This is a genomic window from Pantoea sp. EEL5 (assembly GCF_049892805.1).
In the GTDB taxonomy this organism is placed as follows: Bacteria; Pseudomonadota; Gammaproteobacteria; order Enterobacterales; family Enterobacteriaceae; genus Pantoea; species Pantoea ananatis.
Map to the genome: position 1 here is coordinate 57275 of NZ_JBNDNJ010000008.1, position 56731 is coordinate 114005.

The following is a 56731-nucleotide window of genomic DNA, read 5'->3' on the forward strand; positions in this document are numbered from 1 at the left end:
CTGACCTTTTCAGGTTCAATCCTGTTCCGGCTGCAGAACGCAAAATAATGACAGAGGGCTGCGCGGTAGGCGGTCAGGGTGGCGGGTGCCCGCCCCAGGTCGGACAGCAGCTTCAGCCAGCGTTCCGCCAGTAAAATGGCACTGTTGTTTAGTGGAGTCGTCATTGCGTTTACCTCTGAGGTCAGCGTTGCTGTTCAAAGTCTATACGATCAATGTTGCATTCCACTTAACTTACTATAGAGCATAATTTGAGCTGAAGACATGCACTTTTTCCGGGAAATCCAGCGTCTTTATCTGGAACCACGGCGCGCCCATTTTTATGCCCAGGGCTTTGGCTCCTTTGCTTCTTGCTATGACGCAGCCATCGTTGTTCGAAAGGACGACGACAGGTTTTCCCCGCAAATCAGGCCTGAACAGGGCCTCACAGGACGCATAGAAGCTGTTGACGTCAGCCAGACCAAACATCGGCATGGTTACCTCCGGCGCACCTCGGTATTGTGGAAAAACCAGGTGACCACGCCCAGCAGGTGCAGCTCCTCGGGGTATATCACCGGATAGGCCGGGTTCATCGGGCGCAGCGCAATCTGTGGCTGCAGCTGCAGGCGCTTGACGGTGAACTCCCCGCCGACCTCTGCGATGACGATGTCACCGTGCGTGGCTTCCTTCGCGCGATCGACGACCATCACGTCCCCGTCATACAGACCCAAATCTTCCATGCTGCTGCCGCTGGCGCGCACGAAAAACGTGGCGGCCCGGTGGGTGATGCAGAGCTCGTTCAGGTCCAGCTCTGCCTCGACATAATCGGTGGCAGGGGAGGGGAACCCGGCGGCGCAGCGCTCAACAAACAGCGGGATGCGCATCACGGGACGGATATCGGCAGGCCTGAATACTGTCAGTCCGCCCCGGGAGGATGTTGCTTTCATGGCGCCGTTCTCCGGACTGAATGGCCTGAAGCCGGTGCGGCAGTGAATGATTCTGACATGATAAATTCCTCCATAAATAATACTGTATATAAAAACAGTATTATTGAGCCGGAGACGCATGGCAAGAGGAACGAAACGGTACTCTGTCAAAGGGATGCCTATGTTACTGAGCAGGCTAATTATTTTTTTGTCGGGCAGTTTCAGTCAGGGGAGCGCGTAAGCAGTCGTTGCTGACATAAGTGAAATTACGCTTCCTCAACACGGCTGTTCGTTCCTCGCTGCGCTGCGGTACGCCTCAGCCGTGTTCTGCGGCGAGCGTTGCCGGCTCACGTTTTAAGTTCAGAATTATCGGGCTGTCTGAGCCTTGAACAGGACGGCCGGGTGTTTTATCTTCCGGGAAAGCCACAGACGGAGGAGGGTTTTATGGATGAGAATGAATCAGTTGGCCGTTTACTAGCGTCCCTGCTGGCCGAATACGACATGAGCGTGGACAAATTCTGCCGGCGTTCCAGGCTGCAGGAGCATGAGGTCAGGCTTATTCTGCGGGACGTGCTGACTGTCACTCCTGCCGTGGCAGAAAAGCTGGGGCGCGTGTTTTACTCGCCCGGCTTCTGGATGGTCCGTCAGGCGATGTCGGAGCTCAGGAAACTCAGTCAGGGGAGTTAAAAAAGCCCGGGCAACCGGGCAGGAAGGACAAGTGACTACTCTTATGAGGCTTCTGGAAACTCACAGCACATTCATGATAAACAACGTACCGTGCAGTGGTACTCAAAAAATTTGTCAGTCTGTAAGAGGGCGTTACCGGCTTCACCTGCAGCCCTCTCCTGAGAGGGCCGGGGTAAGACGCCGGTCCTGAATGTCATCTGGCACAGATACACTGTGCAGGTTTTTTAGCTGAAGCATTCCATCTCATTTTAAAGCCTGCCGGTAATCAGAAAAAAATCACTGACGAAAAGCGCACGGCAAATATTGCGCTCAGGATGAAGTGCGCCAGAAAAATGGCAAAAGCGATGCCGCCGAGTAAGACACCCAGAAAGGAGTGCTTCTCTTTCAGGATGAACGTCAGTCCGGACAGCACTGCCAGTGAAAGCAGGGCCTGCAGTACATGACTCACCGGGATCACCCAGTAATGGCCTGCATATGCACCTGCCTTGCTGATGGCCACAATCAGCGCGGTTCCGCCAAATCCCCATCCCCAGAATGTCTTCGCCAGACTCAGTTTTCCTGTAACAAGCGCTTTTAACATCGTCAGTTCCCTGTCTTAACCCGGTTCGATCCGAGAAATTTAACATTCAACGACAGGCTCAACCAGAAACTTTGTGTGTTTCTGGAGCGCTGATATGGGTGAAAATCACAGATAAAGACGGGCCTTACGGACGGGTATGTACCCGCGCCAGATGAACCGGTGGATATCTTTTAGCCGGGGTAAAAAAGGGGGCTGTGCGGAAAAAAAAAACCGGCCCTGTTGCGATTTTCAGGGGGCTGATGAGCAGTTTACTGGCTACTCATCCCGGACACGGGCAGTATTCTGGCAAAAAAAGCCCGTCAGCACGAAGGCGACGGGCCTGCCCGGAGGCGAGGACATCTTTCTGCCAACGAACACATCACAGCGACACACAGTAAACCCGCGCTTTGTGACATGCAATTGTCAGGTGAGGTCAGATTTTAGCGCGGTTTAAGGCTTCTCTCTGTGGTCTGATGCTCCAGGCACCGCATAAAGTTCTCAATGATGCCTACGGCATGCGTCATGGCCAGCAGCTCTGCCGCAGCCATCACGTCCGTACGCAGCAGCACCTCCATGACGCCGGGCTCACTGAGTACCGGCGTCATTTTGTTGACCCGGTCTATCAGATGCGCCCAGTTGTTGACGAAAGTATCCGGGTCAGCATAGGTACCGTCCCTCAGCTGCGTGTAAATCGCGTCCAGATCCGCTTTTATCGACCTGACGGACGTTATCAGTCGCTCGTCATAACCAGGCTGGTTATCATCAGACACGGAATTCCTCCACCATACCTCTCAGCGCATGCGCCTGCTCAGACAGTGACTGCGAAGCGGAGGACGACTCCTCGACCAGCGCCGCGTTGTTCTGCGTCACGCCGTCCATCTGACTCACGGCCACGCTCACCTGGGAAATCCCCTGCATCTGCTCCGACGAGGCCAGGGCAATCGTGTCCATGGAGTCGGCCAGTTCGCCGACCATGCCGACAATCTTCAGGATGCTCTGTCCGGTCCCCGACGCGACCTCCACGCCGCTTTCCACCTGAGCGACGGCCTGCTCAATAAGCTGCTTAATGTCACGGGCCGCCGTCGCACTGCGCTGCGCCAGAGTACGGACCTCGCCGGCCACCACGGCAAAGCCGCGGCCCTCTTCACCGGCACGTGCAGCCTCTACCGCGGCGTTGAGCGCCAGAATGTTGGTCTGGAATGCGATGCCTTCAATCACCGACGTGATGTCCCGGACCTTCAGGGCACTTTCCTGGATGCTGTGCATGGTCTCGGTCATGTGGTGCACCTTTTCCTTGTCGCCATCCACCGTCCGCGCGGTCTCGCGGGCGGACTCAGCGGTCTGCTGTGCACCCGCGGTGTTGCTCTTCACCGTGGCGGTCAGTTGCTCCATGCTGGCGGCCGTTTCCTGCAGCGCGGCGGCCTGCTCTTCGGTGCGGGACGACAGTTCGGTGTTGCCCCGGGCGATTTCATCGGCGGCCAGGGCAACGGATGCGGAGGAATCCTTAATCTGCGACACCAGACCGCGCAGGTTCGCCTGCATGTTATCAAGCGAGGCAAGCAGGCTGGTTGTGTCGTTGCGGCGCAGCTGTACGGCGGTGGTCAGGTCGCCGGCGGCGATGGTGGCGGCCAGGGCCTGCGCCTGTGCGGGCTCGCAGCCCAGCTGGCGTGTGAGCATTCGGATAACGGCCACGCACGCAGCGACTGCAATGAGCACTGATGCGCCAGCAAGCAGCATCAGAATCAGGGTAGCCCGCGCCGTTGAAGCGCTGTTCTGCTCCACGGCGGCCCGACTGTTTTTCTTCTGAATATTCGTCAGGTCTGCCAGGGCGTCAGTCATGGTGAACTGTACCGGACGGACCTCTGTTCTCAGGTACTCAATGAATGCCTTGTCCTGGTTGGCCAGCCCGAGCTGCCGGGCATGTTCAAAAACACTGAAGAATTTGTCTTTGGTTTCAGTCAGCCTTTTCATCGCTGACACTCCCTCAGCGGTTGGGTCAGTTTTAAGAAGCTCGTTGAGTGCCAGGTAGTCGGCGATAAAACCTGCTTTGCTTTTCTGCATTTTTTCATCGGCGTTTTTCATGTCCGCAGGTTCGCTGAGCAGCCCGATGGTTCTTACTGCACTGGCCATGTCCTTGATGTCGCCCAGCATATCCTGGGCAAGGTTGCTCTTTTTCATCTTGACGTTAACGACTTCATCCATGCTCTTGCGGGCTTTATACAGAGCCTGCATAGCCGTCGCGGTACAGATGACGGAAAGGAGTATTACCAGGCCAAAACCTGTGGCAAGACGGGTAGATAATTTCATGCTGTGTCTCTTGTAGTTGTGTGATTGCTGCGTGTTTTTTGATCTATTACAGTAGGTTACTATCGGCATACCGTTCCGCTTTCTCTATTTCCTTTTTCTTTACCAAATGTTGCGATGCTCCATTCAGAGCAGGCAAAACAGGGTGTTGCGGACGTCGCTGCGCTCCGCTTCTGACCGGCGCTCCGGCTTCACCTGACGCCGGACTTCTCCGATTCCCTCTGAAGTACTTCCCTTTCTTTTTTCAGGGCCTGCACTGTCCCTTCACGTTAGCCGGTCCGCTGCGCAGTCAAGGGACGCTGGCGCCCGTTCACTCATCCGTTCCCCGCTGTGCGCGAGACATTCAGTCCGCTCCGGCGGCGCGTGCGGCTTGCGCGTCCGCCCGTGACTGCTCCGCTTTTCGCCCGGCTGCTGTTGCGGCACGGTGCAGGTGAGGTCGTGCAACCGCTGACTGAGGAGAGAATCATGCCGAACTGGTGTGCAAACAGGCTGCGTTTGACCGGCCTTGCGAAGAACGTGAGTAAGGTGCGGGCGCTGATGCGGGGAGAGGTGCGCCCTCTCTACGCGCGGGCGGAAGCGCAGGGTATCCAGCTGTTTCTGGCAGGCTGCGCCTTACTGCTGCGTCCGGTGACGGACGACACGTATGCGCCTTATCTGGCGCTGACGGCGGCGGGGTGGGGGGGAAAACACCCCGGAGAACGCCGCGTTTACGCAGTGGCTCACGCAGCTGTGTGACTGAGTGGAACTGACTGAGGAAACCTGCGTCCGGCTGCACGACCTGTGGCTGGCCACAGGCCTCAGCAGACGGGCGTGGGAAACGCTGGACGGCGACGCGCATGCGGTTATAGCCTGGCAGTGAAGGCGTAATCCCCGCCGGACAACGACATGAAAGAAATGACGGTACGTGAATTTAAGGGTAAGCGCCTCATATAGACCGCCGGTCCATTTCCCTCCGGTTCCGTGACAATAACATCCATCATTTATAATGGACATTAGCGTATGGAACACTGGACCTGGCTTCTTGAAGCACTGCATCTGCACTTAGACGAGAATTTATCCCGGGTCGAGGCCGGAGGCCGTCTGGGAATTCCAAAAAAACGACCGTTTACGATTTTTTTGTTCGTTTCCGGAAAGCTGGACTTTCAGGGAGAAGAGGATGAGGGCGGTTATGTAAATTATTCCTTGTCTGTGTGGCCCTGCCGATAATTCTCTTGCTGCATTAGCAGAAACGATTATTACGGAGATCCTTATGTTCAGACCAGGAAAATTGTCACTCAACATGATGCTTAACGCGGCTTTCCTGACCGTCATCATGCTTGGAGTATGTATTACCCTTTTCGCCGGTATCAAGCTCAGCACGGTCAGAGATCAGCAGAAGCTGACGGTGGCCCGGCTGAACGACCTGCGCACCTTACAGACCATTAAGAACAACGTTGCACAACAAACCACGCTGCTCCTGGCGGCATCCTCGGGTGACAAGAACACATCCGTAAAGGATATCGCTGCAAAATTTGCGACATTACAGCAAAACAGTGATGACACCACCGCCCACTTCCGGACGTTAATTAACGGCGCGCGCACTATTCCCGGTATTAATCTCAGCGAAGTAGATGAAGCCTCCGCATTTTTGAAAAAAATCGAAACGTCGTCAACGCCTTTCAAGGCAATTGCTACGCGTGCCCTGCAACAGGACAGCAATTTCGTTCATGAGCATCTTGATAAAGCGGTCCTGACGGATCTGGCGAACTACCGTGCAGCCGTCAGCGATATGGTGGCTTATCAGGATCGCGTTACCGGCGGCACGGCCATGAAAACGGAAGCGGGCCTCGCTGGCGTATTCGTGTCGCTGAGCGTACTTACCGTGGTGTTTATCGCCCTGGGCTTTGTGATGAGCTGGCTGATTACGCGCCGCATCAAGAAACAGTTGGGCGCGGAACCAGCCCAGGCCCAGGCGCTGGCCGCTGCCATTGCCGCTGGCGATCTGAGTACGCCAGTTAAGCTCCGGCGCGATGACTCTGTCAGCCTCATGGCTTCGCTGGCGGGCATGCAGGATAACCTGCGCGACCTTGTCTCGCAGATCAAAGCCTCATCCGCCTCCGTCTCTCTGGCGGCGGATGAAATCTCACGCGGTAATACCGAACTGTCTTCCCGCACCGAACAGCAGGCAGCCGCGCTGCAGGAAACGGCTGCCAGCATGGAAGAACTGACCACAACAGTGAAAAATAATGCGGCCAGTGCGCAGAAGACCGCAGCGTCTGCCCGCGAGACGGCGTTGTTGGCGCGTAAGGGTGAAACCGACGTGCAGCAGATGTCAGACACCATGCATACTATTTCGGCCAGTGCGCTGAAGGTTCGCGACATCATCTCCGTGATCGAAAGCATCGCCTTCCAGACCAATATTCTGGCACTTAATGCCGCCGTCGAAGCCGCACGTGCCGGTGAAGATGGCCGGGGTTTTGCGGTCGTTGCCGGTGAAGTCAGAACGCTGGCACAGCGCAGTGCGACGGCGGCCCGTGACATTAAGCAGCTTATTGAGCAGGCAGTAGCCCAGGTGGAAGGCGGCGTTGGCGTTGCGCAGGGAACGGGTGAAAGTATTCTGAAGATTGTCGGTATGGTCGGCTCGCTGGCGACCGCCATGGATGAAATTTCGCTGGCCTCCTCTGAGCAGATGCAGGGCATTTCGCAGGTCAGCATCGCTGTCAGCCAGATGGATGGCGTGACGCAGAATAACGCGGCGCTGGTTCAGGAATCCTCCACCGCATCTCATGGCTTGTCCGATCAGGCGCATGCGCTTCAGGCGATTGTGGAAACTTTCAGAGTGTAATGTTTGACAGAGGCCAGATATGGATGCTGGCCTCTTTTAGTATAATGACGTGCCGCTCTGATTTCCCCTTTCCCGTTTCTGAGCTATCAGGCAACGCTATCTTTTAGCAACTTCGTTATGGGCATTCATGTCAAACTACCTGCACATCCATTTCTACCAGTCATGGCAGTAGTCCGCTGGCGTTGTCAGGCTTTTGACCTGCTCCCCACAGATTGATGCTGATAGACGTTAGCAACGTCCGCTCTTGGCACAAATCAGACGTTCAGACCGAATCAAAAAATTACGGTGATGAAATAAATGCCGCGTATGCAGCATTTATGCTGACGGAAACCCGTGTGACTAACCATGAGTGCTGATTAGTTACTCCCGCTGAAGCAGATTCAGCCAGTTCCTGTCATTAATACCAGGCCCTGGACTAAGACTCTGGCCTTTCGCCTCATCTGCGTCATGGTGGCCGGAATCTCCGGCAAAGAAATTAGCCGGGTGAACCTTCGCTGACCACTGCCGATAATAACAGTTCTGCAGCAAGATGCTGCGGCATTGCATACCAGTATCCTCCCGTTAAACGGGCAGGAATCTTTTGCGTCAGTACCCTACGTTCATGCTGACGCCTTAAACCATGGAACCCGTATGAACAATATCAGAATAGGAATCCGGCTCGGTGCCGCCTTCGGCTTTATGGCACTCCTTGTCATGTTTATGGTGCTCATCGGCATCGTTAAAATAAACTCCCTCGGAAACACTAACGACGAGATATCCGGCAGTCTATACAGTAAGGCCTCCTCCTCACTGCTGCTGCGTTACTACACCTCAGATATGAGCCGCCTTGCAAGGAATGCGATTCTTCTCACCGACGTCACCAAAAGAGAAAAAGCCATCAGCGATTACCGCGTTGAAAGGCAAGAGGTGGGCAGGCTTATCAGAGTTATCGATAAACAGGTCAGCTCACCCAGGGGGCATGAGATTTTTACCCGGCTTAAAACTCATGGCGAACTCTTTCTGCCTTTCATTGATGAAGTGGTGGCACTTGCGCAGCAGGGCAAAAGTGATGAAGCTACCCGGCTGCTTTTTGGTCCACGCTATCAGACGCAGGGAGACTTCATGAATTCCCTTAAAGAAATGCAGGCTCATCAGGAAGCGCGCATGAGTTCTGCCGCCACCCTGGCGCGCGAGGAACGTTCCGCTGCACTGATGATGTTAGCCACTGCCGGACTGGTGGCTCTGCTCCTGGCTGCAGTATCCGCCTGGGCTATCACCCGGAGTATCACGCGCCCGCTTAATGTGGCCGTTGAGGCTGCCCGGCGGGTGGCCCGCGGAGACCTGAGCGCCACGGTTCGCGCAGACCGGAAAGATGAGACCGGTACGCTGCTGTCGGCCATCAGCGACATGCAGGACTCGCTGATTAACACCGTCAGCCTTGTAAGGAGCAATGCAGAAAGCGTGGCATCAGCCAGCACCCAGATTGCCCAAGGCAATACTGACCTCTCGCAGCGCACCGAGGAGCAGGCCAGCGCGCTTGAGCAGACGGCCGCAACCATGACGCAGCTCGGCATGACGGTAAAAAACAACGCAGAGAACGCCCGACAGGCAGGCCAGCTGGCGGTCAGCGTACGGGATGTGGCTGGCAGAGGCAGTAAGGCTACCGCAGCCATCAGTGGTACCATGAAATCCATCAGCGAAAGCTCAGGGCGTATCGCAGAAATTACCGCCGTTATTGACGGCATCGCCTTCCAGACCAACATCCTTGCGCTTAATGCCGCCGTAGAAGCGGCCCGTGCCGGTGAACACGGCCGGGGCTTTGCGGTGGTGGCAGGCGAGGTCAGGTCACTGGCGCAGCGCAGCGCCTCTGCTGCTGGTGAAATACGTCAGCTGATTGCAGCCAATGCCGATACGGTGGGACAGGGTAATGAGCGGGTGGTTCACGCGTCTGAAACCATGTCAGGTATTCTTGCGGCGGTCGGGAAACTGTCGGATACGGTTGAAGAAATCAATGCGGCCAGCGCCGAACAGGCACGCGGAATTGAGCAGGTGGGCATTGCCGTCACGGAAATGGACGCGACCACCCAGCAGAACGCCTCGCTGGTAGAGGAATCGGCCTCCGCTGCCGCGAGCCTCAGGGAGCAGGCGGCGTTGCTTCTGCAGGCCGTGTCCGTGTTCAGTCTGGGCAGCCAGGCTAACTCTGCTGCTGTTCGTGCGCCCACTCCATCTGCGAGTCCGGCAGTTAAAGCCCGCGTGGAAACTGAAGACGACGGCTGGACACGTTTCTGATTACAGCACCGCGCCTCATTCAGCAGATTCAGAGTAAGAACGAAACCCTCTCCGGTCCAGCGGAGGGGGGCAGGAGAGCAGAACAGGTGACCAGTACCCCGCATATCAGTACATTCTGATGTTAGCAACGTCCGCTTCTGGCACAAAGCGGACTCAATCGCTGGTCATGGTGAGTAAGCAGCGCAAAATGTCACCCTCATTTACAGAAATGGATAATACAGTAGCTGGCGGAGGCAGGTGAGGGTGAGAGCTTTAACGTTTCCTCTGCATTAGTACTATCTTGTTGTCATGATCGTTGTGCGTCACACTAGCTTTGCCAGATAAAGGGCCTGCTCAGTTGTGCGATAGTACATTTCATCGCGGCCAACATAGCGTCGGTATTGGCATCATGATTCAAGTTGATAGCATACATATGAAAATGTTGTACACAGCACCGATGTTGTGATTCCCTAATCCAATACTAATCTAGCCGAGCATCCAGTTAGGCTAAATTCTGTGCAAATAAGCACGATTAGCTAAAAAAATCCCCTTCCTTTTTGTTACATTCACCTGCATAGGTTCGTAAATAAGATAGGTAACTATATGGGTGATATCACACGTAGCAATTATCCAGAGCTGGATAAGGTGTTGTGGGATTTTCACAATCAGAAAATTCCAGCTAAGTTGGCATTTGAGATGTATGAGCGCCGCTGGGGCTTTATTGATGATAAACATATGGACCAGAACGAGCGCCGTCTGCTTCAGCAACTGATAGATGAATACGGTAACGGCGTGTTCATGGCTGCGTAAGCAAAGGATTAGTCCCAAAGTGAGTGAATATAGGCTAAAGCATCACCAAATCATAAGGTCGGTATTGAATAATTTCAATGCCGACTTTTTTTTGCGTAACAATATTTACTTCGGCGGCGGCACTCGCATTGCACTGGAGATTAACGAATTTCGTGAGTCGATAGACATCGATTTTCTGTGCCCTGATAGAGCATCTTACAGAGCTGTACGAGAAGAAGTGAATAACGTTTCTTTGGGGAATTTGGTAAAGACAGAGTTTACTTATCTACGCGAAATCTCTTTCAATAGAGAAGGTGTGCGTACCTTTATCATGACGGACGATAAGAAGATCAAGCTAGAGATAGTAAGCTTTGATAACTATGAGCTAGAGGGCGCATATGATCAACTTTTCCCTGTCCCTTACATAAATAGAGAAACATGTTTCTATACAAAACTGATGGCAAACGCTGATCGGTGTATGCATGGTCAATGCAAGGATATATTTGACCTTTTGGCAATGTATGATGCATGGGGAGGCCTTCCCGAAAAAGCACTAGATAAAGCGCGAAGTCATTATGGGGGCAGTATTAATAAAACATTGCATCAATCCTTAGATGACATTAAAAAATCTCCTGAAAAATATTTTCAGATAGCTGATGATATGCTTATCAATAAAGACTTTGCAGAACATATTTTATGCCATGTAGCTCCTAAGATGGCAGCTGATGCGCTTATAAAATAGATATTTGACCGCTACATAATCTTGCATAAATGAGCTGATGCTTTACTTTCAACGCGGAATTTGAAGTTATCATACTCCCTTGAACATTTCTGACCTGCTCCCTGTTGATTAAAAAACCGCTATGTTAGCAACGTCCGCTTAACTCACAGCACAAAGCGGACCTCAAAGAATACCTGATTCCGTTATAAGCGAAGCCGGTCAAAGTCGAGTCAGAAGTTAAAACGAATCCCACTGACATGCATACTTGAGGTTAGTGGGATTATATAGTTTTAAAAAGTTATGAGCTGACACATCTGGCCTGTACGCTATATCTGCATGCAGATATAGCGTACAGAGGGGGTTATGAAAAGCTTCCGTGAAACCAGCTATAAAGTTCAGGACGCGCGGCTACCACCGAACCTTCATGGGCTTCTTCGCCAGAAAATTGCCTGACCTGAATGCCATTCTCCTGGGCAATCAATTTTCCTGCAGCGATATCGTAATAACTCAATCCGTCCTCAAAAAACGCGTCCAGTCTGCCTGAAGCGACATAGGCAAGATCGAGCGCCGCTGAACCCAGTCGCCGGACGCCTGCGCTTTCAGCCATAAGCCGCGTCAGCCCGTTAAACAGCACCGCTTGGTCAATCACCTTTAACTGGCCTGGAACGGGCAGCGAGACTGAGCACAGTGCTTCAGCCGGTGTTTTCGCCGTCAAACCGGGAAGCGGCATACCATCCAGGCGGGCACCGTGACCTCTGATGGCGGTAAAGCACTCTTCCCGAAGCGGATCGTATACAACGCCCAGTATTTCCCCCTCGTCATCGCAGAGCGCAATGCTGACCGCAAAGTAAGGGATACCCCAGATAAAATTGCTGGTGCCATCCAGCGGGTCGACGACCCAGTATTGCGAATGGTGGCCGCGGGTAAACCCCGTTTCTTCTCCCAGGAAACCAAAACCCGGCGCGTCTTCGTTAAGACGCGAAAAGATGATGCTTTCTGCAGCCAGATCGGCGGCAGAAGCATAATCTGCGGTGCCTTTCTTACTGATGTCGGTGTCTTCCAGACTGCCAAAGCGCTTAACCAGCTCAGCACCGCCTGCCCGGGCTGCGCGTTTCGCCGCCAGAAGAAGGCGAGGTCTGTCGAGGTCATTTTTTGTCATGCCTCCTCCTTCATAAAACGTGGGTTGCCAAACGTAATGCCAACTCGCTTGCCGCGTGGCAGAGGGGCGCTGGCTTCAGCTGAGAGGCTGTGCAGGGGGCTGAATGACAAGGTGTGAACCCATGCGCGGCCAATATAACGTACATCCGTGACGGTCACGTCGCAGGCGCCAGTGCCCGGCTCACAAAAGTGAACGCTTTCGGGACGCACGAAAAAGGTTGCTCGTCCTCTGCGTGACGGATCGATGATGTTTAAAAAAGGACCGTCATCCGGTCTGAAGCCCTGGTCTTCCAGTACGCCGTCGATAAAGTTGGCCTGACCGACAAAGTCTGCCACAAAGCGCGTTTCGGGACGGGAATAGACCGCTTCCGGGCAGGCGAGCTGATCGACTTTTCCTCCCTTCATCACGGCAATGCGGTCAGACAGCGCCAACGCCTCTTCCTGATCGTGTGTGACATAAATAGCGGTCACACCGATGCGCTGCTGTAATTCACGCAGTTCCTGCCTTAACGAGACGCGGAGTTTTGCGTCAAGGTTGGACATCGGCTCATCCAGTAACAACAGTGGCGGATCGATAACAAGTGCGCGGGCCATTGCGATGCGCTGCTGCATGCCGCCGCTCATTTCAGCCGGATAGCGGTCTTCCACATGGCGAAGCTGCACCTGAGCCAGTGCAAGGCGAACCCGTTTTTGAATGTCTTCTCTACTGATTTTCCGTAACTTAAGTCCGTAAGCCACGTTATCGAAGATGGTTTTATTGGGCCACAGCGCGTAGTTCTGGAAGACAAAACCGATATTTCTGTCCCAGGGGGCGCGTGTTGACATGTCGACGCCGTCAAATAAGATGTGGCCGCTGTTAATCGCATGAAAGCCTGCCACTGAACGAAGTAATGTCGTTTTACCGCAGCCTGACGGGCCCAGCAACGTAAAGAACTCACCCGGTCGGATCGTCATTGAGACATCATCCAGAACAAGATGCGTGCTGTAGCGTTTTGATACAGACTGAATAGTCACCTCACAGCCTCGCCGCGATGCTGCGTCGTGATGAATGTCAGACATAATTGTTCCTCTCCGACTGCCCGTAGCGGACAACGGCATAAAGTGGCACATAGATAATCAGCATCAGCAAAATCGTCTGGGCTGCAGAAATGCCAAAATCGGCATCGACCAGCGTGTTTTCAAATATTACGGCCGTCATGGGCTTCCAGGGCGGACGATAGAGGACGATTGTCGAAGACAGTTCAGTGACGATATGTAAAAAAGTCAGCGTCGCACCGGTGAGTGCCCCGGCCAGCATTAGCGGGGCCGTGATGGTCAGAAAAACGCGAGCGGGTCTGGCACCTAAGCTGATGGCGGCTTCGTCGAGAGCAGGATGAACCTGGCGAAGTGCGGCTTCAGACGCTTTAACGGTAAAGGGCAGGTTTCGGACGACGTAAGCCAGTGCCAGAATAAACCACGTCCCGGTGAGCTGCAGAGGTGCCTGATTGAAAATCAGGATCAGCCCGATGCCCAGCACGGTTCCGGGAATAACATAAGGCAACATGACAAGACCGCTAAGCGAAGGCGCAAGGAATGTGTAGCGTTTACGCACCAGAACGTAAGCCACGCCCAGTCCACCGGCAAAGGCAACCAGCGTGCCCGAAAGACCCAGTGACAGCGTGACCCATGCGGGCATCAACCCGTTTTGCCACATGGTTATATAGTTAGCCAGCGTGGGCGTCAGCGTTGGCAGGCCCACACGCCATTTAACAAAGCTGGTAACCAGGACAGTGATGTGCGGGACAAAGGCCAGCAGCAGAACACAGCCGCTCAGGATAAGGGTCAGGCAGTGACCTGCACGTGAGAGTTCGCGTTGTTCGGGACGCCGTGATGAAACGGCAGCATACCCACGACGTGAAAGATAGAGCTGCTGCATCATGAGAAAAAGGCTGGAAATCGCAACCAGAACCACTGAACCCGTGGCCGCCAGTGCAGGGTTTCTTCCCGCTTCACTCAGAAACGCGTTATAGATCAGTACAGGTAAGACATTCAAATCAAGACCAATGATGCGCGGTGTGCCGAAGTCTGACAGGGCCGCCATCATCGCCAGATAGAGCCCTGTCACGATTCCCGGCATGGCTAACGGAATCTCCACTGTCAGACGGGCACGTAAGGGGGATGCGCCCAGAGACTCTGCTGCCTCAATATGGGACGCATCCAGTTGCCGAAAGGCGCTGTAACTGAGCAAAAATATAACCGGAAAAACCAGCCAGGTGATGACCCAAGTGACCCCATAAATGCCCACAATTGACGTCTGCAAGTCCAGCAAGGTCGTCACAATCCCGTTGCGTCCCAGCAGAAGCCGCCAGGCATAGGCACCAAGGAAAGGGGGAGAAACCGATGCCATTGTCACCATGAAAACAAGCGCGTTGGCGCCTGCAATTCTGAAGCGCGCGATCATATAGGCCAGCGAAACGCCAATTAACGCGGCGAGCGTCGTGGCAAAAAAGGAAATCATCAGGCTGTTCAGGGTAGCGTGCAGCGTTTCACTGGTGGCAATAAAGGCAAAATAATGGCTGAGCGTATAGGTCAGCGTCGGATTTTCTGCTGTGATAAATGCATTCGTCGCGTGCCCGAGAATGACTGTTCCGTCTGGCTGCAAGGTAGCCGTTAGCGATTTTGCCGCTGTTCGACTGAAAAGGCTTCGCGGCGCTTGCTGAGTCAGGAGTAAAGTGTCGCTGCCCACGCCTAAATGCATTTCTCCGCGGCTTGCAGAGGTAACGCTGAGCGGCGATGTACTGTGAATCACTATTTTATTTGTGCCCGAGGCGACAAAACGCAGTGGTTCATCGCCACGTTTTGTCACCGTCACGCCATCCTTATCTGTTTTCAGCGTATAGTCGCGAGTCATTTCCGGAACGGCGTCAAGCCCTCCAGCCCGACTTACAAGGGTAAATTTGCCACTGTCGCTCAGCAATGATGCGCTGAGCAGGCGAGCCTGAGGCCAGAGGATGGTTATTCCACAGAACAGCAGCATAAGGACGGTGAACCAGCGCCATGAATCACGAAGCACTTTCATTTTGGTAACGCCGCCTGAAAACGTGCGACGACAACCTGTTTAGGATCTTGTGGCGAGATAATATTGAGCGTGCTCAGATCGGGAAGCGCAGCGGGAGGCGCGACATCTGAGCGGGCCGAACGACGTATCGTGAGATCCCTGACTTTTTCATGCGTGTCTTTCTGTCCGAGAAAGTCGATAAACAGTTTGGCCTGATTGGGATGAGGAGCGCCCTGAACGATAGCCTGTGCATCAATCTGACCGGTCACCGCATCAGTGGGATAAACAATGCTGACCGGCAGTCCGTTGGCTTTCCATTTAGCGCCCAAATCTTCGTTTATCCAGCCTGCCGCGGCTTCGCCATCACGGACGGCGTTGAAGGCATCATCGGAGCCTGCTGCGATCCGTGCACCTTTGACCAGATTGCTGATAAACGGCCAACCAAATTGTCCGGCAAGCGCCGATATCAGGGTATAACCCGTTCCCGAACGGGCCGGATCGGGGATGATCAATGTCCCCTGTTTTCGCCATTTTCCTGTCACCATATCAGCCTGCGAGGACGGCATTTCTGTTGAAGGGACACGCTTCGTACTCACGATGATGGGTTGCAGAAGAAGGGTAAAAGGATGCCAGATATGACGTGGATCTGCGGTGACCATTGCACTGTCTGTTTTGCTCTCATAAGGCTGGAACAGAGCCGCATTTTCATCATAAATCTGTGTGGGGCCGCCCCACAGGAGATCGGCTGAAGGGTTGCCTGCTTCGGCGCGCAGCCTTTCGACCACTTCGCCAGTACCGCCTCTTACCAGTGTGACGTTAATTTCCGGATGCACTTTTTTAAACATCTCAAGGACAGGTGATGTCGTCGTTTCACCGTGAGCCGTGTAAATCACCAACTCAGAAGAACTGGCGGTGCCCGTCATTAATAACGCGCTGACGGTCAACGCGACCAGGGAATAAAACACCTTACTCATTGTCGGCACACTCCTGCATTTAAATCCAGTTAATGGTTTAATTAAATTCTGAATGTGGGCAATTAAACGGGGGTTTTATGATTTTTTTATGACAAAAATCGATTTTTTTAAAAATTGAGCGCTGGACGTGATTAGGCTCTCCATTCTATTATCCATTTAATGGATTTAACAAAGGCGAAAGCACTGTGGCATACCCGGGTAATAACCATGCCTTTTCAGGCCGCTATAATCGCAGGCTGGTTTTTGATCTGATCCGTACTGCTGGTGTGCTATCGCGATCGGACCTGGTCAATGCAACAGGACTCCAGCCTCAAACGATTACTAACATCACAAAGGATTTGCTTGAGCGTGGGCTGGTCAGTGAGGAAGGGCGCCTGCAACACCGACGCGGTGCCCCGCAAAAGTTGTTGCGGCTTAACCATCGCGCAGGTTGTGCTTTAGGAATACATCTTGATCGGAAAGGGATTACTGCTGTCACCTGTGACCTTGCCGCAAATGCGTTAGCCAGCCTGCACGCGCCAATGGAGTGGAATAATCCTGAAGCGAGCCTCGACACCATCGCCCACGTCATTGCCGATCTGACGCTGAAGTGTGAGGGGATACCTGTGTGGGGAACCGGTATCGCGATGCCGACCCTGCAGGAGGCCGGATACGAGGAGTACGTCGGTGCACCGGGTTGGCAGTCGTGGAGCCAGATTCCCGTCGCCGACAGGCTTGAAGCGCGCTGTGGGGTACCGGTTATTGTTGAGAATGATGCGACTGCCGCTGCGATAGCAGAACGCCATGCGGGGGCAGCCAGTGGACTGACGCATTACGTCTATATCTTCGTCGGTCACGGACTGGGTGCCGGAATCATTGTCGACGGTCTGCCGTTTCAGGGGGCGTTTAACAATGCGGGTGAGATTGGGATGATCTGCTGGCCACCCGAGTTAACGAAGTGCCCCCGCGATATTCCCCCTTTCTCATTAGAGGAACTGGCAACCACGTTGAACGTTGACCTGAATAAAGTAGAAAAGCCCGGCTATCTTGAAAAATTGTACGTTCAACGAGACAGTCACCTGATGTCATGGCTGGAATGCAACAGTAAGCGGTTACGTATCCTTATTTCAGTCATTGAAAACATGTTCGATCCGCAGAAAATTTTGATTGGGGGCTATCTTCCTTCAGCACTGTTTTCCTCGCTGGTTGATCGCACCTATCCCTTACTTCCTTCTGTCTCTGCCCGAAAAACAAGAGACACGTCGCGGTTAGAAAGTGCGCGTCTTGGGGTTATGGCCCCTGCAATTGGCGCTGCACTTTTGCCTGTAATTGCACATGGCAGCCCGCACTTCAGACAACTTTCACTGATGCGCACCAGAACTCAAACTATAGATCCTGAGGTCTTATTTGATCGTATTGCTGGTAAGGTTGATTAAAAACGTTGCGAGTTAGATGGCATGAAATCATCCCTTGACCTGCTCCCCGTTATCAATACTAAGTGCTGTTAGATACTCCCGCTTCTGTCACAGAGCGGACAGTGGGTGCTAATGATCCCGCCATGAGCGAAAAGCGTATGGCATGCTCTTATGTAATAATACAGGTTTCTGATAAAGGCGATGTTAGTTCATCGGTTGAGGTTCGGGAAAGTGGTATTGATAAACTTCTTGAGCCAGCTCAGCAGAACAACCATAAGATTCAAGATTAGTGCAATACAGACGATGGTTGACTCATTAGCCGCTTTCCGAGATTTGGACTTAAGGATTTAGGAAGCGAGCCGCCTATAATAATTTCTTCTGCCGTGACGCGTGCTGGCGCGAAGACTTTTAGGGCGTTTCTGTAGAGGCTTCTTCTGACCAGGGCCGGAGTAAGCCTGTAGCGTTAATTCTTCTCTTCGTTCAGTCCTGCCAGTGTCTGCAGATAAGGCACACTCGGCATGACATTATCAGGCGTTATGAATGTTCTCAGCCATGCTCTTGCCTCAGAAATTTGACTCAGTCGATCGTCGCTACAGTCGTCAGTAGCCATATGCCGGAGTTCATTCATCAGGGAAGCAATATTAATTTCCCGGTCAGCCAGGGCCAGTTGCAATGCCGCTTCGCCAATGATTAAGTGAGCCTGCTCGTCATCCTGAAGTATCACAGTAAAACCTCCATATAAACGATTAATGGCAGCGCCAGCAACAGACTGAAGTCGTTTTGGCCAGACCTGATATATGTATCCGGATTGACTGAAAATCAGTTCATACAATGGATACGCTTTTTTAAACAAGAACAGTTGCATTCTTTGTGCAAGATAAATCGAATATCGGCATTTTAGTCTGATTAGCGTAGAGCTTTATCATTTAAAATTATTACAGATAGCGTAATCTCTTCCTGCGGCTGGCTGCCTTTGCTTGAGTAATAATGGCACTAATGAGTCATCATGTGGGTTGGGTGAGGAGGTGCGAAAATGATACACTGTATGTTTATACACCCGAAGGAGACATCTTGAAAAACCATGAGCAGGAAATCTCAGAAGAGCTGCTGGCACTCGTAGGCAGTGCCGTGAATAAACTTCTCAAAATCGGTAGCGTAATTATGCCTGAAGATCTGACCAGAGAGCTTCAGCACATGAGCGACGGTTCGGTTGATGCAGAGACACGCAATGACTGCAGCAGGCTCATTACGCGCCTTTTGAAAAAGATGCACTGAAGACCACTCTCATCCTTTGCATCAATTTCCCTGAAAGGCATCCGGGCCTGTTACCAGTTCAAGACAGTTGCGCAGGATATCCAGCCTGACTATGTCATTTGTACTTTCGATCTGCGCAATGAGATAAAAAATGATCGTCCGTCGTGACACGCTGCGAGACCTGACCAGCAGAGACGTCACAGTTTCACATAAAATCTTTTTTTCATCTTCATACTGATCGCCTATCGGCAGTAGGAAAGCTGACAACTCTTGCCCACTTGTTATTGGTGCCTGTTGCATGACTTAAGTTATGCCTTTGGTAATTCGGATGTTTGACAGGATACTCAAAACAGCTGCAGTATCAGCTACGGGGAGTTTCATCCGGGTCGCGAGAAGAATATACGGAATGCTCATCATCATTACCACCCGAAGCACACCGTGCTGCCATGTCTGATTTGAGCCGGGTGATAGCCATGCCCGCCGCACGAACTCTGTCTTCACTCTCAGAAGAACTTACTATTGCATCAAGCTTCTCAAGCAGGCCTTCAAAAGTAACACTGCCTTTTTCTTCGAAAGATGCCAGAGATGCTTCTCCCGTGATAATGTCACGGAGCATTTCGTCTTTAGTGTTTTTCATTACAACTCTCTGAATAAGTTTTGCCCGCTGGCTGAAAACCTGTTCAGCCACTCTGCCGCAAAGTCCCTTTCAGAAGGTTCCAGCCAGTTTCAGAACAAAAGCCTCAACAGTTCCTGTAGATGCTCTTCTTGCTGAGGGGAAGATGCATTACTCATTCGTACAATAAGTTGTTTGCATATCGCCTTACGGTTAAGGGAGCGACCCGCCCTGAGAATTTCGACTACAACCGCACCCAGCGTTTCCTGCTGTGAGGGCAATGATGCGCGGCTAAAGTATGACGAGACATCCTGACTCACGCCGGTTACAGGCAGTTTATATTGCATAAGGGTTCCTATTGTACAGGTTTTACGCTGAGCGTATAGGGCTAACTTATACAATAAAACAATTACTGTACAGGTTTATTTTAACATTAATTATCAGACTTTGAACTATCTGCAACAGTACTCATTAGCACGAGAATTTTTCCTTAATGAGATAAACTGTAATACACAGCTGACTTTGACCTGCCCCCGATGTCGAAAGAGTAAGGGCCGCTCAATGCAAAGACTGGTGTCCTGATCCCGTCGATTAACACACTGCGATGTTAATAATGTCTGCTTCTGGCACAGAGCAGCCAGTCAGATTAGATCCAACATTGTGCCATAACCCGTCAGGTCAAATCAGCAGAGGTAAGATCGCCCTTGCATGGCAGCCACGGGCAACCGCCACCATCCGACGGAAAAGCCGGTAAGCGTGTTGCAGCCGCTTATCGAGGCCTTCACCAGGCCCGTTTGCCGGCTCAGGTTCGACCTGCTTCGCCGCGGACCAGTGCGGGCGGCGCTGGATTGGAATCGAACTGCTGGAGCATTACCACGCCGCCGGCCTTAAGCGCATCGGCGAACTGCGCGCCGCCCGGGCCGCCTGATTTACCCCTATAACCAGAAACAGGGACAGCACCATGACAGACCAGACCCTGAATACAGAACTCACTCAGCTCACCGACGACGTGAACGACCTGGAGGTATCACTTTACGAGTTTCACCTGCGGCTGCGGGACATGGCAAAGCGAAACCTTTACCGCGGCGCCTCGCCGGCGCGGAAAATGGCGGGGATTCTGATTGAGGACATTGATTTACAGCTCCTTGACCTTTACCGGCGTGCCGCCCTGATGCGCAGTCACCTGAATTAAGATGCCGGAGTGGTCATTAAGTGACCACTCCTTTTCAGTTCGCTGGTACTGCCGCCGCGGCGCTTTTGTCCACAGGGTTCCGGCCGGTTTATGCACCGGGCTGTGGACAACAGGGGATGAGGAGGTTGCTTCGCGCCGCTTTATTCCGCCATCCGGCGGGACAGGGCAGAAAACCCGGTCCGTGCGGCCTGCGGCCGGTGCCGTGCCTTCACTTTAGCCCGACTGCTGCGTGATCAAGAGATCGCTTCGCTCGCCTCCTCCCCCGTTCGCACTCCCTCCGCCGCGCTTACTCCCGTCGCGCTTCCGCTCAATATTCGCGTCAGCGCCGTGCGTAATCACGGCTCCGCTCGCTTGCGCTGCGGCCTCGTCGTCGCTCCTGATCACTCCGCTTTTCGTCGGGCTGTCATTCAGGCACGGCACAGGCCGTAACGGTAACCCCCCAACCACTGACAGGGAGAACTCCATGAACCTGATTATCCGTGACGTCCTGACGGGCCTTGATGCCGACCTGCTGAAATGCCGGAATCACCAGGAGGCGGCGTTTATCGCCTCACTGTACGACGGCGGGCGCGACACCGCCGAGGAGGAGCGGCTTTACTGGCAGGGCCGCGAGAAAGCGGCCCTGAGAGAGCCAGCGGAAATTGACGTTCACCGCTTTCATGACGCGCTGGGCGTGGCGTATCCGCTGAACTGGTCATGCAGTGAAGACGGGGAGTGTGAAACGTTCATGCTGGCCGAGTTTTACTGCGGACAGGTGACCGACATTTACGCCCGTACCGGCGCACGTTACTTCCGGCTGCGGGATTATTGCAGCCTTGACCACGCGCAGATCATGACGCGCGTTAAGGAGGCCTTTGACCTGAGTCAGAAATGAAAAAAGCAGGCCTGAGCCTGCTCTGTCCACGCCGGATGTGTACCCCGCAAAAAGTCGCATCCGGCATCGTAAAACCTACATGGAGAGATAAACCATGCAATTTGACCCGCAAATCGTGTCACACGCGCAGGCATTTGTAAATGCCCGCCGTAACGGGAAACGCGCCCGCGTTCCGGCTATGCAGGTGAGGCAATGGCCGTTCTTTATTGCCCTGGTTAACGCGGGCCTCGGCCTCGCGTGATGTAAATCCGGCCGCCTCCCTGCGGGGCGGCCGTTTAAGGAGTGGTTTATGTCACAGTTAGATTTTGCCGATTTTTTTAACCAGGCTGAAGACCCCGCGCCCGTGCCGGTTGCCGTTCCCGTAGCGGCGGCCGCCTGCGAGCCGTCACCCGCGCACCGCATGATGAGTATCGAGACGGCGCGTAAACAGTTCGTCAGCGTGTTCAGGCACACGGCCCGACACCTGCGTCGCTGGGACGTGTTCAGCGACTTCATTACGCTGGCGGCCAGTGAACTCGACCTCGCCACGATCCGCGCACCGGAAAGCATGGCGCGCTGCCGCAAAATCTGCGAGCGCTACAGGCCGGAGGACATCAGCGACCTTCACCGGCTTTTCGGCCTGATGGTGAGCGCGCTGGAAGCGAAGTTTCATGACTTTCTGGGGGCCATTTTCATGGAGCTGGAGCTGGGCGACGGCAGGCAGGGGCAGTATTTCACGCCGTACTCCGTACAGTCGCTGATGGCGCGGATGCTCATGCCTGGCGTACAGGAAGCCGTGAAGCGTGAAGGGCTGTTTACGCTGTCAGAGCCGACCTGCGGCGCGGGCGGCATGGTGGTTGCGGTGGCCGAATGCATGCTTGAGGCGGGGCTGAACCCCTCGGAGCAGATGTTTGCCAGTTGTATTGATATTGATCCGGTGGCGGCGGATATGGCGTTTATTCAGCTTTCGCTGCTGGGTATTCCCGCCGAAGTCATCACCGGCAACACGCTGACGTTGAAGTTCAGCCGCGTGCGTTACACACCGGTCTATTACGCCAGTGACTTCGGGGAACGTCTGAAAACGCAACGCAGAATTAAAGCGATGATGGATTTCATGCGTTCGCTGTCTGACGGACAGGTAAACGCAGGCCCGTAACCGCCTCAGTCGGACCACCCCCTGCGGGCGGTTGTTCATCGTCGCCCGCAGGGGGCGAAAGAAACAGCGGGTAAAGTGTTTCCTTATGCGAAACGCTTTGGTATAATGTTTCGTGACGGGAAACAAGGGGATGGAGCATGATCAAAAGCTGGAAGCACAAAGGGTTACAGAAGCTCTATGAAAAAGGCGACACGAGCGGCGTTCAGGCAAAGGATGCTGAACGTATCCGGCTGCGCCTGCTGGCCATCGATGAGGCCGGTTCGACGGATGAGTTCAGCCGCTATCCCGGTTTTCGTTTCCATCCGCTCAAAGGTGATCGCAAAAACCTGTATGCCATTACGGTGCGGGCCAACTGGCGCATCACCTTCGAGTTTACCGACGGCAACGCTTACATTCTCAACCTGGAGGACTATCACTGATGGCGATGCACAATCCCCCGCATCCTGGTGGCTTCATTACGGAGTACCTGGAAGACAATAACGTGAGCCTGCGTAAAATGGCGAAAGACCTGGGCGTCTCTCCGGCGGCGCTGAGCAAGGTGGCGTCCGGCAAGGCGGCCGTCAGTCCCGAAATGGCGGTACGGCTGGAGGCGGGGTTAGGCATTGCCGCGCGTCTCTGGCTGGCGATGCAGGCCGCTTTCGACCTGCACAAGGCGCGGGAAAATACTGATGTGTCGGGCGTCATGCTGCGCCCCGGCCTGGCCCCCTTCTCAGAAGACGCGCAGACCGGTAAGGACGCATAAGACGCCTGACCGGAACGCCGCCGTAACCCTGCCACCCACGGCAGGGATGTTCCCCGCCTGCACCGCCGCATCACCCCCGCGCCCCTGCGGGGCAGGGCAGAGGCGGTGCTGACGCACCGCGCCTCCCCCGTCGCGTTCTGTTCAGCCTCCCACTGATGACCGTTATTCCCCTGCTGTCTTTGTGCCGGTGCCGGTTGGGCTGGCCAGTATGTGGTTGCTGCCTTTACTGAATTAACATCAACAGCCACAGCCGGGACATGGCCCCCTCCGGCTCCTGCCCTGGCGGGCAGTCGTCAGCCCCACTCCGACCGGCGGCGATAAAGCTGCCGCCCGTCTCCGCCGAACCGCAAAGGGCCGCGTTTCGGGCCTCCCGGCTAAGGTCTGATGGCTGAGGTCAACGGCTGCAACCGGCTGGCGCCGGTGCGTTCACCGGGCGCGGGCGCCCTTTAAGGCCGTCACGCCGTTCCGTCGTGCCGCAGGTGTTCATGCTCATGTTATCCCGTGCGGCTGTTCTGTTCCGGTGGTTCAGCGCGGAGGGCTGACAGTCGCACAGTCCGTCGCCCTCCCACTCCGGTACGCTTCGCCGTTCCTCACCCGTTCGCACTCGCCATAAACCCGGCTCGCTTGCGCTGCGGCTTCCGGTGACGCCTCCGTTCCGGTCGCCAGCCGGTGCCACTTTGCCCTTCGCCGCGATGAACTCACCGAAACATGGATAACAGCAACCGACAGAGGAGAACCAGCATGAACACACACAACGTCAAGACCGCCGCTTCTGAATCTACCGAAACATGGGTGAAACAAAAATTCGACGTGCTTCTGCTCCTGCGTGCAGACCGTCTGCTCACCCTGGCGCAACTGGAAGGCAATCTGATGATGTACCGCGCCCTGGCCGCGCTGGATGCGTTCGGTCCGGATCACCTTGATGACCTGTTATCTGATGTCCGGTGACCAGGACAGCTTTCACCAGCCCGCCGTTGTGGAGTTTGTGAAAAACCGGTCCCGCTGGGACCAGGACTACCGCGTGATCAGCGAGGGCCAGTGATGAAGCGTTCTCCTACATACATTATTTCCTGTGATCGTCTTCATTCGTCCTGTACCGGACAGGGGCGGGGCCGGGTTGTCTGGCAGACCCGCCATGCGCCAGCAGGCATGGCGTCGTCGAAAGCGATGCTGCTTCAGGCCGGGCTGTATCAGGTAAATCAGCCCGGCAGTCATCCGTATGCCCCACTCTCTGAGGCTTACGAGAAGTGTCATACCAGAACGGGAAAGCGCTTCTGGCTGTACGCCGCCGTAAGTGCGCTGATGACAAAATTTCAGGTGAGGGAGGAGAGACAACATGGCAAATAAATGGCTCGATCAGCTCGCGGGGATTCTGGAAAGCGGCCGTCAGGTGAGCGGTGCGAAAGAGGCCTCGGCGCTGCTGCAGCAGAATTTCAGCTATCCCTCGCTCAGCAGTCTGCTGCCCTGGCGCATGTACGACGGGCAGAGCGACCTGTACATCAACGGCCGGTCCGTCGGGTTTATGCTGGAGCTGTCACCGCTTATCGGCGCAAACCAGCAGGTAGTGCAGGGTCTCGACGCGTTGCTGCGCGAAAAGCTGCCCCGCAAAACGCCACTGACCGTGATGATGGTGGCCAGCAAGTGTGTGGGCGGAATGCTCCAGCAGGCGCTCAGCACCGACATGTGGAAGGGGCCGATGGCACCGCGGCTGAATGCCATTACGCGGGCGTACTGGGAGCGGGCTGCGCTAAAAGGCTTCACAAACAAGCGTGATTATCCGCTGTATCTGCGCAACTACCGCGTTTTTCTGGTCTACGCCCAGTCTGGTCGGGGCGGCATCAGTGGCATGGATGAGGTGAGCCGGGTGCGCGACAGCGTGACCATGGCCCTGAAAGGGGCCTATATGGACTGCCGCCGTATCCAGCCCGGCGAGTTTCTGTCGGTAATGCGCGAGCAGCTGAACTACCGCCCCGGCCAGGTCACGGCCAGCGACAGTTACTGGAACCCGGACCAGGAGCTTCACCGCCAGGCGGTGCACCCCAGCACGGAGCTTGAGGTGTATCCCGGCTATCCGGTGGTGAAGCTCAGCCTGAAGTACCGCGAACAGAAGAAGTACCACCCTGCGCTCATCGAGCGCGACTTCCGGGACAACCTGAGTCCCGAGCTGGAAAACATCATCAGGCACAACGAGCGGGAGGCGGCCGGTCTGGGGCTGCGTTTTCCGGCCGGTGAGGGCGGTACTGAGGGGGCAACTGACTCTTTCCGGTCTGCCGGAACAGTTGCAGTGACTGAAGCCGGTTCCTCAACGCCGGTGCAAACAGCACCAACGCCTGTACGCAGTGAATCAACAGCACAAGACGCCAAAAGTATCACTACTCAGCCAGTGTTTGGCCTTCAGGCACCCGAACCGCTGCCGGATAACGTCCGGGCTTTTCCCGGCCGTGAGACAGTCGTTTCAGCTGCCGGACCTGATGCCGCACGTGCCGTAGTTCGTCCGCAGGCTGCAGCAGCGGCAGAAAAAGTGCCGCCTGCTCCGGAAGCAAAGCCTGCCGTCACGCCCTTCACACCTAATCAACCGGTCAGAACGACCAGTGCGCTCGACATTCTGGCCCGCCGGACGAGCCGGCCTGCCGCTACCGACGATTCTGCGGCGTCTGAGGAGGGGGCCCAGGGGGAAGCGCCTGAGCTGGGCATGGTGGCGGAAAAAGATGATGCAGGTCAGCTCATCGTGCAGACGGCAGGATACAGAAAAGGCGGAAATGACAGCCGGGAGGATGCCTATGCCGACCAGTACCGGCAGGCAAACTACCGCATGGCTGAAGATGAAAAAAACATCCTGCGCCACCGTGAAGATTACGAGGCCTGGCAGGAAATGGGCGACCATCATGACCACGGAGATTATGAGCGATGATGACCGTTGCGCCGGTGGCGTCGGCCGCCGATGCTGCCAGTTACTACAGCAGCAAAGATAACTACTATTTTCTCGATGACCTGGAAAGTCAGTGGCTGGGTGAGGGCGCGCGCGAGCTGGGCCTGGAAGGCCAGGTTGACCTGCAGACGTTTACGGACGTGCTGCACGGCAAGCTCCCCAACGGAACGGAGCTGGGCAAAGAGGTGCAGGGCGCGCACGTCCACCGTCCGGGACATGACCTGACGTTTTCCGCCCCTAAAAGCATCTCCATGCTGATACTGGCCGGAGGCGACAAACGCCTGCTGGAGGCACACCACGAGGCGGTGAAAGAGGCGCTGGGGGTGATTGAAAACCTGATAAGCGTGCGCAACACCCGAGACGGCATTACCCGCATCGAACCGACCGGCAAGATGGTGGCCGCGCTGTTCACGCATGACACCTCGCGCAACCTCGATCCGCAGATTCACACCCACGCCGTTGTGGTGAACGTCACCGAACATGAAGGCAAATGGAAAGCCCTGTCCACCGACTACATCCACGGAACCGGGTTCATTGAGACGATTTACAAACACCAGGTGAAGTTTGGCCAGCTTTACCGCAGTTCTCTGAAGGGAAAAACCGAAGCGCTGGGTTATGAAACGGAGCTGACCGGCGGACCGCATGGCCTCTGGGAGGTTAAAGGCTTTACCGAAACCGTACTGGAAGAGTTCTCTTCACGCCACAGAGAAATTCATGGCAGCGTGGGGGAAGATGCCAGCCTGAAAAGCCGTGATGTGGCCGCGCTCGACACGCGCCAGCGTAAACAGTCGCTTGACCGCTACGGTGAAGGTGACACCCTGCCTGGAAAGAGTCCGGAAGAGGTCAGGCGGCACGTGCCGGGCGGGGTTTCACCGGAGCGTGAGGGGAAGGCGAAAGGCGGGGAGCCGCAGCCGGAATCCGGACCGGCAGAGGTGGCCAGCGGCAAAAACGCGGAAACCCCGGTTAAGACCCGCGCGCCCGATTCCACCGATAGGCATCCGGACGTTCAGCAGAAAGCCGGTCCGGACTCAGTTTCCGCCGGTAAGGCTGCACCGGAACAGACTGTCACTTCTGAGAAGACGGTCACCGCAGCGCCGGACAGAGCGGAGCCGGTCGATACAGGACAGGTATTGCGGGACATATCTTCCCCTGTCAATGAGCCGATTGTTAAACCCGAAACAGAAAGGGGCCGCAGTCGCCTGCAGGCGCGCTGGCAGCGCCAGATGGACGAACTGGGCTTTGACATTAAGCAGGTCATCAGTGACGCCCGGGCGCGTGAGGAATTGCAGTCCGCGCCTGAAGCTCCCCTGCGCACCGATGCCACGGAGGCCGTCCGGGAAGCCATTTCCGTGCTGAGCGACAGCCAGACCCGCTTTACGTATGGCGATCTGCTGGTAACGGCCTTCAGCGCAGGACAGCACGAAGAGAAAATCCCCGATCTGAAACGCGCGCTTGATAAGGTGATCAGCAATGGCGAACTGGTGCCGCTGGATGCGGACAGCGAAGCGGTGATGCAGCAGGCCATAAAAAAAGCTGCAGGCAATTAAAAACTAATAATCCGGATCGTCTGCTTTTCGCTTACCAGTTATCCTCCATAGAACGTCCGCTTTGTGCCAGAAGCGGACCTTCAGGCAACAATGTCATCGTTGCATAATGAAACAGATGATGAATAGTATTTTTTTACGTAAGTTAAATGCTGATTCCAGAGACAAATAAGGCTGTAAGCTTGGGCAGATTTAAGGGTAAACGGATACTAATTACTGGAGGCACGAGTGGCATGGGGCTGGCAGGCGCTCAGCGTATTGTCACGGAAGGTGGCCATGTAGTCATAACCGGTCTTAATGAAGAAGGACTGGAGCGTGCACGCAGTCTGCTTCCTGCAGCTTCGCTTATTCTGAAAAGCGATGCTGCAAGCGAAGCTGATATACATGGGCTTGGTGAGGCTATTAAAGACTGGGGTTCACTTGATGGATTATGGCTAAATGGCGGTTATGCTGAAGTAGGCTCCCCGAAATCTGTAACGGCAGATTCTTTTAATAGTATGATGAACGTTAATGTGCGAGGCCCGATGCTACAGCAGGCAGCCCTGTCCGAATCGCTCAATTCAGGCGCGTCCATTTTGGTAACTTCTTCCTCCTCTGTCTATGAAGGTGCGGCGATGACAAGTCTGTATGCAGCGACGAAAGGTGCCATTATCGCTATGGTCAAAAGCTGGGCATCAGCGCTGGCTGAACGCGGTATCCGCGCTAACACATTGGTGCCTGGTCCGATTGAAACCAACTTCAGGCACTTTATGCCAGAAGAGTCACGTCAGCAGTTTGAAGATTTTGTGGTAAGCCAGGTTCTTTAGGCCGAGCCGGAACAGCAGAAGAGGCCGCTGCAGTTGCACTTTTCCTGCTGTCCGATGACGCATCCTATGTTACCGGCAGCCAGTATGCTGTAGATGGTGGGCTGGTTCATTACTGAAGTTTTTTAAGGAGAGTAAATTCATATGCGCATTCCGGATTACCCTTCACAAGATTCCGATAAATGGGCTCAGGTAGATGCCTGGTTTTCTGAAAAGCTAGCCCCTGAAGATTCAGATTTAAAATACGCTCTCGCTAATAACTCAGCTCAAGGTTTGCCGACACATGACGTATCCTCTTTGCAGGGAAAAATGCTGGCTATTTTCATGCAAATGTCACGTGCCGTTCGTGTTCTTGAAATAGGCACACTTGGGGGGTATAGCACCATATGGATGGCCAAAGCTCTTCCACCCCATGGAAGCATAACGACAATTGAATTCAACGACCATCATGCAGAAGTGGCCAGTCAGAACATCAATAAAGCGGGGCTGGCTGAGCGCGTCACGTTGCACAGGGGAGCTGCGCTTGAGGTCTTACCCACGCTTGATGCGCCTTTTGACCTGATTTTTATCGATGCCGATAAAGTGAATAACCCCCACTACCTTGAATGGGCTATCAGATTGTCGAAACCAGGCACTGTTATCGTAGCAGATAACACCGTGCGCGGTGGCAATGTCATCGAATCTGGTAGTGAAGATCCGAACGTTATAGGCCTGCGAAAATTTGTAGAAATGATTTCTGAGGATGAGCGCCTTGAAGCGACGGCAGTTCAGACTGTTGGTGAAAAGGGATGGGATGGTTTCGTTCTAGCTATCGTTAAAACCCAATGATGCTATTTATCATTCAGGAAAACGCACTTATCTCCAGTGTTTATTAACAATTTCTGAATGATAAACACAAAACATTCAATTCCTCACAAAGCGAACATTGTTTATTGCACATGTCCGCTTTGTGCCAGAAGCGGACATTGTAATAAATGATAAGGTTTGAAACGCCAGAGTATTTATTGAATCTTACAGCGACTCAACCACCTCAAATTCTTCTGTGATTAGTTCCATATCGTCAGAAAAATGTCCTACACTCGAGAAAAACCTCTTATGCTCTTGCTGCCAGTATTCAAGACTTAAATCGCCTTCACCTTCTTTGCGGGCAAACTCCTCAGTAACATCACAATAACGAACCAGTTTCATTGAAACCAGTCTGGTTACGCAGACCGGGACGTTCTCTCCATCAAGGATGATGTTATAGCTACCAATTTTCGGGGCAGGCTCTTCCTGCTGGTAAGATATAAGAGAGCAGCAGGAGGCCGTTTTGATCCCTTTTTTAATCAGGTCAGCCAGATTGCTTGCCAGCTCTGGGCTGTCACCAAACTGCCAGGCAACTGCTCCTGGATACTTTGCTTTTAATACCTCAACTGTAGCCATTAACAGCCCTTTTATCGTCTATGAAAAATGTCATAAAGAGTTTTAACATATACTTTCCGGGCATTTAAAGAGATGCTATCACTCGGGTGCAGGGGCTCTCATTTGGCTCATAGCTGAAACCGGTCTGTTCGTAAGTCCGCTCAGTGCCAGAAGCGGACTTTCATCGTGTTTACGTTGTTAAATTGAGCAACCTGAATTACTGCCTGATGTCCCAGTCCGAGGGTGAGAAACATACCTGACTGACTTTCAGAGATACGGTTTTTTCACCGACCCTGTAGTCTATCAACCGGCAATGCCGTACTTTCCCTGCACGCCCTCTCTTAAGGCCAGTCAGATGACATTTCAGCCAGGCCCGGCTTCTGAACATGGCGGCACCCAGACTCCATCGCCGTGCAGCTTCCTTTTTATCCATCACCATTTCCATCACCATTAAAAGTCTGGTGCAGCGGCAAGTAAGCGATTCAGGATTGCCTGTAGCTGCGTGATTACCGGCCTTGCGAGCTGAGACAGATTATGGTGAAACGCATACTCTTCACTGATAAATTCAGTATCCAGCGAATGCCACTCCTCTCTGAGTTGTGCAATCTCCTCCCGACTAAGCCTGCTCGCCGAGGCCGCGAAAGACATCAAGCTCCTGATTGAGCAGGCCGTTGCCCGGGAGGAAAGCGGCGTGGAGGTCGCTACGGGAACAGGCCAGAGCATCCTGAAGATAATTAGCATGGTCGTGAACTGGCTGAGTCCATGGACTTCCTCGCCCAAGCCTCGTCGGAGCAGATGCAGGGGATTTCGCAGGTCAGCGTGACCGTGAGCCAGATGGACGGCGTGACGCAGAACAACGCGGCGCTGGTTGAGTAGTCATCCTCGGCCTCCCGTTCACTCTCAGAGCAGGCGCACCCCTACGGGGTGTGGTGGAGGCGTTTCGCGTCTGAAATGAATGTACCGGCTCTGCTATTTTAGCGGAGCCGGCAGAAAGCTGATAGTGATTCGCACAATACGGGGTTATCTCAGGGCTGTGATAATCCCTCAGCCAATCTTCCAGAAAGGTCGGGAACAGATTTTTTTTACATTCCAGTAAGTTACTTTATTATTTTCGTAAACTTTAACAACTTCATCAGGGCTGTCTGATGCGTCTGGTCTGAAACTGTCGGGAACCTGAACGGCACGGCTGCCTGAAGATACATAATAAAATTTCCCGGCCTCCGGAATGACTGAAGAGTCAGTATTCTCAATAAACCCCCCGTCATTTCTGATCTGGGATACGGAATAAAAAACGCCGGGTTTTATTTTGGCCGTTATCACGCTCCCTTTTGCTTTGAAGAAATTGGAGTCGAGCTCGTAACGATCGGACATGTCGTAGCAGCTGTCTTTATTGTTATAGACATAAGATGCCAGATAGATTGTGCCCACGTTTCCCTGACTGTTAAGGACATACAGTGTCGCAGCGTCAATTCCCTCATAGTTTGTGTAATTAAGAGGGAGGACTTTTGCGCAACCATTCAGTCCCAGACAGAGCAGGCATAACAGTATCAGCCTTTTAGATTTCATATCGTCCTGCATTGGTTAATGTATGATTTTAGCCAGTGTTCAGTAAATATTTTGTAAGCAGCTAATATATCGGCATAAACTGGCACTTCTTCAGTCGCATCTGAATCTGCCCGGTTCCGGAAATATAGCGTGCAAGGCATTCTTTATAGTAATTCGCGCACGGAAGACTGTTATCGATTCAGATAGTCGGCCTGATTATCGGCAGGTACCTCCCTGACGCTGAGGGAGGCGCCTTCATACGCCTTCCTCGACCGCGGCGTTGAGCGCAAGGATATTGGTCTGGAAGGCAATGTTTTCAATCACCGACGTAATATCCCGTACCTTCAGCGCGCGCTCCTGAACGCTCTGCATTGTTTTGGTCATGTGATTCACCTGAGACTTGTCGGCGTCAACGTTCTTCGTTGTATTCCGGGTTGAGGCAGCCGCTCAGGCCCTGTTCGCCAGTGTCTCAGGAGAGGGCAGATAAGATAGATATGCTAAGATAGCCGGATTTACATGGGACACGAGTGATCGGGGATGATTTATGGATATATCAGTGTCACTGGAAGAGCTCGGCCATCGCATCTGCATTTTGGGCCCCTCCAACAGTGGTAAATCCACGCTGGCCAGCGCGATAGCAGCCAAAACATCTCTGCCTTTAATCCATCTGGACCAACTCCATCACCAGCCGGGTACAAAATGGATCCCCAGAAAACCAGAAGATTTTCATCGATTACATGCCGAAGCCGTGAATACGGAAAAATGGGTGATGGATGGCAATTACACGAAGTGCTTACAACAGCGACTTGCGCGTGCCACTGGGCTGATACTGCTGGATGTTTCGATGCCTCTGGCACTGCTGCGATATATAAAGCGGTGCTATTCGTCGATTCCCAGAATCGGTGGTCTTTATACCGGAAAGGACAGCGTAACCTGGGAAATGCTCAAATACATCACGCTGACTGCGCCGAAAAACCAGCTCCGTCACAGAGAGCTTTTCTGCCACAGCACTCTTCCAAAAGTGATGCTGAAGTCATCCCGTGATATCAGTGCCTGCTGTCAGCAATGGGGACTGGAATTACTCCGCTGAAAGTAATACACAGCAGTACGCTTCGTCTTTTGCAGGCCCAAAAAACGATGTAAGCACACGGTAGCAATAGTACACCATTTCTGTGCTTCACCGGCATCCTCCATAGAACGTCCACTTTGTGCCAAAAGCGGACGTTGCTTGCATCATGGAATGTTAGTTTACCGGGAGCAGGTCAGCGCCTCTATGCAGCTAACCCCGCATCTAATGATTTTCTGCATATCGCCATTTTCAAATTTGAAGTCTGATTTATGAAACTGCGTAGTAAGAGATTTGACTGAATGGCCGGATGGCGCGGGTGCAGAACAGCGCCCCAGGGGGAAGGTGTAACGCGCCGTCCGGCACGAGAGGAATTATGAAGGCCATCTGCAATAGAAACAACTTTAAAGAGGAACGCGTTGCAGGTTGCATAACGGATGTTATGAGCGTAGCTCATATGGGCAATTGGGGGGTAATGCCAAATATTTCAACAGGCGTTTAATTAGTCCACCGGGCCTTTAAGTGCAAAAGTATAGCTTTATCATGGTTTTAAATGAGATAAGCCATCCCTGAAGATGGCTTATCAAATGCAAATACAGACGCAGTTTTGTAAAAATGTTGCCGCATTAAATGGCACACAACCAAAGTATTTGAACCAATTATACAGCGTTTGTGCGGAATACGCTGACAGCATCCCTCAGGCTTGCGGCCCGGCTTGCAAGTTCATCAGCAGATGATGCAGACTCTTCAACCAGTACGGCATTCTGCTGCGTAACCTGATCCATCTGTGTCACCGCAATATTTATCTGAGATATGCCCGCACTTTGTTCTTCAGAAGAAGATGCAATCTCTCTGACTAATTGAGATGTTTGCTCAATAGCTTCCACGCTTTGCTTAACTTTTTCACCGGCATCCCGGGCCATCGAAATTCCCTGTTCGGCATGCTCAACTGACTGCTCAATCAGTCCTTTGATCTCCTTCGCCGCTCCAGCCGATCGCTGTGCCAGTGCCCTGACTTCAGATGCAACAACAGCAAAGCCCTTGCCGTGCTCACCTGCCCGGGCAGCTTCAACGGCTGCATTTAAAGCAAGAATATTCGTCTGAAACGCTATCCCGTCAATAACGGAGATGATTTCTTTAATCTGCCCCGCACTGTTGCTTATTTTTTCCATTGAATCCAGTACTGACTCCATCGCCTCACCGCCTCTTAAGGCCGCACTGGTAGCGGAGTTGGCCATTTCAGCAGCATGGCGCGTGTTATCTGCATTATTGCCGATAATTGACGATAACTGCTCCATACTGGCCGCAGTCTCAGCCAGAGAGGCTGCCTGTTGTTCAGTTCGCGCAGAAAGATCACCATTTCCGCGAGCAATTTCTTCAGATGAGGTAGCGATAGTGGCAGCGTTGCTTTTGATGTTTTCAACCGTAAGTGTAAGTCTTTGACTCATTTGCAGTAATGCCTTGAGCAGCCCGGCAGTTTCATTACGTCCTGTCACCGTAAATGTTGACGTAAGGTCACCACCTGCGACTTCAAGCGCCAGCTTTGATGCTACATTGACAGGTCTGGTAACGGAGCGAATGATAACCAGAGCGAAAATTACTGCCAACAGGACGATAAAAACAAGAACGGTCAGTAGTGCATATTGTGCATACCGGTGTTCCTTAATCTGCCCGTTCAGCATTTCATTCAGTTCATTACCTCCGGCAATGGCGTAGTCGCTGAATTTGTTAATAGCGTGCGTAAAGAGCGCTGCATAGTCCTTCGGGTTCTGATTCGTCATGCTCCGGTTAATGAAAATCGCTTCAGCGGTTTTGAGAGCACTTTTTGCCTCCTCAACGGCTGCATCTGCATTTGCGCTAAATTTTTGCTTAAGTGTGTTATCAGATAAAAATAGTTTTTCAGAATCCTGAGCAAATAAATTCAGGTTATACGAACCATTACTGATTAAAGACTCCATACGGACAGAGTCTGCTTCACTTATGGTTTCATTTCGGGCAAGAAGTGACGTGCCGAATGCACGTATTTTCCCAAGGCTTTCGGTCAGCTCAGGCAATGATGAAAAATTACTCGTAATTAAACGGTACGTGTTGATATCTGAATCAAGTGAAAGGCCGTAAAAATCCAGCACATCACGGTTCGCGTTCAAAAGGTTGCGGATGAGGAGGGCATGCGCATCAAGGCTGGCTGTCAGAGTCAGTTGTGAAGAATCGATTCTCTGCTGTAGCTGGCTCCACTGTGTGCGCACATCATTGATTTTGCTGATTATGGCAGCGCTGCCTTCTGTCTTGGCCATATCTTTGGTAATAACATCAGTGATGTTTTCAATTTCATCTCTGACCTGAACGCGGGACGGTGTTGCTGGATTTTTGGTTGCAATGGCAAGGGCGGTTTCTGCACGATGGCGCTGTATCAAATTGAGCAGGGCTAAAATCTTATTTTCTACGGGTACACCTGTTACCTCTCGTTGCTTATCCTGAATGTATTTATTACCTTCGGACACAAAAAGCATGGTAGGAACTGAGAACAGAACAAGGGAAAACAGGCCCAGAATGGCAAATTTGGCGGTAAGACTTATATTGTTTAGAATCTTATTCATTTATAATTCCTGGTGAATTAGTTCGTTATAGTGACAATTGCAAAAGATACATTTGCAAAGCACCTTAACCTTTTTATCGGTTATTCCTTCATTAACTTTATACCGCATTGTTGATTTACTGCTTTACGGAATAAACTTTTAGTAACGTTAAATAAAGCACTTAAGCTAAATAATCATTTTTTCTCGGGATGAAGTTCTGTTCGCAGCGGCATTAGCCATTGCTGGATTTTCATCTGAGAATTTTTACTGAGATTTGAATGAGTCGGCTGAACTAAATGCGGTTCGCGCACATGTATTATTAATATGTCGCCGAAGGACGTTGTCTCGGGGGTGTAAGGTGAAGCAAAACTATCTGACCTGGCAGGCGCTTTGATCGCTGCGAGTGACCTGCTCCCCGTTGATTCACTCATAACGCTATTAGCAATGTCCGCTTCTCGCTCATAGCGGACCTTCAGCTCAGTCAGCCTGTCATCACATTAATGACAGGCTGTGTAATACGAGAGGTAATATTATTACTTCACAAGGGTGACCGGGCCGTGATTGTCACAATGATCCCCGTGAGGGTGGTGAAGATGACCATCAACCAGATAATCGATATGGTCGCCATGAGGCACAGCTTCATGTCCGCAGTTCGGTCCATGTACATGGACCGGCTCATGGCCGCTGCAATGGTGGTCTGGCGTACACAAATCCGGGTTAGTGGCATTCACGGGTAACACGTGCTCATCGACATGGTCACCATGTGGATGGTGGAGATGCCCGTCATGCAGATAATCGACGTGATCGCCATGATGAATTGCTGTGTGACCGCATCCTGCACCGTGTTGATGCTCATGATGTGCATGATGTTTTTCATTGCAGGTAGACATAAATTACTCCCGGACGGTTAATGATCTTCGTTGATGTGTTCACATGCATTGCGAATAATATCAGCGACATGATTGTCTGCGAGACTGTAAATCATCATTCTGCCCTGACGCCGGCGCATCACCAGACGGTGATAGAGCAATTCTTTTAGCCGCGCAGAAACATTTACCATCTTCTCGCCAGACAGCTCGGTGAGTTCAGTAACACTTTTTTCCCCGTTTTCCAGCAACATCAGCAACTGAAGACGACCTTCATCAGCTAATGCACGAAAAAACTGTGATACATCCTCTAAGTCACTATGCACATCAAACACCCTGTTATTCTATGGATTGTAAGAATAACAGAATAACAGAAAGGTTCAAGTAGTAGGTCTCACGGGACAAGATGTCAGAAACGCAAATCTCACTGAACTGCAGGTAGGTGATATTCAGAACGGCTGCAATCATTGTCAGGCCGGTGGAAAATGTATCGGAGGAAAGCACTACATTACTGCCGGGTATTTTCAGCGAGGCGTTGATGCGGCAGGCTGTACAAAAGGCTGCAGGGAAGTAAAAAAAGAACCGGCAGCCCGGCAGAGCTGCCGGTGAAATTTGACTATTACTGGTTTTTCTTTTGGTTGAGTTCGCGTTACTTAGTCAGTTATCGTCTCGACTTTCCCTGACTTTGGCCTTTTTTAGCTTTTATCCCAACCCGGACCTGTTCCGGGCTTCCTGCACCGCCATGCAAAGATATACCAGAAATAACATTCACCTGCGGCAGAGGCCTTTTTGTGATGCGAAAGGGTGACGAAATTTAACTTCAGGCTGGATCTGAGATTTTTCTGAGGGTATGATTTTCGGACGATCGTGTGGCGCGATCGTAACGATCCTTTTCGGCGGGCTGTGGCGGTCTGCAGGAGAGGAGAGCATAAACCTCCGTGACCGAACATGCGCGGCCGCGGGGGCCACCGACTATCCGGATGGGACGTATCCGTAAAACGTCCAGGGTCAGAATCCGGCGCGCCCGGATTCTGAATGCAAAAACCCCCCGGTACTGCTCAACTTTGGCGGGCTGACAGTATCGGGGGGTTAAAAGCAGGCGCTGGCCTGTGAAGGATTATAACGCATGCATTTCATAAGACAACCTCTGTCCGCCATAAGTCCGGGACAGGGTGAATGACCAGATTTTAACCGGGCTAAACTGCCCGACTCCGGATGAAGCCAGACGTTACAGCAGTAACCATTCTGCTGCCGGCATTTGTCTCCCGACCGGGTGTGGTATTGTTCCTGCTACGTTGCTGAAGGCTGTTTTCCGGCTGAACCGGCCGGCAATACCTCTTCACATCAGAACTGTGTTGTTAGCCCGAGACACCGGCAGTAATGACGGTGGGTTTCCCTGCGTCTTTTTTCCGGCAGCTCTGTTTTCACGTCAGGCGGTCTGTAAAGTCCTGCGGCATACCTGTGGCCAGAGAACAGAGCGGTCTCAGTCTGCCAGGGAGGCGCTGTCATGAAACAGCGCACCCCGACCCTTCACTGGAGTCAGCTCAGCACCGAAGAACAGATACGTTTCTGGCAGGGCGTCGACGCCGGTGAAACGTCCTCTTTTCTCGTCCCCGCCGTACCCCGTAAGACCCGTCGCGTAAGGGGCGAACACGCCACGCGGGCGAAATGCGAAAACCCTCAGTGGTTCCGGCCGGCGCGCTATAAGCCGGTAGGTGGCCAGATCGGCTACCTCTACAACCGGCTGGTGAAAACCGATCCGGAAACCGGCCTCAGCGAGCTGCGCATGCGAATGTCGCTGCACCCTTACTACCTGATGAACCGCCAGACGGCGGGGCGTAAAAACCATTTCAAACCGGAAAAAGCCCGGCTGCTGGATACCACCTGGCCGGTTCTGATCAGTTTCTGCGACAAGGGCAAACATTCTGTCGGCATGTGCACGTCGCGGCTGGCTCACGAGGTCAGTCCGAAAGACGAACACGGCAACGTCATTCCGGAGACGGCCGTTACGGTGAGCCGTATGTCCCGCCTGATTAGCGAACAGGTCCGGTATGGCGTACTCGCGGTGTCGGAAGAAAAAATGTGGGACCGCGCGTCCGGGCAGTGGCTGCCGAAGTACGTCTGGATAACCGATGCCGGCTTCCGGATGCTGGGCGCGGACATGGCCAGACTGGCGAAAGAGCAGGAAAAAGCGCTGCGCAGGAGCGAGGAACGCCGGCAGATGATAGCGGAAGGGCTGATGAGGGAGGATGAAGACATCTCGCCACAGGCCGCCCGACGTCGCTGGTACGACCGTAAAAGGATCGAATCGCTGAAATACCGTCGTCAGCAGGGGGCGATGCGTAAGCGGGCCAACCGGCTGAGCAGCCATCCACGCGACGTTCAGGTGTTTGAGATGATGAAACACCTGCGTAAAACGCTGCCCGCAGGCGAGCTGCTGTACTGTACGGATGAGCGTCTTGAGAAGCTGGCCATCCGGCAGCTCTTCCAGATGCAGCTGTTTGAGACACACGACACCCACGTCTGACGCGTAACACCTGACATCCAGGCCATGCCCCTTAACCGGGGCTTTTGCCGTGGTTTCTTTTCAGGATCCGGCCACGTCTTCTCCATTATTCCCGTTTCATGCCGGCCACGACGTCGTTCATGCGCCGGTAGCGCGCGCAAAACCCCGTCGCCGTCCTTTTATTCACAGAAATCCGCAATGGGATAACCTCAGAAAGCAGCAAACGGATATCAGATAATCTGCAAAACATTCGTAAACACTGTTTTAAGGTCTTCCGATAAACCCGGAATGATCTCTGTCACCCGCGACACTGTGGATAAGTGGAAAAGGCCTTCGCTTGCAGCGGCCGCAGGCGTCCGCGCCGCTCAGAATCTAAAGTAGCTCCCGCTGATGCGGGCCCCAAAGCCAACCACTTTAGTTACAGCATACATTAATTCACTGTAAACAGCACCGGCGCAGTCCTGCACACTAAGTGCCCCTCCGGGCAGGGACCGGCGCCGGACCTGATAACCCATCGCCCCCACTGACCAGCCGCCCCCGCCCGGCCCTTCGGGCCGGAACAGGAGTGGCTGATTAATGGGTGTTGTAACTAATAGCATTTGTGTCGCTGTAAGTAGAGCTGCTTCAGGGTACAGTGAACACCCCCCTAAGCGTCAGCAGCAAGCTGCCGACGCCAAGGCCCCGGAAATCACGCCCTTCACGTCGCAAGCGCCGTGAAGCCCGCTCACCGGGGTTAAAAGGGGTTACCTGAATTTCTTCATTGCTGAAAGCCCGCAAAGCTGTTCAGGGAAAGGTGGGGAATGGCACGATTTATACGTCCATAACCGGCTACGCCGGGCGTACGGCGCCGTTAAGCTTCTCAGCCATCTTTTACGTCATCTGGCGCCTTCATGCCGCTGAAGCGGCATTCTGAATACGGCTCTCACTGCAGGAGTTGATTCAAGTATAAACGTCCGCTTTGTCCTGTAAGTTCAATTGGTCGATGCAACGCTATCCTTAATCGAGCGGGGAGTTGCCATGAAAAGAGAACGCGGATTAACTACACGCCAGAACAGAAAGCGATCATCTGAGACAGGTATAAGCAAGGTTATTCCTGCATGATATTGCCAGAATGTTAGACAGATATCATTCTTCTGCTATGCCCACTATCCACCAGACTGGTGGATATCGTCCCTCTGCCCGAAAGCGGCATCCGTTGGCTCTTTCACTTGATGAAAAAGAGGAAATATCCAGAGCGCTGGTAGCAAAAATCAGCATCAGAGCGATCGCAAACAAACTATCAAGAGCACCCTCAACGATTAGCTGCGAGATCAAGAGGCACGGTGATGCAAAACAATACCGTGTATCAAAAGCTAATACTTTTTTCCTAAGTGGACAAAGCCATCACCGTCTGCATGACAGTGGTGAATAAAAAGCCCTGCTGATAATCCGGCAGGGCTTTTGTCTACTGAAAACGATAGCTGTTCAGGGCGTGCCGCCCACAGGGCAAAGCCGGGCCCGACACTTTTACGTCCGTTTGTTTACGCCAGTCAGCTTCCCTGAGGAAAACTGAGCGGTGCCGGGTGCCTCCCGGTGAGTCAGGAAAAGCCACAACCTGACCCGCTTATTGGCCAAGGCTTTCACCCCTTTTGTGGCTCAGCCCCGCCGCTTAGGGGGATTCACCGCTTGGTTAAAATAACATACCTCACGCGAAATTTTGGCATTACTCATCTTAAAAATGGTACTGATGAGTGGTACCTAAAAAAGTATTTTCCTAACGGTGGTAACCGTGACAGCCAGTGTTCAGTGCCGGCCAACAGCCGATACTGAAAGTCATTGTGGATTTGTCAGGGAGGAGAGTCTGCCGAATAACCCGTTACGCCTTACGTTCATTTTAGTTCCGTTTAGTATCTGGTCTGGTAAGGAGAATGCTGCTAAGTTAAGTAATACTGGATTATTTCTGGCTGAACAGGGTGACATATACCCGTGAAGATTCTTACCATTCAGTATGTGCGCGGACTGGCGGCTTTGCTTGTAGTCATTGCCCATAACTCTGCCTTTCTGGGTGATTACTGGGAGAACCACATTCCCGGCGCCTTGGGCGTCGATGTTTTTTTCATCGTCAGTGGTTTCATTATGACGTTCATCACCCGCCAGGCACCGGAGGAAGCCAGTACATTTTTAATTAAGCGTTTTTTCCGCATATGGCCTCCCCTCTTTCTGGTCTGGCTCGCCTCACTTGTCTTTGTTTATCCTGAACGGACCATCGGCCAGATGTCATGTGTCCTCTATTTCTGTCTTCAGGATTACAGCAGTCAGGGGCCGACGTTTGGTTTCAGTCCGCTGGGGCCACCCTGGACGCTGTCCTATGAAGTCATGTTCTACGCCGTTTTTGCACTTTCCATGCGTCTCAGTTATCGCTACCGCAGCTGTCTCTGTGCGCTGATTTTTATGACTGCCATGGTGGGATTTCAGCTCTTTTATAACGGCAGTTTCAGCTTTTCCTCTCAGGTATCGCCTGAAATGGTTGTCTCGCACTGGTGGCAGGGCTGGATTAAAATTGCCAGTAACACGGTTGTTTTTGAGTTCATTGCGGGTATGTTTCTGGCAGAACTGATGGTGAATGACAAAATCAGTGGATCTCGCTTCATTCGTGCAGTGGCGTGGGTCGCTCTCGCTTTAGCCATAGCCTTTGCCGCCATTACCGGGCCGCAGGTTTTCGGCATGAGCGGCGGCTTCTGGCCGGCACTAATAATTATGGCTTCGGTCATTATGCTGAGCTGCCATAAAAAAACCGCAAACATTCGCACGCTGTCATTTCTGGGTGATATTTCTTACTCACTTTACCTGGTTCATTACCCGGTGATGCTTTTTATCAAAAATGCTATACCGCCATCGGCGATTAAAAATGGAAACACCGCAGTTTTTTTACTCTCAGTTGCAGTAAGCACCGGGCTGGCGGCGGTTATGTTCAGACTGGTTGAAATACCCTCTGTGCATTTAGGAAAAAAAATCACCAGGATCATCTTGCTAAAAAGAGCCCCCCAAGGCGGCCAGTCTTAAAGGCAAAGGAATTTGTGCCGGCCTCATCAATCGGCCCAGACTGTAACTGTAAACAAAATTATTGGGCGAAAGCGGGGATGTAACAAATCCAGCACGGTAGCTGACTGCGCTTTCGGTTAGCCGCTGGGGCAGGGGCCATGCCACCTGCCCCAGCAGGTGCATCTCGTCCTGCCTGAATAAAGCGTGTACTACCTATCTAATATGGTCACCCGCTTCAGGGAAAGCATGCTGGTATGGCCTCTGCCGGAAGAGATAGCGGAATCACAATTCGAGTACCGGGCGAGCCAGCGACATCCATAAACGGAAGCCGGAGGCATGGCTGCGTTACATCATCCTTCATATCAAGGACTGGCCGGTGAACCTGGTCCGAGATTTGCTGCCGAGGGAGGTGGATTTCAAGTCCCTCAGAGCATCAACAGGGGCGGGATGTTACACGTAAAGGAAACTCTGCCAAAGCGTTATGTGCTTCGTAAGGAAGCAAGGCATCCTCACCGGGAGTGATGGTTCGGGAAAACATGATGCAGGCCGTTAATGGCGGACTTACTCACCCCGCAAAAGCGCGATTACAGCGTAAATAATACGAACACTGTCTTAAAAGTTACTGCGCAGAGAAATTCTTTTTTTCCTTTTTAGCCAATTAAATAATCGATATTGATCGGTACAATCTATCTTATGGCTTGTTTTCACTGGCTGGTGTCAACAATTTCCCACATCCTGCCTGAGATTTTTTTTATGAATGACCCTGTTTCGCGTTTTCACCTGTCCCGGTCTCCTTTCATCTCCGGGTTTATACTGACAGCCGCCGCAATCCTTTTGATGCACAGTGTCCGGGCATTTGCCGACGCTACGGACGGTTATGAATACGAATATGAGAGAACGGACGTGCCCGTATCGGGCATTAAGAAGGGACAAAAGCTGGGAACCATGTATCTTAAACAGCAGACTCTGACAGTGTGGAGAACTGTTGACAGCAAACGGCCCTTAGATGCTAGGCTTTCAGCTTATTATTTAATGCCTGGGGGCGGGGTAGGTCCCGGATGTAATTTTAGCGGATATGATGACAGTTTTGGTATGCTCAGAAACACCGGAACCACTACGGAAACGGTCTGCAATTACGGTAGAAGCCTTTACACTCTATATACAGGCCTGAAGGGGTATCCAACTCATAAGCTCAAATACATAAATGGCCAATGGTTCTATGCTTTTAAAGTCGCGGTTCCGCGGATAAAAATAACTGATGTGGTTATTAATGACCCTGTCCTGGCGTTGACCCACGCCGGACAGACCGTTTCGCTTTCGCTGTCTTCCATACCTAGGCTTTCTGTATATCTAGAAGATTATTCCACTACTGCCACTTATGCGCGCTCTCCGCTGTCGATTATCGTTGGTGGAACACCTCCGGCAGTGTTCTTTCCACAGCAGAATACATCCCACGCCGTGCTGCCAGTAAAAGTCACGCCTTCGGGTGATGTGGCCACGGGCCGCGCCAGCCTTGACATGTGCCTGTATGACGGGGCCGGGCTGTCTGATTCGCGTTACATGCTGGTGTTTTCTGACGAAAACAGCAATAGCATCGGGCGGGATTTTTCCATGCGAAGGGAAAATGGCGCAGGAGAAATCAGCTACAGCGTCAGCGTGACTGACCCGTCCGGCACGCCACAGACGGTCGCCAACCGCGAACCTTTTTACTGGAACAACATGCAGAATGGCGGTGCGGCTCTGGGGCGGCTGAGATACGTTCAGTTACCGAACGGCTACCAGGGTACCGTTCCCTGCGTGCCCTCAGCAGTCAGCGTGCAAATCCGGCCTGTCCGGTACAGCAGCCTGAAGGCGGGCCATTACAGAGGCAAAATTAATATTCTGTTTACACCGTCAACGTGACTGAATTCTGCCATGCAACAATTATCCAGCCTTAAGGTGCGCCTGATTCAATGCTGATGTAAGGGTCAACAGGACCTGTAGCGACGTTCACTGACCATACGCTTCATTCCCTGACCGACTGCGCGTGGCAGCCTGTGGTCTGCCGCTATGACGGTAGCCATTTGGCCGGCACATAGCTGGATGATGAAGTCTGCCTGGCCAATTACGCTCAAGATGAAGAAAACCACTTAAGCGCGGTAAAAGGGAGAGGTGACAACGTGCGCCTCTGCTTGCGCTGGCAGGACGTTCTCATGATCGCCAATGAAGACCGCAACGGCAGTCAAAGTGAATATCGCTGGCGGAGATTAAAGGCTTGACTTTTCATGTGCATTTGGGATGGTCGCTTTAAAAAAAGTGGGAATAAGTAATATGTTAAACAAACTGGCTGGATACTTGACCAGACACCGCTTGACTCTGGTCAAAAGGGTGAACCAGGAGCTTAACAATGGTTTTCCATGAGATCGATCATGGCTCCTGAATGCGCATCTACGTGCCGGATGTAGCGCATCACCGTCTCGGCCTTTTTCCAGGTACCTTCCTGCATGATCTGTGCGGTACTGTATTTTTTTGTGGCCATGTCGATGGCAGCACCCACTCGGGTACTGTGTCCTGACCATCCCCGGTATCGGTTTTTATTAGGATTGGCATCCAAGCCGGGACCAGCCGCATGCCAGGCGCGTGCAAAAATATCTTCCAGTGCCCGTGTTGACAGCGGCCTGTCAGTATTTATCTTCACACGATTAGTACGGTAAACAGGTGAGAAAATAAAGGCATCAGGCTCGTTAATCAGGCCCGACGCGCTCAGCCATTCGCTCAGGCGCTGTGACGAAAGAGCACCCAGTCCTTTGATTAGGCCTCCGGTCATCACAATTGTTTTCGTCCAGCCTACATCCAGCACAACCCTGCCATCTGCTGCGCGCGAAATGTCACGAACACGAAGCCTCCCTAACTCGCTCACGCGTAACAGCGTTGCGTAAGCCACGTGTAAAAAAGTAAGGTCGCGGATCTGCTGAAGACGGGCGGAACCGGACCACACCGAATCCAGAGCCAGAAGATCAGACAGACGAAACGGTATAGCCTGGCCTGTGCGTTCTCCACTAACCACAGCGGTCCGGTTAATTTTCTTCATTACGCGAAAGACTAAAGGTGTGGTTCCGGGGGCAGCCAGCCCTGCGTTACGGTGTAACATACCAATTAAAGCCAGGTGTGCACTGATTGTCGAAGATGCACGACCGTTTGCCTGCAGCCACAACAGGTAATCGCGCAGACAGCCTGGCGCCATAGGCAGAAAGGTGCGGCCGTGTTCATTCGCCCAGCCCGCGCAGATCCGCATCACGCTGAGCAGCTGACGCCAGGTATTGTCGGAAAACGCCTTACGGTCCTGAACAAATGCCTGGAGCTGCGCCACCACGTCAGCCTGGACGGGCAGGTGACCGTCAGATACGGGTAAATGTGGTCTGAAATCGTCCATTTTTCTCCTTTCGGGAGACAACGCTACGTGAATTCTGTCAGGGAAGCAGGGGAGAAACCCTGCAGATTTCACGTAGCGACGCCTGATAATTTATACACGCGGGCCTGAAAATTTGATGCACGGTATGATGTCTAATCCGGATCCCATGATACACGGATCCTCAAGTGGATCCTAACTTCATATAATGCCTATTATATGAAGTTAGGGCATTTAGGATCTTTAGGGACGGGTAAAGAAGCAGAGGAGGGCATAAATTCATAGAATGCCCATTAAATAATGTTAGTGGAGTAATGCTCACTCTTAAAAAATGGAGTGCCAAAAAAGAGAATAAGGTTTAGAGAAAACCTGTTTATGTCCACTTAGGCGCTCAACCAGTTATTTCCTTATTTTGATAGTAGTTAACTAGAAATTGTTATAAGTAGAAATTAACTTCAACCTGTCGATACACTGAATGCGATGTTTATCGTGCCTCTGTATTTCCCAGCTCTTAATATTTTATACTGAACAGGCTCTACCTTCAGGCTCATCGTTGCCAGAAAGCATGGAACTGTGCCTTGTTGGCCGCGTGGTGTAATATTGATGATCCGACTTCCTGCTGCCCCCCCCCTAACCATATCGTTCCAAAGAATAGGCTTATTATTTTCCAACTCTTGTTGTACACCGGCAGGGGAGGTGATACTGGCTTTGTATTTTATCTTACTTTGACCATTTCTGAGTATGAAATCGGAAGATGCATCAACTGAATTACTATCGATAAAAGTCAGTTGATAAACAGGTTTTGAAAGACCAGCACCATCGTATACACACAAATCAAAATCAACACTTCCTGCCGCCAATCCTGATGAAGAAGGCGCTACAGGCAATTTAACCTGTGTAGTTGAGCTGTTTGTTTGCGGGAAATAAACCACAGGGACACTATCTGGGATCGGTATTTGTAGAGGAGTGGATAAGGATAATTGATGTGTATTCATAGCTAGATAAGCAGTTTTTGGTATATATTTTATTTTTAAGTCAGGTAAAGAATCTATAGTAAAGTGATTCCCTGCTACGGACATTGCTTTGTCGGAATTCAGAACATTAACATCGAAAATCGCCAACCTTGAAATTTCTCCAGTAAAACTGTATCCAGAGTCTGTACTAGATTCATAATCAAGGGAAGTGGACCCAAGAATAGAATCGAGAGTGAAGTTGCATCCTCTTGGAGTGCCATAATTATAAGCATTTACCATCAACGCACCATCAGCCAAGCTTGGGCAACCCGGGGGTAGCATTAAATAAACCTGAATTCGTGTTCCATTCTTGGGTGCGCTAGGAAATGCAGCCTTTTCGAAAGTTGCATGAATACGCTGTGCGTTCAGATAAATAACTCCAAGTGTTGTATCATTTCTGAACTGAGAGCGTGGGATGTTTTTACTTTGATACTGTATATTTAGAGCAGCATTGCATTCATTGCAAATAAAGAAAAAGAAGGAAAATATTAAGGTAAGCATTATATTTACCTTATTTAACTTCATGGTTTTTTTGTGCATTTCCCCTACCTTTTTTTCAGAGATCGTTTTTTATTTTCCACATGAAAAATAAAAAAAGTTAAAATTTTATTTAAACTTTTCCAACCTACAATATCGGAAAATCACGATAAAGACTTACAAGTAGCAAAGTTTCCTTCATTGATTTTTTCAATCTCATTTTCAAGCCACTACTTAACTCACTAGTTTTTACCTGATGCTTTACTGGTTTTTTAAATTTCGAATCACTATATTTCATTCCAATCATCAAACCTTAAACTAAATCATTTTTGTTAATGTAAATTTCATTTGCTTTTGGGTAAGTATTTTAATGGAAAACCATTACTAAAACTTGTATATTTCCCACTACAGATTAAATCATATGGTTAATTAAGACTGCCTTTTCATTAATGCAATAAAAGGTTTCAGTTTGAGGGATCTCTGTACTGATGAATCAAGGTCATAGCAATCGCCTCAGTTTCTGCGTCAGGTTTCCCGTCAAATTTTGATGGCCTGAAGTGCATTTGAAATGCGCTGATAGTTTTTTGAGTAGCTTCATCCAGCTCTCCACTCTGTGGTATTCGATCATAACCGTATTGACTGAGCAGTTTTTGCATTTTGCTCACATCCACTGATTGGTTCTTTTCACGGCCATGCAGATAGTATTTTACCTTTTCCGGGTCGGGCCATGCTCCAACACCTAATGCAGCCAATTTTTTCCATGGGAATAATATTCCAGGATCTTCTTTTCTAAGAGGTGCGATATCACTGTGTCCCAAGACGTTATCTGGAGTAATGCCATAGTGAAGAATGATATCATTAGCTAAAGCAGCTATTGTTTTAATTTGATGTTGGCTGTATGGATACCAGATTTTTTTACCAAAAAAGTTTTTCTTAAATCCTAGATTAACGATCTCAATGCCTACAGAAGAGTCATTTAAATTAGTCCGCCCGTTCCAGTTGCTCGTGCCGGCATGCCAGGCTCGCTTATCTTCACTTACAAGTTTGTAAACGATGGTTTTTTTTGTGCTGGTATCTACATGATCAGAAATAAGATAATGCGCACTTACATTTTCACCTGTAAGTAGTTTAAGAGAGGTAGCATTATCAACAGCAGTATAATGAAAAATCAGAAATCGAATCCTCTGATTTTGAGCTAAAGACACATGTGATTTATCGATAGCATAAGATTGACGCTTGCGATAATCTGAGTTTTTATTACTGCATCCTGTAATAATGGTTAAGCAGATAAAATTGATTATAAAAATTTTGGCACTTAATTTTGTTGACATGTAACATCCTTTATTTAATTACTTAAATTGCTGTTAACTTGCTGGCTGCTTTGCATAATACTGAGTTCTTCATTGTCATTTCTATACGTCTGCCTGTTTTCTAAAAACCACATGATGAATTCATTATCGTTATCAACACCAACTTTACGCATTACCTTTCTCTTAAAGTAACTGACAGACTTCTCGGGTATGTTTGTCCACTCAGCGATTTGCTTCATAGTCATTCCTGTCATAAAGAACCACGTGACCATAATTTCCTTTTCTGTAAATTTTTTATTGTGTTCTGTATAACGCATGATTTTTCCTTAGTAATTAGTTGCCTGAATTAATTATTCATCACATATTTAACATTTATGCAAATAGAGAAAACCTTCTTTAATTTTATTTTAATTTATAACACAAAGTTAATTAATAGTTTTGTTTTACATCAACACAAATTAGAAAAATAGTTTTTCTAATTTTGCAATTGCAAGTCATGTGGTTTTCTATAAAATCTATATTAATTTTACGGCGGAATTTTGAAGTATATTGCGGGTAATTCTCTGTTATGAATTTGGAGCTATAATGACCAGCGTTAAAAGCAGATCGGACGTTTGGCTAATGCGGAGCCCTAAGGTCAAGTCTGATTTCCAATCTCTTAGCGGCCAGGATTTTAAGTCCTATATAGTTGAAGTTTTGGATAGATATAATTTCATAGAGTGCGCTCATGTTATTGATTTCATATTAATATTTTGCAGCTTCGGCATTGAGGTTAATGAGTTGGAATATATAGAAAAAAAGGTACACCAATGTCTGAAAAACCATGATAATGGAAGTGATTTTTTCAGCGATTTGAGAAGTTTGCATTTGGTTTTAAAACTGGGAAAATAGCTTTCAAGGTACGTTAACGTCAAAGTTAAATCTTTCGTGCTTCTTATACAAAGTTTATTAAAATTCCAGAAGAGGATTTTTTATGAAAAAAATTTTATTGATTTTATTTTTCGTTGGTTTTTCATTATCTGCTTCCGCACAACAAAATGGTTTCAACGCCCCAGTCAAAAGGGGATTCTCTCAAGGCGGGTTTAGTGGATCTGCTCCGGGTTTATCATCCGTGGCAGATGCCAGAACGTATCGTGATGACGCTTGGGTCGTCCTGGAAGGCAATATTATCAGACAGGTAGGGCATGAACTCTACGAATTTCGTGATAGCAGTGGCTCAGTATATGTTGATATTGATGACAAGCGATGGATGGGACAAACAGTTTCACCTGAATCAAAAGTGCGCATTGAAGGCGAAGTGGAAAAAGACTGGAACAGTCTAGAAATTGATGTCAAAAATCTTCAACTAGTAAATTAAGCCTTTCAGCTAACTTCGATGACAATGCTAAAAATACTGGTTGTGCCGCTGTTCAATGATAGCGGCTTTCAGTTCTGTTTTAGATTGCTGCGTATGGCAACAAATTAACTTATTGTGGATTCTGAAGTGAACCTGAATTATCCGACTTGTCGCGTCTTCTACGGTGACCAACTGCGTGCATGTCGATCCGTGTTCCTCAAACCAATGATTGCAGACATCAATATGTATCAGCCCTACAGGGAGGTCGGAACCGGTTAGTGAGCTCGAAAAAACTGTACAGGTTTCCAGATAAATCTCACAACTCTGGGTGCATTCGAACAGCACCCAGAGTAGAACCCTGACTTAGGGATGTAAAACAGTTATTGATTTCTTTCACAGACAAAAAGAGGGGTAGTTCCTGCATAAAACAGCCAGGCATTTTTACCGTAAGGCCTTATTTTCAGTATCAGAGTTTCACCTTTATTTGTAAAAAACTCGGGAAACCATCGTTTCTCCTCACTGGGGCTCATAGTCATCTGAGGAGAGTCCATAATCATTTGAGATTTAAAATTATAAACATCCTTATTCCGATGATATGAGAAGGACAGGGATTTATCCAGGTAGCTTTTGGTATTATCACTGTGATAACTGATGCCCGATACTGACAGAAACCCTTTTCCATTATGCAAACTTTGTGAGATAAACAGGTCAAGCCGTTCTTTGCCCCATAAATAGGAGACATGGGCTTTACAGGCAACAGCAGTGCTCTCCTCCCGACCAGAAGTGAATAAAAGAGAAAATAAAAAACACATTGCTATTAACGCAGCGACTGCGAAAATTTTATTCATCATTGAAGTTCTTTATGTAATAAAATGAATTGCAGTTAGCCTTCACGCTGGAGTCAAGCGGGTGCTGACACATGAAATAAGAAAGTCTGTCTGATTTTTTATAGACCGTAAGATAAACAAAAGGTGATGTCTTACAGTCAATTCCCAGCTGCTCAGCCCTTTTTATAACCTCTTGCGTGCTCATCAGAGCATCTGTTCGACTGAATAGAGTACAGCCTTTATAATGCGTACTGTAAGTAAACAAGGCATCTTCGACATTCTGTCCGCTCCTGATGTCTGAGAAATTAAAAAGCAAAGCTGTCAGAGCAATCAGCGAGGTCAGTGCCAAAAATTTCTTTGACCAGAAAAAAGCCGAAAAAGTCTGTGGTGTGACACGACAGGAGCGCAAAAGTTGTCTGCTCTCAGCTTCAGTTTTTGGTTCATCCTGCGATATCTGAACCCCTTCAGCAGCGATATCTGGTTCAGGGTTGTTCGTTGCCAATTCAGGGACACCTTTATCGTCCTGCGTCACAGTGCTCAATGGAAGAGATAGAGAGATCACTTCTTTCTCAACTGTTGTCTTTGGTGAGAGAAGGAACCCCTTACGTGGCATCGTTCGGATGATATCCTCCTTAAGACCGGCTTTTAAAAAAGCACGCCTCAGGGCTGAGATATTCTGGTAAAGCGTCGTTGACGCCGGTTCCGTACCAAACCGACGCCATACATAGTCATAAAACTGCTGATGCGTGACCAACTGCCCTGCATTCTCTATGAGAAGCTCAAGGCACAGTGAAGCGGATGCGCTGATAACAGCCGGGCTTCCCCTGCCGGTTATCCTTTTTTTATCCGGCTCAAAAACAAAAAAACCGTTAAGAGTGATTTTCCTGCTCAAGGTATGCTCCACAAGTGAAATAAGCCATTACTAATCCCACATTAATTATAAGCTTAATTTGAGTAAAATATTTTTGTAAGCTTAACATGCTAAAGCTGAAGGTTTCTCAGATAAATTTTAGACATCAGACACACATGTTAATTTTATCCTAGTATATACCTTTAATTTAAACCTCACAAAATCAAACATAACTCATTGATTTTAATAGATATAAATTTAAATAGAAAAAATAAAGATATTTAAACAAATTCAGAGAAATTCAAAGGTGCGCTTACGTATTTTTCAGAATAACATGCGCCACCTGGATTCATGGCCCGTATGAAATTAGCGTCATCTTTATTTGTTCTGATGCAGCATTCGCTGAATCAAGATGAATTACTACGGCCTCATGTTTTTTTATCGACTGAAATAACAACGAGGATTACAGAAATGAAAAGCATCACACTTATTACTAGTGCACTTCTTGCAGCGGCTATCTGCGGAAGCGCCTCTGCCGCGGACGGCACAATCAATTTCACTGGATCAATCACTGACACCGCCTGCAAAGTGGATACCGCAGCGGCAAACCAGACCGTGAGCATGGGCGATGTTTCCGCGTCATCATTCGGATCAGTCGGCGCTACTGCTTCAGCCACGCGCTTTACCATTAACTTAACGGGCTGTCCGGCTAGCGCCACTTCGGCTCGTATCCGGTTTGATGGACCATTAGCTAGCGGTAACAGCAACCTGCTTGCGCTGAGTTCCGGTCAGACTGCAACGAATGTGGCCGTAGGAATATATGAGCAGGACAGTAATACGCAAATCCCCATTGGTACTGCGTCGGCACCTGTAACGCTTTCCTCTACCGCAACGAATGCGCTCAACTTCATAGCCAAGTACGTATCAACGGGTGCATCGGTGGGTGCGGGAACTGCTAATGCTTCGGCGACCTTTAGCGTTGCTTATAACTGATTAAGTGAGCCGTTCGCGGCTCCTTAGCTTACGGAGAAAATGTATGCTGCGTTTATTGCTGACACTGTGCCTGATGACAGCGCCTCTTGCAAGTCAGGCAGGTATTGAAATAGGCGGAACCCGACTGATCTACAACGGGGGCGCTCGTCAGGCATCGCTCACTGTGAATAACCCCGATGACAGGCCCTACCTGATTCAGGCATGGGTCGACAAAGATCCTACGTCTGCTGACGGAGATAAAGCGTTCATTGCAACACCTCCTCTTTTCCGACTGGAGCCCCACTCTCAGAACTCAGTAAGAGTGGTATACACGGGCCGGCCGCTGCCCGCAGATCGGGAGTCAATGTTATGGCTTAGTATCAAATCCGTGCCCAGCACATCAAAAGAAGATAAGAACCGGCTGTTCATAACGGTTAAAAGCGTTATCAAGCTTTTTTACCGGCCAACAGGCCTGAGCGGCGATCCGGCAACAGCTTATGAAAAGCTGGTTTTCACACGGCGGGGCAGTCAGGTGTATGTCTCAAACCCGACGCCTTACCATATCTCGCTCTATGACCTCAAAGTGGGTAGTGCTCAGGTTAAAACACCACCTACGCTTAAACCCATGTCAGAACAGGCCGTTACCGTCCCTGCAGGGACAGCTGGGGCGGTTTCCTGGCGGGCCATAAATGATTTTGGCGGCATCACTGACGTCAGAAAGGCGAATATTTGAGCCGGTAATATTCAGAATGTTATTCATGACCTTCTCCACACGACAGCGTCGTTGCCTGGCCGTGACATGCCTTGTTCTGACGTCGCTGTCAGTTCGTCTGGCGAACGCGGAAGATTATTTTGACCCTGATGCCATCGAGAAGCACGACGGGCAGACTGATAATATCGACCTGTCATTCCTTGAGCGTCCGGGCGGGCAGGTGCCGGGTCAATACAGAACAGAGATATATCTGAACGGTAATGACGTAGCCAACAGGATCCTGAATTTCAGACTGGGTAAAAAAGGTCTTGTGCCGGATATCCGCCGGGAAGATCTTGTGGCGTGGGGCGTTCGTCCAGGAGCGACGTCTGAGTTTTCTCGCGCCGACAACGGCAGGCTCAGTAGACCCATCAATGATTATCTGCCTGACAGCAGATTCAGATATGACTTTGCCAGACGTCGCCTCGACATCAGTATCCCGCAGGAGTATGTGCAACAGTCGGCACAGGGAACCGTTTCTCCTGAAGAGTGGGATGAGGGGTTGCCTGCCGCGTTTCTGAACTATGCCTATACCGGTGCCAGTACCCGCAGCGACTTGCGCGGCGGAAGTGCGCAGAGCAATTACCTGAATCTGCGGAGCGGGGTGAATCTGGGCGCCTGGCACCTGCGTAACACCTCCACCTGGTCAGATGCTGACAGCATGCGGCATTGGAACAGTATCAGTACGTATGTGCAGCGTGACGTAAAAAAGCTCAGGGCACTATTTCTTGCTGGCGACAGCAATACACCGGCGGACGTATTTGACAGTTTTGCATTCCGTGGAGTGCAGATGATGTCAGATGATAACATGCTGCCTGAAAGCCAAAGGGGTTTTGCTCCAGTGGTGCGTGGTATTGCACAGAGCAATGCACGGGTTACAGTCCGGCAGGACGGTAACGTTATTTATCAGACATATGTGCCGCCCGGTCCTTTTGCGATAAGCGACCTGTATCCGACATCATCAAGCGGCGAACTGAGCGTGTCTGTCCGCGAGGCAGATGGTACCGTGCGCCAGTTCAGGCAGGCTTTCTCAGCCGTACCCATTATGCAGCGCGAAGGCCGCTTTAAATACTCCATTACGGCCGGTAAATATCGCGTGGCAGCATCGACGCAGGAAGGCCGGCGTGAGCCGGCATTTATCCTGGCTACGGGAATATATGGCCTGCCGCATGCCACCACGCTCTATGGCGGAACAGTTGTGTCCGGAAATTATACGGCAGGAAGCCTTGGTGTGGGTAAAGGATTGGGAAGCATAGGGTCGCTTTCAGTGGACGCTACCTGGGCGCAGTCGAAGATTGATGAGGTTTACCGGCGCGGGACCTCATTTCGCTTCCAGTATGCCAAAGACTTTACGGACAGCGGCACCACATTCACGCTGGCTGGATATCGGTATTCCACGCCCGGCTATCTGGATTTCAGCGAAGCGAACGGCTATTACGATGCCCTGCCGCAGGAATCTCGAGTTGGCGATTTGAGCGACTCCCAACAGGCCCTTGCACAGCGCAACTACGATCTCTGGCGCAGCCAGCATAACAGGCGCAGCCGTGCACAGCTTAACATCAATCAGACGCTGGGGGACTATGGCAGTCTTTACGTGTCTGCCTATCAGCAGCAGTACTGGGGGCTCAATGGACGGGAAAATAACTTCAACGTCGGGTACAGCGTCAGCGTCGGGGCTGTTAACTATTCGCTCAACTATACATTGTCAGCGTCACCTTACTACAGCCAGAAAGATAGGGTGATATCGCTGGGCGTACAGATCCCGTTTGATCGTCTTCTCCCGACAAGCTGGTTTAACCTGTCAGCCAGCCAGGTCAGTCATGGCGCGTCCATGACGTCCGCAGGTATCTCAGGCACCGCACTAGACGAGCATAACCTGAGCTATAACATTTTGCAGGGGGCCGGCAGCGGGGTAAATGGCGTTTCAGGCAGCGCCACGGTGGATTATAAGGCCTCTTTTGGTGAGTATCAGGCGGGGTATAATTACAGTCACCAGACGCAGCAGTTTAACTACGGTGCCGCAGGCGGCGTCATTGTTCATCCATATGGCCTGACGCTGTCGCAGCCGCTGGGCGATACGATGGCGCTGGTCAGGGCAAAAAAGGCCGGAGGCGTTAAAGTGGATAACAACACTGGCGTTTATACTGACGGCCGGGGATATGCCGTTGTGCCTTACCTCTCGCCCTACCGCCGCAATACCGTCAAGCTGAACACCGGCACGCTGGGAGAAAACACGGACATCACTACCGACACCCGGACGGTTGTACCCGTACAAGGTGCGCTGGTTCTGGCTGATTTTCCTACCCGTCATGGACAAAAAGTGATGCTGACTCTGAGCTCGAAGGTTGCTGTTCCTTTTGGCGCCTCAGCAACCCTTACCCAGGGTAGTGAGGCCATCTCGGGCATCGTGGACGATCAGCGGCAGGTTTATCTGAGTGGGGTGCCGCAGAGAGGCATCGTCACTGTCCGCTGGCAGGGTGGCCAGTGTAAAGCTCCTTATGATACGGGAACAGACGAGCCTTCTTTACATTTCATCACGGTGCAATGCCGATAGAGGACGCAGAATTATGAACAAAAGATTACTGATTATTGCCATTGGCGCACTACTGACGCTGACGGCCACTGACGTTCAGGCCTATGAGTGTCATAGGCTCGAGTCTTCAACTTTGCTAACGCCGGGGTCAATTAGGGTTCCTACAGAATTGCCTATAGGATCGCTCATTGGCAGTGAACTGGTCAGTAACATTGTTAAGACCTTTCAATGCAGTGGCAGTAGTGATGATAGCCGCATCGAGTATCAGGAACTCGGAGTAAAGGCAGAGGGTACCTACGTTGCCACTTATGACGGACGCCGGGTTTACAGCACCAATGTGCCAGGTTTGGGCTATGCGGTAGGCATGAATACAACCCCTTATCTGGGGACATGCCAAACCCCTGTTTACGTCGATGGCCGCGAGACTATGGGCGCTGACGATACCAGACGCGCGTGTGCTGCCAACGGAATAATGACCCGGACACCTATCGAAGCTCAGGCCAGGGTAATGTTTTACAAAACGGCACTGTCAGTCGGAACAGGTTACGTACGCTCCCGGGTGGTCGGTTCATTCCTCATGCGCATTAACAAGAGCGCCTTTGTGTTTCCTAATACAGGCATCTATGTTGCCGGCTTCAACGTGACAAATTCGGCATGTACGGTGAGAAACAGCGCCATTTCCGTTCCTATGGGGAAGGTGGAAAAGCGGGCCTTCAATGGCCCGGGTACATGGCCAGGAGATGGCAACACCCGCAGTTTTTCCATACAACTCAACTGCAATGCCAACACCCGGGTTGTTCTTCAGTTAGATGGCAACGTCCATAATGCAGTAGAGGGGGTGCTGAACGTTAATGGTGGCAATGGCAGCGCATCTGGCGTGGGGGTTCAGTTACTTTACAAAAATGCGCCACTAATGCTTTCGACCCCAATCAGTACGGGAACGACCAGTACAGAGGGCGCATACAACATTCCTCTTCAGGCAAGATACTATCAGACCGGCAACGATATTACGCCGGGGACGGCAAATGCCAGTGCCACGTTCACATTGACTTACCAGTAGCCGAAGGCTGAACTGTCCTCAGGTAATGGCAGTGTTTCACCGCCACAACATCATTAACCATGAGACTGACTTGAGATTAACACATCCGGAGCTCTGCAAATCAGCATAAAAAAACGGGGGTTCTATCTTTTTTATTACTTGACGCATTTGATAAAAAGACTCAACGCTCATTTACACGAAGACTACTAATATCTTTGTAATCTGAATTATTTATAGGACATTTTTATGGAAAAATTAACGGCCAGATTTTTTCGAAGGGAGATATAGCATTAATAATGCATTTCGTTCTACGGACTGCTTTTAATTTTAAATGACATGAATCTTGCTGATTTATAGGGCTAATATTCACCAGATTAAATAACCCATTATAAAATGGAGTGGTTGTGACATTTACAGATAATACCCGACGCTATATATATTTCACCGAAAATGAAATTGCTGTCTCATGGTTTTTTATGACTGGCATGAATTTAAGACAGATTGCAGAATGGACAGGGCTTAAGGAAAAATCCGTCAACGATTACAAAAAACGGGTCATGAGAAAGGTTGGA

At 51.2% G+C, this 56731-nt stretch carries 54 protein-coding genes and 9 pseudogenes (2 of these 63 cut by a window edge); 36 read left to right on the forward strand and 27 right to left on the reverse strand.

Annotated elements, in window-relative coordinates; all coding sequences use genetic code 11:
• The 3 genes and pseudogenes from ACPXSQ_RS21145 to umuD all read right to left on the reverse strand — a co-directional run.
• Positions 1 to 164, reverse strand: the start of a protein-coding gene (locus tag ACPXSQ_RS21145) for a tyrosine-type recombinase/integrase (protein WP_014594566.1). 820 nt of this gene lie to the left of the window's left edge; the window shows 164 of its 984 coding nt (coding positions 1-164); the start codon lies at positions 162 to 164; its stop codon lies off the left edge, out of view.
• Positions 165 to 237: 73 nt separating this feature from the next.
• Positions 238 to 465 (reverse strand): annotated as a pseudogene (locus ACPXSQ_RS21150) (DNA polymerase V subunit UmuC); the annotation flags it as partial.
• Between the two features lie 8 nt (positions 466 to 473).
• Entirely contained in the window at positions 474 to 923 is a 450-nt protein-coding gene (umuD, locus tag ACPXSQ_RS21155; protein ID WP_426144349.1) for a translesion error-prone DNA polymerase V autoproteolytic subunit, read from the reverse strand.
• A gap of 423 nt (positions 924 to 1346) precedes the next feature.
• Here umuD and ACPXSQ_RS21160 point away from each other — a divergent pair, with 423 nt between their 5' ends.
• Positions 1347 to 1589 carry an XRE family transcriptional regulator gene (locus tag ACPXSQ_RS21160; RefSeq protein WP_105088004.1) on the forward strand — a complete coding sequence of 81 codons (243 nt, stop codon included), beginning with the start codon at positions 1347 to 1349 and terminating at the stop codon, positions 1587 to 1589.
• A gap of 265 nt (positions 1590 to 1854) precedes the next feature.
• Here ACPXSQ_RS21160 and ACPXSQ_RS21165 read toward each other — a convergent pair whose 3' ends face one another.
• The 3 genes from ACPXSQ_RS21165 to ACPXSQ_RS21175 form a co-directional block, all read right to left on the reverse strand.
• Positions 1855 to 2169: a hypothetical protein gene (locus tag ACPXSQ_RS21165; RefSeq protein WP_176017435.1), complete on the reverse strand. Its 315-nt coding sequence runs from the start codon at positions 2167 to 2169 to the stop codon at positions 1855 to 1857.
• Positions 2170 to 2588: 419 nt separating this feature from the next.
• Complete coding sequence (locus ACPXSQ_RS21170) at positions 2589 to 2918, reverse strand: hypothetical protein (protein ID WP_426144350.1); 330 nt, start codon at positions 2916 to 2918, stop codon at positions 2589 to 2591.
• Positions 2911 to 4455 (reverse strand): methyl-accepting chemotaxis protein, encoded by a 1545-nt coding sequence (locus ACPXSQ_RS21175; RefSeq protein WP_426144351.1) that lies wholly within the window; start codon positions 4453 to 4455, stop codon positions 2911 to 2913. Before ACPXSQ_RS21175 ends, ACPXSQ_RS21170 begins: the two co-directional genes overlap by 8 nt.
• A 462-nt stretch (positions 4456 to 4917) precedes the next feature.
• Here ACPXSQ_RS21175 and ACPXSQ_RS21180 point away from each other — a divergent pair.
• From ACPXSQ_RS21180 to ACPXSQ_RS21205, 6 genes and pseudogenes are all read left to right on the forward strand, one after another.
• Positions 4918 to 5299, forward strand: a pseudogene (locus tag ACPXSQ_RS21180) (DUF1281 domain-containing protein); the annotation flags it as partial.
• A 152-nt stretch (positions 5300 to 5451) separates the two neighbouring features.
• Positions 5452 to 5597, forward strand: a pseudogene (locus ACPXSQ_RS21185) (helix-turn-helix domain-containing protein); the annotation flags it as partial.
• 104 nt (positions 5598 to 5701) lie between these two features.
• Positions 5702 to 7276 carry a methyl-accepting chemotaxis protein gene (locus tag ACPXSQ_RS21190; protein ID WP_426144352.1) on the forward strand — a complete coding sequence of 525 codons (1575 nt, stop codon included), beginning with the start codon at positions 5702 to 5704 and terminating at the stop codon, positions 7274 to 7276.
• A 630-nt stretch (positions 7277 to 7906) separates the two neighbouring features.
• Complete coding sequence (locus tag ACPXSQ_RS21195) at positions 7907 to 9544, forward strand: methyl-accepting chemotaxis protein (RefSeq protein WP_104933046.1); 1638 nt, start codon at positions 7907 to 7909, stop codon at positions 9542 to 9544.
• A gap of 582 nt (positions 9545 to 10126) precedes the next feature.
• Positions 10127 to 10333 (forward strand): hypothetical protein, encoded by a 207-nt coding sequence (locus tag ACPXSQ_RS21200; protein WP_426144353.1) that lies wholly within the window; start codon positions 10127 to 10129, stop codon positions 10331 to 10333.
• 64 nt (positions 10334 to 10397) lie between these two features.
• Positions 10398 to 11054: a nucleotidyl transferase AbiEii/AbiGii toxin family protein gene (locus ACPXSQ_RS21205; RefSeq protein WP_426144354.1), complete on the forward strand. Its 657-nt coding sequence runs from the start codon at positions 10398 to 10400 to the stop codon at positions 11052 to 11054.
• A gap of 340 nt (positions 11055 to 11394) precedes the next feature.
• Here ACPXSQ_RS21205 and ACPXSQ_RS21210 read toward each other — a convergent pair whose 3' ends face one another.
• Genes ACPXSQ_RS21210 through ACPXSQ_RS21225 form a run of 4 tightly spaced genes read right to left on the reverse strand, consistent with a single transcriptional unit; the run spans position 11395 to position 16202 of the window.
• Complete coding sequence (locus tag ACPXSQ_RS21210) at positions 11395 to 12192, reverse strand: inositol monophosphatase family protein (protein WP_426144355.1); 798 nt, start codon at positions 12190 to 12192, stop codon at positions 11395 to 11397.
• Positions 12189 to 13250, reverse strand: coding sequence for an ABC transporter ATP-binding protein (locus ACPXSQ_RS21215; protein WP_426144356.1), 1062 nt, complete (start codon positions 13248 to 13250; stop codon positions 12189 to 12191). Before ACPXSQ_RS21215 ends, ACPXSQ_RS21210 begins: the two co-directional genes overlap by 4 nt.
• Positions 13243 to 15249: an ABC transporter permease gene (locus tag ACPXSQ_RS21220; protein ID WP_426144357.1), complete on the reverse strand. Its 2007-nt coding sequence runs from the start codon at positions 15247 to 15249 to the stop codon at positions 13243 to 13245. Before ACPXSQ_RS21220 ends, ACPXSQ_RS21215 begins: the two co-directional genes overlap by 8 nt.
• Positions 15246 to 16202 (reverse strand): extracellular solute-binding protein, encoded by a 957-nt coding sequence (locus tag ACPXSQ_RS21225; RefSeq protein ID WP_264239225.1) that lies wholly within the window; start codon positions 16200 to 16202, stop codon positions 15246 to 15248. Before ACPXSQ_RS21225 ends, ACPXSQ_RS21220 begins: the two co-directional genes overlap by 4 nt.
• A gap of 185 nt (positions 16203 to 16387) precedes the next feature.
• Here ACPXSQ_RS21225 and ACPXSQ_RS21230 point away from each other — a divergent pair, with 185 nt between their 5' ends.
• Positions 16388 to 17617 (forward strand): ROK family transcriptional regulator, encoded by a 1230-nt coding sequence (locus ACPXSQ_RS21230; RefSeq protein WP_426144358.1) that lies wholly within the window; start codon positions 16388 to 16390, stop codon positions 17615 to 17617.
• Positions 17618 to 17739: 122 nt separating this feature from the next.
• Entirely contained in the window at positions 17740 to 17886 is a 147-nt protein-coding gene (locus ACPXSQ_RS21235) for a hypothetical protein (protein WP_264239223.1), read from the forward strand.
• Positions 17887 to 18059: 173 nt separating this feature from the next.
• Here ACPXSQ_RS21235 and ACPXSQ_RS21240 read toward each other — a convergent pair whose 3' ends face one another.
• A complete protein-coding gene (locus tag ACPXSQ_RS21240; protein WP_426144359.1) occupies positions 18060 to 18461 on the reverse strand; it encodes a hypothetical protein in 402 nt (133 codons plus the stop codon).
• Positions 18462 to 18667: 206 nt separating this feature from the next.
• Here ACPXSQ_RS21240 and ACPXSQ_RS21245 point away from each other — a divergent pair, with 206 nt between their 5' ends.
• Complete coding sequence (locus ACPXSQ_RS21245; RefSeq protein WP_426144360.1) at positions 18668 to 18871, forward strand: hypothetical protein; 204 nt, start codon at positions 18668 to 18670, stop codon at positions 18869 to 18871.
• A 21-nt stretch (positions 18872 to 18892) separates the two neighbouring features.
• On the opposite strand, the gene ACPXSQ_RS21250 is transcribed toward ACPXSQ_RS21245, so the two are convergent.
• The 3 genes from ACPXSQ_RS21250 to ycgZ form a co-directional block, all read right to left on the reverse strand.
• A complete protein-coding gene (locus ACPXSQ_RS21250) occupies positions 18893 to 19150 on the reverse strand; it encodes a biofilm development regulator YmgB/AriR family protein (RefSeq protein WP_176017863.1) in 258 nt (85 codons plus the stop codon).
• A 61-nt stretch (positions 19151 to 19211) separates the two neighbouring features.
• Positions 19212 to 19487 carry a hypothetical protein gene (locus tag ACPXSQ_RS21255; RefSeq protein WP_264418569.1) on the reverse strand — a complete coding sequence of 92 codons (276 nt, stop codon included), beginning with the start codon at positions 19485 to 19487 and terminating at the stop codon, positions 19212 to 19214.
• Positions 19488 to 19576: 89 nt separating this feature from the next.
• Complete coding sequence (gene ycgZ, locus ACPXSQ_RS21260) at positions 19577 to 19810, reverse strand: regulatory protein YcgZ (protein ID WP_254877252.1); 234 nt, start codon at positions 19808 to 19810, stop codon at positions 19577 to 19579.
• A gap of 370 nt (positions 19811 to 20180) precedes the next feature.
• Here ycgZ and ACPXSQ_RS21265 point away from each other — a divergent pair.
• The 14 genes and pseudogenes from ACPXSQ_RS21265 to ACPXSQ_RS21330 form a co-directional block, all read left to right on the forward strand.
• A pseudogene (locus ACPXSQ_RS21265) lies at positions 20181 to 20391 on the forward strand (DNA methyltransferase); the annotation flags it as partial.
• Between the two features lie 33 nt (positions 20392 to 20424).
• Entirely contained in the window at positions 20425 to 20655 is a 231-nt protein-coding gene (locus tag ACPXSQ_RS21270; protein WP_105088010.1) for a hypothetical protein, read from the forward strand.
• A 544-nt stretch (positions 20656 to 21199) separates the two neighbouring features.
• Positions 21200 to 21529, forward strand: a complete 330-nt coding sequence (locus ACPXSQ_RS21275; protein WP_105088908.1) for a hypothetical protein — start codon at positions 21200 to 21202, stop codon at positions 21527 to 21529.
• A 94-nt stretch (positions 21530 to 21623) separates the two neighbouring features.
• Entirely contained in the window at positions 21624 to 21770 is a 147-nt protein-coding gene (locus ACPXSQ_RS21280) for a hypothetical protein (protein ID WP_019106772.1), read from the forward strand.
• Between the two features lie 48 nt (positions 21771 to 21818).
• Entirely contained in the window at positions 21819 to 22664 is an 846-nt protein-coding gene (locus ACPXSQ_RS21285; protein ID WP_426144361.1) for an N-6 DNA methylase, read from the forward strand.
• Positions 22665 to 22801: 137 nt separating this feature from the next.
• On the forward strand, positions 22802 to 23083 hold the full coding sequence (locus ACPXSQ_RS21290; protein ID WP_019104686.1) for a type II toxin-antitoxin system RelE/ParE family toxin: 282 nt from the start codon (positions 22802 to 22804) through the stop codon (positions 23081 to 23083).
• A complete protein-coding gene (locus tag ACPXSQ_RS21295; RefSeq protein WP_072209206.1) occupies positions 23017 to 23406 on the forward strand; it encodes a HigA family addiction module antitoxin in 390 nt (129 codons plus the stop codon). Before ACPXSQ_RS21290 ends, ACPXSQ_RS21295 begins: the two co-directional genes overlap by 67 nt.
• Before the next feature lie 741 nt (positions 23407 to 24147).
• Complete coding sequence (locus ACPXSQ_RS21300; RefSeq protein ID WP_426144362.1) at positions 24148 to 24354, forward strand: hypothetical protein; 207 nt, start codon at positions 24148 to 24150, stop codon at positions 24352 to 24354.
• A pseudogene (locus ACPXSQ_RS21305) lies at positions 24353 to 24448 on the forward strand (type IV conjugative transfer system lipoprotein TraV); the annotation flags it as partial. The gene ACPXSQ_RS21300 and the pseudogene ACPXSQ_RS21305, both read left to right, overlap by 2 nt.
• Entirely contained in the window at positions 24448 to 24753 is a 306-nt protein-coding gene (locus ACPXSQ_RS21310) for a hypothetical protein (protein ID WP_264239150.1), read from the forward strand. The pseudogene ACPXSQ_RS21305 and the gene ACPXSQ_RS21310, both read left to right, overlap by 1 nt.
• A complete protein-coding gene (locus ACPXSQ_RS21315) occupies positions 24743 to 26317 on the forward strand; it encodes a TraC family protein (RefSeq protein ID WP_426144363.1) in 1575 nt (524 codons plus the stop codon). The genes ACPXSQ_RS21310 and ACPXSQ_RS21315 overlap by 11 nt, the downstream gene beginning before the upstream one ends.
• On the forward strand, positions 26314 to 27882 hold the full coding sequence (gene mobF, locus ACPXSQ_RS21320; protein ID WP_426144364.1) for a MobF family relaxase: 1569 nt from the start codon (positions 26314 to 26316) through the stop codon (positions 27880 to 27882). The genes ACPXSQ_RS21315 and mobF overlap by 4 nt, the downstream gene beginning before the upstream one ends.
• A 179-nt stretch (positions 27883 to 28061) precedes the next feature.
• Positions 28062 to 28801, forward strand: a pseudogene (locus ACPXSQ_RS21325) (SDR family oxidoreductase).
• A gap of 25 nt (positions 28802 to 28826) precedes the next feature.
• Positions 28827 to 29510, forward strand: coding sequence for an O-methyltransferase (locus ACPXSQ_RS21330; RefSeq protein ID WP_210523967.1), 684 nt, complete (start codon positions 28827 to 28829; stop codon positions 29508 to 29510).
• A 183-nt stretch (positions 29511 to 29693) separates the two neighbouring features.
• On the opposite strand, the gene ACPXSQ_RS21335 is transcribed toward ACPXSQ_RS21330, so the two are convergent.
• On the reverse strand, positions 29694 to 30104 hold the full coding sequence (locus tag ACPXSQ_RS21335) for an ASCH domain-containing protein (RefSeq protein WP_015701119.1): 411 nt from the start codon (positions 30102 to 30104) through the stop codon (positions 29694 to 29696).
• A gap of 429 nt (positions 30105 to 30533) precedes the next feature.
• Complete coding sequence (locus ACPXSQ_RS21340) at positions 30534 to 30731, reverse strand: hypothetical protein (protein WP_041456256.1); 198 nt, start codon at positions 30729 to 30731, stop codon at positions 30534 to 30536.
• On the opposite strand from ACPXSQ_RS21340, the pseudogene ACPXSQ_RS21345 reads away from it, so the two are divergent.
• Positions 30712 to 31033: pseudogene (locus ACPXSQ_RS21345) on the forward strand (methyl-accepting chemotaxis protein); the annotation flags it as partial. The gene ACPXSQ_RS21340 and the pseudogene ACPXSQ_RS21345 overlap by 20 nt on opposite strands.
• Before the next feature lie 94 nt (positions 31034 to 31127).
• On the opposite strand, the gene ACPXSQ_RS21350 reads toward ACPXSQ_RS21345, so the two are convergent.
• Both ACPXSQ_RS21350 and ACPXSQ_RS21355 read right to left on the reverse strand, forming a co-directional pair.
• On the reverse strand, positions 31128 to 31649 hold the full coding sequence (locus ACPXSQ_RS21350; RefSeq protein WP_041456257.1) for a hypothetical protein: 522 nt from the start codon (positions 31647 to 31649) through the stop codon (positions 31128 to 31130).
• A 234-nt stretch (positions 31650 to 31883) separates the two neighbouring features.
• Positions 31884 to 32051, reverse strand: a pseudogene (locus ACPXSQ_RS21355) (methyl-accepting chemotaxis protein); the annotation flags it as partial.
• 121 nt (positions 32052 to 32172) lie between these two features.
• Between ACPXSQ_RS21355 and ACPXSQ_RS21360 the strand changes: the two are divergent.
• Positions 32173 to 32718 (forward strand): ATPase AAA, encoded by a 546-nt coding sequence (locus ACPXSQ_RS21360; protein WP_014333119.1) that lies wholly within the window; start codon positions 32173 to 32175, stop codon positions 32716 to 32718.
• A 635-nt stretch (positions 32719 to 33353) separates the two neighbouring features.
• Here ACPXSQ_RS21360 and ACPXSQ_RS21365 read toward each other — a convergent pair.
• The 3 genes from ACPXSQ_RS21365 to ACPXSQ_RS21375 form a co-directional block, all read right to left on the reverse strand.
• The gene (locus ACPXSQ_RS21365) at positions 33354 to 35291 is read right to left on the reverse strand and encodes a methyl-accepting chemotaxis protein (RefSeq protein ID WP_014606782.1); all 1938 of its coding nucleotides are present in this window, start codon (positions 35289 to 35291) and stop codon (positions 33354 to 33356) included.
• Between the two features lie 512 nt (positions 35292 to 35803).
• The gene (locus tag ACPXSQ_RS21370; protein WP_210523966.1) at positions 35804 to 36160 is read right to left on the reverse strand and encodes a hypothetical protein; all 357 of its coding nucleotides are present in this window, start codon (positions 36158 to 36160) and stop codon (positions 35804 to 35806) included.
• A 17-nt stretch (positions 36161 to 36177) separates the two neighbouring features.
• Positions 36178 to 36471, reverse strand: a complete 294-nt coding sequence (locus ACPXSQ_RS21375) for an ArsR/SmtB family transcription factor (protein WP_210487905.1) — start codon at positions 36469 to 36471, stop codon at positions 36178 to 36180.
• A gap of 1172 nt (positions 36472 to 37643) precedes the next feature.
• Here ACPXSQ_RS21375 and repA point away from each other — a divergent pair.
• The 4 genes and pseudogenes from repA (at position 37644) to ACPXSQ_RS21395 (ending at position 43565) form a co-directional block, all read left to right on the forward strand.
• Positions 37644 to 38663, forward strand: coding sequence for a plasmid replication initiator RepA (repA, locus tag ACPXSQ_RS21380; protein ID WP_426144365.1), 1020 nt, complete (start codon positions 37644 to 37646; stop codon positions 38661 to 38663).
• Between the two features lie 971 nt (positions 38664 to 39634).
• Positions 39635 to 39999, forward strand: a pseudogene (locus tag ACPXSQ_RS21385) (helix-turn-helix domain-containing protein); the annotation flags it as partial.
• A 632-nt stretch (positions 40000 to 40631) separates the two neighbouring features.
• Positions 40632 to 41684, forward strand: coding sequence for an acyltransferase family protein (locus ACPXSQ_RS21390; RefSeq protein WP_426144367.1), 1053 nt, complete (start codon positions 40632 to 40634; stop codon positions 41682 to 41684).
• A gap of 651 nt (positions 41685 to 42335) precedes the next feature.
• Positions 42336 to 43565, forward strand: a complete 1230-nt coding sequence (locus ACPXSQ_RS21395) for a CfaE/CblD family pilus tip adhesin (RefSeq protein WP_426144368.1) — start codon at positions 42336 to 42338, stop codon at positions 43563 to 43565.
• A gap of 478 nt (positions 43566 to 44043) precedes the next feature.
• On the opposite strand, the gene ACPXSQ_RS21400 is transcribed toward ACPXSQ_RS21395, so the two are convergent.
• The 4 genes from ACPXSQ_RS21400 to ACPXSQ_RS21415 all read right to left on the reverse strand — a co-directional run bounded on the left by ACPXSQ_RS21400 (position 44044) and on the right by ACPXSQ_RS21415 (position 48168).
• Positions 44044 to 45075, reverse strand: coding sequence for a tyrosine-type recombinase/integrase (locus tag ACPXSQ_RS21400; protein ID WP_426144370.1), 1032 nt, complete (start codon positions 45073 to 45075; stop codon positions 44044 to 44046).
• Positions 45076 to 45506: 431 nt separating this feature from the next.
• The gene (locus tag ACPXSQ_RS21405) at positions 45507 to 46604 is read right to left on the reverse strand and encodes a CfaE/CblD family pilus tip adhesin (protein WP_426144372.1); all 1098 of its coding nucleotides are present in this window, start codon (positions 46602 to 46604) and stop codon (positions 45507 to 45509) included.
• 401 nt (positions 46605 to 47005) lie between these two features.
• A complete protein-coding gene (locus ACPXSQ_RS21410; RefSeq protein WP_426144373.1) occupies positions 47006 to 47872 on the reverse strand; it encodes an N-acetylmuramoyl-L-alanine amidase in 867 nt (288 codons plus the stop codon).
• A 14-nt stretch (positions 47873 to 47886) separates the two neighbouring features.
• Positions 47887 to 48168 (reverse strand): helix-turn-helix transcriptional regulator, encoded by a 282-nt coding sequence (locus ACPXSQ_RS21415; RefSeq protein ID WP_058709233.1) that lies wholly within the window; start codon positions 48166 to 48168, stop codon positions 47887 to 47889.
• 656 nt (positions 48169 to 48824) lie between these two features.
• Between ACPXSQ_RS21415 and ACPXSQ_RS21420 the strand changes: the two genes are divergently transcribed.
• On the forward strand, positions 48825 to 49208 hold the full coding sequence (locus ACPXSQ_RS21420; protein ID WP_058709059.1) for a YgiW/YdeI family stress tolerance OB fold protein: 384 nt from the start codon (positions 48825 to 48827) through the stop codon (positions 49206 to 49208).
• 359 nt (positions 49209 to 49567) lie between these two features.
• Here ACPXSQ_RS21420 and ACPXSQ_RS21425 read toward each other — a convergent pair whose 3' ends face one another.
• Both ACPXSQ_RS21425 and ACPXSQ_RS21430 read right to left on the reverse strand, forming a co-directional pair.
• Positions 49568 to 50038: a hypothetical protein gene (locus ACPXSQ_RS21425; protein ID WP_081049518.1), complete on the reverse strand. Its 471-nt coding sequence runs from the start codon at positions 50036 to 50038 to the stop codon at positions 49568 to 49570.
• Positions 50028 to 50906, reverse strand: a complete 879-nt coding sequence (locus tag ACPXSQ_RS21430) for a winged helix-turn-helix domain-containing protein (RefSeq protein ID WP_072209193.1) — start codon at positions 50904 to 50906, stop codon at positions 50028 to 50030. Before ACPXSQ_RS21430 ends, ACPXSQ_RS21425 begins: the two co-directional genes overlap by 11 nt.
• A 429-nt stretch (positions 50907 to 51335) precedes the next feature.
• Here ACPXSQ_RS21430 and ACPXSQ_RS21435 point away from each other — a divergent pair, with 429 nt between their 5' ends.
• The 5 genes from ACPXSQ_RS21435 to ACPXSQ_RS21455 form a co-directional block, all read left to right on the forward strand.
• Entirely contained in the window at positions 51336 to 51857 is a 522-nt protein-coding gene (locus ACPXSQ_RS21435; protein ID WP_058709056.1) for a fimbrial protein, read from the forward strand.
• Between the two features lie 43 nt (positions 51858 to 51900).
• Complete coding sequence (locus ACPXSQ_RS21440) at positions 51901 to 52569, forward strand: fimbrial biogenesis chaperone (RefSeq protein ID WP_058709055.1); 669 nt, start codon at positions 51901 to 51903, stop codon at positions 52567 to 52569.
• A 25-nt stretch (positions 52570 to 52594) separates the two neighbouring features.
• Positions 52595 to 55141, forward strand: a complete 2547-nt coding sequence (locus ACPXSQ_RS21445; protein WP_426144374.1) for a fimbria/pilus outer membrane usher protein — start codon at positions 52595 to 52597, stop codon at positions 55139 to 55141.
• Between the two features lie 13 nt (positions 55142 to 55154).
• Positions 55155 to 56180, forward strand: a complete 1026-nt coding sequence (locus ACPXSQ_RS21450; RefSeq protein WP_072209192.1) for a fimbrial protein — start codon at positions 55155 to 55157, stop codon at positions 56178 to 56180.
• Between the two features lie 383 nt (positions 56181 to 56563).
• On the forward strand, positions 56564 to 56731 hold the 5' portion of the coding sequence (locus ACPXSQ_RS21455) for a helix-turn-helix transcriptional regulator (protein WP_426144375.1). 117 nt of this gene lie beyond the right edge of the window; only the first 168 of its 285 coding nucleotides appear in the window; its start codon is at positions 56564 to 56566; the stop codon falls past the right edge of the window.

Bases quoted from the DNA above. Each gene is read 5' to 3' on its own strand.
- umuD (WP_426144349.1), bottom strand. From the start codon at position 923: ATGAAAGCAACATCCTCCCGGGGCGGACTGACAGTATTCAGGCCTGCC.
- ACPXSQ_RS21160 (WP_105088004.1), top strand. From the start codon at position 1,347: ATGGATGAGAATGAATCAGTTGGCCGTTTACTAGCGTCCCTGCTGGCC.
- ACPXSQ_RS21165 (WP_176017435.1), bottom strand. From the start codon at position 2,169: ATGTTAAAAGCGCTTGTTACAGGAAAACTGAGTCTGGCGAAGACATTC.
- ACPXSQ_RS21175 (WP_426144351.1), bottom strand. From the start codon at position 4,455: ATGAAATTATCTACCCGTCTTGCCACAGGTTTTGGCCTGGTAATACTC.
- ACPXSQ_RS21190 (WP_426144352.1), top strand. From the start codon at position 5,702: ATGTTCAGACCAGGAAAATTGTCACTCAACATGATGCTTAACGCGGCT.
- ACPXSQ_RS21195 (WP_104933046.1), top strand. From the start codon at position 7,907: ATGAACAATATCAGAATAGGAATCCGGCTCGGTGCCGCCTTCGGCTTT.
- ACPXSQ_RS21200 (WP_426144353.1), top strand. From the start codon at position 10,127: ATGGGTGATATCACACGTAGCAATTATCCAGAGCTGGATAAGGTGTTG.
- ACPXSQ_RS21210 (WP_426144355.1), bottom strand. From the start codon at position 12,192: ATGACAAAAAATGACCTCGACAGACCTCGCCTTCTTCTGGCGGCGAAA.
- ACPXSQ_RS21215 (WP_426144356.1), bottom strand. From the start codon at position 13,250: ATGTCTGACATTCATCACGACGCAGCATCGCGGCGAGGCTGTGAGGTG.
- ACPXSQ_RS21220 (WP_426144357.1), bottom strand. From the start codon at position 15,249: ATGAAAGTGCTTCGTGATTCATGGCGCTGGTTCACCGTCCTTATGCTG.
- ACPXSQ_RS21225 (WP_264239225.1), bottom strand. From the start codon at position 16,202: ATGAGTAAGGTGTTTTATTCCCTGGTCGCGTTGACCGTCAGCGCGTTA.
- ACPXSQ_RS21235 (WP_264239223.1), top strand. From the start codon at position 17,740: ATGAGCGAAAAGCGTATGGCATGCTCTTATGTAATAATACAGGTTTCT.
- ACPXSQ_RS21240 (WP_426144359.1), bottom strand. From the start codon at position 18,461: ATGCAACTGTTCTTGTTTAAAAAAGCGTATCCATTGTATGAACTGATT.
- ACPXSQ_RS21250 (WP_176017863.1), bottom strand. From the start codon at position 19,150: ATGCAACAGGCACCAATAACAAGTGGGCAAGAGTTGTCAGCTTTCCTA.
- ACPXSQ_RS21255 (WP_264418569.1), bottom strand. From the start codon at position 19,487: ATGAAAAACACTAAAGACGAAATGCTCCGTGACATTATCACGGGAGAA.
- ycgZ (WP_254877252.1), bottom strand. From the start codon at position 19,810: ATGCAATATAAACTGCCTGTAACCGGCGTGAGTCAGGATGTCTCGTCA.
- ACPXSQ_RS21270 (WP_105088010.1), top strand. From the start codon at position 20,425: ATGACAGACCAGACCCTGAATACAGAACTCACTCAGCTCACCGACGAC.
- ACPXSQ_RS21280 (WP_019106772.1), top strand. From the start codon at position 21,624: ATGCAATTTGACCCGCAAATCGTGTCACACGCGCAGGCATTTGTAAAT.
- ACPXSQ_RS21285 (WP_426144361.1), top strand. From the start codon at position 21,819: ATGTCACAGTTAGATTTTGCCGATTTTTTTAACCAGGCTGAAGACCCC.
- ACPXSQ_RS21290 (WP_019104686.1), top strand. From the start codon at position 22,802: ATGATCAAAAGCTGGAAGCACAAAGGGTTACAGAAGCTCTATGAAAAA.
- ACPXSQ_RS21300 (WP_426144362.1), top strand. From the start codon at position 24,148: ATGAACACACACAACGTCAAGACCGCCGCTTCTGAATCTACCGAAACA.
- ACPXSQ_RS21310 (WP_264239150.1), top strand. From the start codon at position 24,448: ATGAAGCGTTCTCCTACATACATTATTTCCTGTGATCGTCTTCATTCG.
- ACPXSQ_RS21315 (WP_426144363.1), top strand. From the start codon at position 24,743: ATGGCAAATAAATGGCTCGATCAGCTCGCGGGGATTCTGGAAAGCGGC.
- mobF (WP_426144364.1), top strand. From the start codon at position 26,314: ATGATGACCGTTGCGCCGGTGGCGTCGGCCGCCGATGCTGCCAGTTAC.
- ACPXSQ_RS21330 (WP_210523967.1), top strand. From the start codon at position 28,827: ATGCGCATTCCGGATTACCCTTCACAAGATTCCGATAAATGGGCTCAG.
- ACPXSQ_RS21335 (WP_015701119.1), bottom strand. From the start codon at position 30,104: ATGGCTACAGTTGAGGTATTAAAAGCAAAGTATCCAGGAGCAGTTGCC.
- ACPXSQ_RS21340 (WP_041456256.1), bottom strand. From the start codon at position 30,731: ATGTCTTTCGCGGCCTCGGCGAGCAGGCTTAGTCGGGAGGAGATTGCA.
- ACPXSQ_RS21350 (WP_041456257.1), bottom strand. From the start codon at position 31,649: ATGAAATCTAAAAGGCTGATACTGTTATGCCTGCTCTGTCTGGGACTG.
- ACPXSQ_RS21360 (WP_014333119.1), top strand. From the start codon at position 32,173: ATGGATATATCAGTGTCACTGGAAGAGCTCGGCCATCGCATCTGCATT.
- ACPXSQ_RS21365 (WP_014606782.1), bottom strand. From the start codon at position 35,291: ATGAATAAGATTCTAAACAATATAAGTCTTACCGCCAAATTTGCCATT.
- ACPXSQ_RS21370 (WP_210523966.1), bottom strand. From the start codon at position 36,160: ATGTCTACCTGCAATGAAAAACATCATGCACATCATGAGCATCAACAC.
- repA (WP_426144365.1), top strand. From the start codon at position 37,644: ATGAAACAGCGCACCCCGACCCTTCACTGGAGTCAGCTCAGCACCGAA.
- ACPXSQ_RS21400 (WP_426144370.1), bottom strand. From the start codon at position 45,075: ATGGACGATTTCAGACCACATTTACCCGTATCTGACGGTCACCTGCCC.
- ACPXSQ_RS21405 (WP_426144372.1), bottom strand. From the start codon at position 46,604: ATGCACAAAAAAACCATGAAGTTAAATAAGGTAAATATAATGCTTACC.
- ACPXSQ_RS21410 (WP_426144373.1), bottom strand. From the start codon at position 47,872: ATGTCAACAAAATTAAGTGCCAAAATTTTTATAATCAATTTTATCTGC.
- ACPXSQ_RS21415 (WP_058709233.1), bottom strand. From the start codon at position 48,168: ATGCGTTATACAGAACACAATAAAAAATTTACAGAAAAGGAAATTATG.
- ACPXSQ_RS21420 (WP_058709059.1), top strand. From the start codon at position 48,825: ATGAAAAAAATTTTATTGATTTTATTTTTCGTTGGTTTTTCATTATCT.
- ACPXSQ_RS21425 (WP_081049518.1), bottom strand. From the start codon at position 50,038: ATGATGAATAAAATTTTCGCAGTCGCTGCGTTAATAGCAATGTGTTTT.
- ACPXSQ_RS21435 (WP_058709056.1), top strand. From the start codon at position 51,336: ATGAAAAGCATCACACTTATTACTAGTGCACTTCTTGCAGCGGCTATC.
- ACPXSQ_RS21440 (WP_058709055.1), top strand. From the start codon at position 51,901: ATGCTGCGTTTATTGCTGACACTGTGCCTGATGACAGCGCCTCTTGCA.
- ACPXSQ_RS21445 (WP_426144374.1), top strand. From the start codon at position 52,595: ATGACCTTCTCCACACGACAGCGTCGTTGCCTGGCCGTGACATGCCTT.
- ACPXSQ_RS21450 (WP_072209192.1), top strand. From the start codon at position 55,155: ATGAACAAAAGATTACTGATTATTGCCATTGGCGCACTACTGACGCTG.